The organism is Streptomyces sp. NPDC111507 (genome assembly GCF_055638955.1).
This window is the reverse complement of sequence record NZ_JBVKBU010000002.1, coordinates 604,042-661,712: the sequence shown is the minus strand read 5'-3', so window position 1 is coordinate 661,712 and position 57,671 is coordinate 604,042. Positions and strand designations below refer to the sequence as shown.

The window sequence follows — 57,671 nt, the reverse complement described above, 5'->3', positions numbered from 1 at the left end:
CCGGACTCGCCTATCTCCCCATCACCGTCGGCATGATCACCGGCTCCACGCAGGTCGCGGCCCGCCTCCTGAACCGGGTCCCGCCGCGCGCCCTCATCGTCCCCGGGCTGCTGCTGGCCGCGGGCGCGCTGGCGATCATCGCGCAGGTCGGGGTGGCACCCGCGTACGCCTCGCACATCCTGCCCGGCATGCTGATGCTCGGCCTCGGCATGGGCACGGCGATGATGACCTCCATCTCGCTCGCCACGGTGAGCGTCGCGCCCCGGGACGCGGGCGCGGCCTCCGCCACCTTCAACACCGCCCAGCAGGTCGGCGGTTCGATCGGCACGGCGCTGCTCAACACCATCGCCGCGAGCGTGACGACCCGGTACGCGAACGCGCACGCGGCCCCCGGCGTCGACCGTCGCGCGCTCGCCTCCCGGGCCGCCGTGCACGGCTTCAACGTGGCCACCTGGTGGGCGATGGGAGCGCTGTTGCTGGCCGCGCTGATCGCCGGGATCGTGGTGAACGCGGACCGGATGCCGGCCCCGCAGGCACGGCCGGCTCCGCTGCCCGAACCGGTGGAGACGGACGCCTGAGCCAGGACATGTTCCGAGGGACGCCCGGGGCGCCTGACGGGCTGTGACATTTCTGTGGGGCCCGACGCAGATGACCACGTGGGCGTCGACACGGCCGACCGTGTCGCACGGTGCGCATTCTGACCGACTCGGGGCGAACGAGGACAGCGTTGGGCCAGGGAGGGGTACCCCGCCGCGTACAGGCGTACGACGGTGAGCTCGGTGCGGCCGTGACGCGGGCGCAGCAGGGGGACGAGGCGGCCTTCGCGCTGGCGTACCGGATCGTGCAGCCCGGACTGCTCGGATACGTGCGCGGGATCGTCGGGGACGACGCGGAGGACGTGGCGTCCGACGCCTGGCTGGAAATCGCGCGGGACCTCGGGCGGTTCAAGGGGGACGGGGCGGGGTTCCGCGGCTGGACCGCGACCATCGCACGGCACCGCGCGCTCGACCATCTGCGGAGGCAGAAGGTACGGCCCCGGGCGACCGGGCTCGAGAACGACGTACTGGAACTGCCCGACACCCGCAGCACTCACGACCAGGCGCTGGAGAGCCTCTCCACGGAGCGCGCCCTGGAACTGGTCGCACGGCTGCCCCGCGACCAGGCCGAGGCCGTACTGCTGCGGGTGGTGGTCGGCCTCGACGGTCCCGCCGCCGCCCGTGTCCTCGGCAAGCGCCCGGGCGCGGTCCGCACCGCCGCCCACCGTGGCCTCAAGCGCCTGGCGCAGCAGTTCGGCGCCGACGGGGACCCCGGGGTGTGACGCCCAACGGCCTCTGGACGCCAAGGATGCGGAAACGAGCGTCTGGAAGCGGTCGGCCGAGGACAGGAGGGGCGGGCCGTCGCCGCGTACCGGGACGCTCGCGAGGGCGGGGCGCACGGTACGCGGACCCGGCGGCGCGACGACTGGCGACCGCGCGAGCAGCGCCGACCGGGGCGCGCTCTCAAGGAGAGTTAAGAGGCCGATGGCAACGGCCGGGGCCGCCACCCCCCACAGGAGAGGCCCCGACCGTCGCGCGGCACGGGCCGCGCGGCGACCCGTACTCTCTACAGCGCCGCGGCTGCGTTTTCTGTCACACCTCGCTGTGTCACCAGTTAGTTGCATCCTGTACGAACATGGACGGGGAGCGGTTTCAGGCCGTAACGTGCCATTCGCGCCGGTGCGGGGCGACGGGCAACCGCAACCACGAGGGACCTGAGACCGCAACCATCAATTGCGAAACCACGACGGCGAGAAACCCGGTCCGCGAGAGCGGCGCCGGTTGAGGCGCAGAGAGGCGTGCGCGCGGTGCTGGGGGACGACGCGGAGCTGACCGCCGCGGTGCTTGCGGCACAGGACGGGGACGAGACCGCGTTCCGGACTGTGTACCGCTCGGTGCACCCACGGCTGCTCGGATACGTACGAACGCTGGTCGGTGACCCGGACGCGGAGGACGTCACGTCCGAGGCCTGGCTGCAGATCGCCCGTGACCTGGAGAGGTTCAGCGGTGACGCGGACCGCTTCCGTGGCTGGGCCGCGCGGATCGCCCGCAACCGCGCCCTCGACCACATACGCATGCGCGGGCGCCGCCCCGCGATCGGCGGTGACGAGACGGAACTGACCGCGAAGGCCGGGGATTCCGACACCGCGGGCGAGGCGATCGAGGCGCTGGCCACCGACAGCACCCTCTCGCTGATCGCCCAACTCCCCCAGGACCAGGCGGAGGCCGTCGTGCTGCGCGTGGTCGTCGGCCTCGACGCCAAGACCGCGGCCGAGACCCTCGGCAAGCGCCCCGGAGCCGTCCGCACCGCGGCGCACCGCGGTCTCAAGCGGCTCGCGGAACTGCTCGGCGCGGATCCGGAATCCGCAGGCGGCCTCGGCGCCGTCCCCCCACAAAGAGAGTCACGAAGAGAGTCGCGCACACGCGCGGTGACGTCCGCGGGTGTGACGCATACGCGTTCGCGGACGCAGAAGGACATGTGATGGCCGACGAGCAGGACAAGTGGCTGGACCGTGACGCCGCGGAGCGTCTGCTGCGTGGTGAGCCGCTGGAAGCCGTCGACGCCGACACCCAGGGCCGGGCCAAGCGGCTCGCCGACGTGCTCGGTGCGCTGGCCCCCGAACCCGCGCCGACCAGTGCCGAACTCCCCGGCGAGGCTGTCGCGTTGGCCGCGTTCCAGCAGGCGCGAGCGGGCCGGAGCGGCGAGGTCGCCCAGCGCGGCGGACGGGTGCGTCCGGGGGCCGCGGCCCACTCCGCCGACGCGGGTCTCGTCCGGCTGGGCCGTCCGGCTCCTGCCCCGCGGGGGCCCCGTTGGGGCCGTCCGGTGCGCCTCGGGATCGTCGCCGCGCTGGCCGCGGGGATGATCGGCGGGGTCGCCGTCGCGGCCGGAACCGGAGTGCTGCCGACTCCGTTCCGTGACGACTCGCCGCACCCGGCCGCGACGATTTCCGCGGCACAGACACCACGGCAGCCGTCCCTCTCGCCGTCGCCGGGAGCGTCGAAGGCCGACGGTTCCCAGGCGCCGGTCCCGGGCGCCACCACGAGCGCGCCCGCCGCTGCCGGCTCCGGCGACGACGAGGCCCAGGGGCCCGGCGCGCCGAGTGGACAGCCCGACTCCTCCGACGCGGGGCGGTCGGCCCGCGCCCGCGAGTGGTGGGCCAAGACCCGTTCGTACTGCCGCGACGTGCTGGACGGCAAGACCCTGGAGTCCGGCCGCAGACGTGTCCTGGTGGACGCCGCGGGCGGCGGCCGGCGCGTGACGAAGTACTGCAAGGGTGTCCTGGCACGGACGGGCGCCAGCGGGGGCGACGACCGGGGCGGGCAGGGCGACCTGGGCTCGGACTCCGGCTCCGACCAGGGCGCCGGGGGCGGTACCGGCGACGGCTCGGGCAACGGCTCCGGTGGCGGGGACAACGGCGGTGACGGCGACGGCCACACGGGCTCGGGCGGCTCGGGGGGCCACCACGGCCACAACGGGATCCTCGCCCCGTCGCCGAGCTCGGTCGTCGCGCCGCTGCGGTCGGCCCTCTGAGCAGTCACTGCTGCGGTCGGCCCTCTGGGCAGTCGTCGCTGAGGCCGACCCTCTGGGCAGTCGCCGCTGTCGGCCCTCTGGGCGAGCTTTCCGCCATCCGGCCCGGTATGTTCTCAGCCACCCGGACTCCGGGCACCCTGCAATGTTCCCTCTGACCTGCGGTTTCTCGCTCCCTCGGAATTTTCTTCCGCCCGGGTGTGACGTTTTCGGCCGCGCCGACGCAGTACTGGGTGAGCCGACTGGTCATCGGCCGTCGCACCGAGCCGGGGTTCCCCCCGTACCCAGGCCTGGTGCACATCGGCGCGGGCGGGACACGTTCCCCCGGTCCCGCCCGCGCCCCATCACTCCTTGGGCCCCCTCCGGGCCGGCCGTCACCAGTAGACGACGACCTTGTCCCCGGTCCGGACCTGCGCGAACAGCGCCGCGATCTTCCCCTCGTCCCGTACGTTGACGCAGCCGTGCGAGGCGCCGTAGTAGCCGCGGGCCGCGAAGTCGGGGGAGTAGTGGACCGCCTGGCCGCCGCTGAAGAACATCGCGTACGGCATGGACGTGTGGTAGATCGTCGACACGTGGTAGCGCGATTTGAAGGACACGCTGAAGACCCCTTCCCGGGTCGGCGTGTACTGCGAGCCGAACCGCACGTCCATCTCCGAGACCGTCTTCCCGTCGATCATCCAGCGCAGGGTGCGACTCGTCTTGCTGACGCACAGCACCCGGCCCGTCATACAGCGCGGGTCGGGCCGCGCGGCGGGCTGCCCGCCGTAGGGGTACAACTCCCACGCGGCCGGCTTGTGCGTCATCCCGCGCAGCCGCTCCCAGGTGACGGCGTCCAGTTGGCCGGTCCGCGGCAGCCCGCGCTTGCCCTGGAACCCCTTCACCGCGGTGACCGTCGGGGTGTCGTACGTCCCCGTCGGCGCCGGGATGAGCCAGGCGAGCTGGTGCAGCCGGGCCTGGAGCTCACGGACGTCGTTCCCCTTGTCGCCGCGGGACCAGAGGACCTTGGGGGCGGCGGACGGTGTCGTGCCGCCCGGCTTGTCGTCCCCGGGCGTGGCCGAACGGTCCGGCTTCGAGGCGGACGGCGGCGTGTTGCCCCGCGTGCTGCCCGGCGTCCTTCCCTGCGTGCTCCCGTGCGCGTCCACGGCCTGGGCCGTACAGCCGCTCACCGCGACGAGCGCCACGAGGGCGGCCAGCGATCTCCCCATACCAGTCGTACGCATTCCAACCCCCGGTGCGTCGTCTTGTCCCCTGAGATGCTCCCCACGCGCGCCCGGTTGCGAACGACGCGCCATCCTGGGGAATGAAGCGTGTGAGCAAAGAATCCTGAGAGCGATGAAGCCTGTGAGCAAGGTCCCAGCGCGGTCCTCTCCATCCCGCGCACGGCCGCCGCTACAGTCCGTGGCGAAGGTCGGACCTACCGGTAAGTAACTTCAGTGGGAGGCACAGCAATGGCGCGCGAGTCGGAGTCCAGACTGCCCATCGAACCGCTCTACGGACCCGAGGTGCTGGAGGGCTGGGACCCGGCCGGGAAGCTGGGCGAGCCGGGCGCGTACCCCTTCACCCGCGGTGTCTACCCGTCGATGTACACGGGCCGCCCGTGGACGATGCGCCAGTACGCGGGCTTCGGCACGGCCGTGGAGTCGAACGCGCGCTACAAGCAGCTGATCGCGAACGGCACGATGGGCCTGTCGGTCGCCTTCGACCTGCCCACCCAGATGGGCCACGACTCGGACGCGCCGATCGCGCACGGCGAGGTCGGCAAGGTCGGGGTGGCCATCGACTCGGTGGAGGACATGCGGATCCTGTTCGGCGGCATCCCGCTGGACAAGGTGTCCACGTCGATGACGATCAACGCCCCCGCGGCGCTGCTCCTGCTCATGTACCAGCTGGTGGGGGAGGAGCAGGGCGTCCCGGCCGATCAGCTGACGGGCACGATCCAGAACGACGTGCTCAAGGAGTACATCGCGCGCGGCACGTACATCTTCCCGCCCAAGCCCTCCCTGCGGCTGATCGCGGACATCTTCAAGTACTGCAAGGCCGAGATCCCGAAGTGGAACACGATCTCGATCTCCGGCTACCACATGGCCGAGGCCGGTGCCTCGCCCGCGCAGGAGATCGCGTTCACCCTCGCCGACGGCATCGAGTACGTCCGCACGGCCGTGGCCGCCGGCATGGACGTCGACGACTTCGCCCCCCGCCTGTCCTTCTTCTTCGTCGCTCGTACGACGATCCTGGAGGAGGTCGCGAAGTTCCGTGCGGCCAGGCGCATCTGGGCGCGGGTGATGCGGGAGGAGTTCGGCGCGCAGAACCCGAAGTCGCTGATGCTGCGCTTCCACACCCAGACCGCCGGGGTCCAGCTGACCGCCCAGCAGCCGGAGGTGAACCTGGTGCGCGTCGCGGTCCAGGGCCTGGGCGCGGTCCTCGGCGGCACGCAGTCGCTGCACACCAACTCCTTCGACGAGGCGATCGCGCTCCCGACGGACAAGAGCGCGCGCCTGGCGCTGCGGACGCAGCAGGTCCTGGCGTACGAGACGGACGTGACGGCGACGGTCGACCCCTTCGCCGGAAGTTACGTCATCGAGAAGATGACCGACGACGTCGAGGCGGCCACGGTCGAACTGATGGCGAGGGTCGAGGAGCTGGGCGGCGCGGTGGCCGCGATCGAGCACGGTTTCCAGAAGGGCGAGATCGAGCGCAGCGCCTACCGGATCGCGCAGGAGACCGACTCCGGTGAGCGGGTCGTGGTCGGCGTCAACCGCTTCCAGCTCGACGAGGAGGAGCCGTACGAGCCTCTCCGCGTCGACCCGGCCATCGAGGTGCAGCAGGCCGAACGCCTCACCAAGCTCCGCGCCGAGCGCGACCGGTCGGCGGTGGACGCGGCCCTCGCCGACCTCAGGAAGGCGGCCGAGGGCACGGACAACGTCCTCTACCCCATGAAGGACGCCCTGCGTGCCCGCGCGACGGTGGGCGAGGTGTGCAACGCGTTGCGGGGGGTTTGGGGGACGTATGTGCCGTCGGATGCGTTCTGAGCTGGGCGGTTCCTCCGAATGGGTGACCAGGGGCGGAAACCGCACGTCCCCGGTTACTCTCAGGGAGAGTGTTCCCGAAAGGAGGGTGCCGTGGCTGTGATGCTGCATGAGTCGTCGCTCACCGATGCTGCCGACCGGCTCTGGGAGGAACTGCCCGGGCACCGGGTGGAGATCCTCAACGGGAGCATTGTTGTGACACCGCCGCCGGACGGTCCGCATCAAGAGACGCTGACCTGGCTCATTGTGGAGTTCTCGAGGATCGGAGCCAGGCGGGCGGGGCTCAGGTACGTGCAGGGCATCGGTTTGTGGCTACCGACCGGACCGGACGATTACGCCGTGCCGGACTTCTCTGTTGTCGACGCCGATTACAAAGACGCACTGGTCGAGAAGAACTGCTACGCGCCACACGTCTTCCGTCTGGTTGTGGAGGTGACCTCTTCCAACTGGACCAACGACACGGCAACCAAGGTCGACATCTATGCCCGGGCAAACGTTCCCGTCTACCTTGTAGCCGACCGTAAACACGACGAGGTCCTCCTCTACCGGCACCCGGTCGACGGCAAATACTCCGATCCTCTCCGCTTCGAGCGCGGCCAGAGCGTGCCCGTCCCTGATTCCGTCGGTGTCGCCCTCGACCTCTCCGTCGACACCCTCCTCGACGGCGACGACTGACGCCGACGACACCCGAAGGTGCGGTGTCGTACTCCCGTGCGACACTCCACCTCATGCTTGGTGTTATCGACCTCCCGACCTATCTCGCGGGACTCGTCCTGATCGTCCTGCTCCCCGGCCCCAACTCGCTGTATGTGCTGTCCGTCGCCGCCCGCAAGGGCGTACGCACGGGATACACGGCCGCCGCGGGTGTCTGGTGCGGGGACACCGTGCTGATGACGCTGTCCGCGGCCGGAGTCGCCTCGCTGCTGCAGGCCAACGCCGTGCTGTTCGGGATCGTGAAGTACGCCGGGGCCGGATATCTGACATGGCTGGCGGTCGGGATGCTGCGCGCCGCGTGGGGCATGTGGCGCACCCGGCACGAGCGGGCCGAGGAGAGCGAGGCCGCTCCGGCGCCGGCTGCCGAGGAGCGCCCCTACCGGCGGGCGCTGGTGATCAGCCTGTTCAACCCGAAGGCGATCCTGTTCTTCGTCGCCTTCTTCGTCCAGTTCGTGGACCCGGGCTACGCCTACCCGGCCCTGTCCTTCGTCGTCCTCGGCGCCTTCGCCCAGCTCGCCAGCTTCCTGTACCTCACCGCGCTGATCTTCAGCGGGACGAAGCTGGCGGCGGCCTTCCGGCGACGCAAGCGACTCTCGGCGGGGGCCACGACCGCGGCGGGCGCCCTGTTCCTGGGGTTCGCCGTGAAGCTCACCCTGGCCAGCGCCTGAGCGCTCCGCTGGACGTACCGGGACGTGCCGACGATCGTCTGCGGCGCCGTCGTGGTCGGTCGCGCAGTTCCCCGCGCCCCTTCAGGGCGCGGCCGAACCGCCTAGGACGGAACCCGGCCGAGGACACCCAGGCGCGTCGCGTACTCTCGCAGCCCCGAAGCCGTGTCGCCCGTCCACCCCACGTAACCGTCGGGGCGGATCAGGAAGAGGCCGGTGCCGTACGACTCGTGCGCGGGGATGCCGACCGTGTGGACGGGGAGCGCGGGCGCCTGGGTTTCCGGGCCGGCCGCGAGCAGGGTCCACTGGGGGCCGCGGAAGGCGTCGAAGAGCCGGGTGCCGTCGGGGAGAGGGCCGTCCGGGGCGCGGTCGCCGGCCCTCAGGGCGTTCTTCGGGAGGCCCTCGCGCAGGTCCGTCGAGAGTGACGAGTCCCGGTAGCCCAGGCCGAGTTGACCCGTCGTCTCCGTGCTGCGCCGGGCCTCGCCGCGGTGGACGGCCGTGGACAGGCCGAGCATGTGCGCGGCGACGGGCCGCCGTTCCTCCTCGTAGGAGCCGAGGAGTGCCTCGGGAGCGCCGTCGCCCAGCACCGCGCCCAGCTTCCAGCCCAGGTTGTAGGCGTCCTGGACGCTGGTGTTGAGGCCCTGGCCGCCGGCCGGGGAGTGGATGTGTGCCGCGTCCCCGGCAAGGAAGACCCGCCCCGCGCGGAAGCGGTCCGCCAGCGCCGCCCGCGGGCGGAAGTCCGAGGCCCAGCGCACCTCGGTCACGGCCTCGGGGGCGACGTGTGAGCGGGCGGCGACGACCTTGCGTACGCCCTCCAGGGACAGATCGGGTTCGGTCCCCTCCGGGAACCGGGCGGTGAGCTGGAAGTCCTCGGTGCCGGCGAGCGGGCAGATCGCCAGGAAGCCGTCGTCGTCGTCCCGGGGCGGGAACACGTGCCAGTGGTCACGGTCCAGGCCCGTGACACGGACGTCGGCCACCAGCGCCGGATGCGGGTCGACCGTCTCGCCGGACATGGCGATCCCGAGCCCGCGCCGCACGGTCGAGCGGCCGCCGTCGGCGCCGACGAGGTACCGCGCGCGGACGGGGCCGCCGTCGGCGAAGTGGGCCGTCACCCCGTCCGGGCCCTGGTCGACCGTCAGCAGTTCGCGCCCGAAGGCGACGCCTGCGCCCAGTTCGACGAGGCGCGCGAAGAGGATCTCCTGCGTACGCCACTGCGGCACCATCCACGGCTCGGCGTACGGCGAACCGTCGCTCGCCTCGGCCGCGTCGAACATCCGGTGCTCGCCCTGCGGCTTCCCGCCCTGCCAGATCAACCCGACCGGGTAGGGGCCGCCGGCCGCGCGGATCGCGTCGAGTACGCCGAGGTCCTCGAAGACCTCCATCGTGCGCGGCTGGACGCCCTTGCCGCGCGACCCGGGGAACAGGCCGTCGGTCCGCTCCACGACGAGCGCGTCCACCCCGCGCCGGGCGAGGTCGACGCCGAGGGCGAGACCGGCGGGGCCCGCCCCCACGATCAGAACGTCGACGTCCACGTCCGAGCCGATGTTCCGGCCCGCGCCCGTCACCGTTGCCTGTGCTGCCATGACCACACTCTCCTTAACGCTGTTAAGTTCCGGCGTTTCCGAGCGTGGCCTTAACGGTGTTAAGTTGTCAAGTGTGAGTACGGAACGAAGAGCGCCGCTCGACCGCAAGCGCGTCGCGGACACCGCCCTGAGGCTCCTGAACGAGGGGGGACTGGAGGGCCTGACCCTGCGCGCCATCGCCAAGGAGCTGGACGTCAAGGCGCCCGCCCTGTACTGGCACTTCAAGGACAAACAGGCGCTGCTCGACGAGATGGCGACGGAGATGTACCGCCGGATGACCGAGACCGCGCCGGTCGACTCCGGCGCCACCTGGCAGGAGCGGCTCCTGGCGGCCAACCGCGCACTGCGCGCCGCGCTGTTGAGCTACCGCGACGGTGCCAAGGTCTTCAGCGGCTCACGCTTCACCGGCGCTCTGCACGCGGTCGAGATGGAACAGCACCTGCGCCTGCTCACGGACGCGGGCTTCACCCTCGCCCAGGCGGTCCGTGCGGCCATGACGGCCTACTTCTACACCCTCGGGTTCGTCACCGAGGAGCAGGGCGTCCAGCCGCTCCCCGGCGAGCGCCGCGCGGGATACGACGTGGACGACCGCGCCCGCCGGATGGCCGACTTCCCTCTGTCGGCCGCGGCGGGCGCGGAGATGTTCGAGGACTACGACCAGCACTTCGAAGAAGGGCTGGCCCTGGTGATCGCGGGGATCGGGACGCGGTACGGGATCGGCTGAACCCGCGGTGCGCCCTACGGCCGGGACGCCCCCACGGTCGGCCGGGGCTTCGCCAGCGCCGTGCGCAGTTTGGGCGTCAGCCAGTTCTCCACGTACCGGTTGAGGAGCCAGGCCAGGACCAGCATGCTCGCCGCCGTCAGCAGGAACGTGGCGTACGACGGGATGTGCAGCCCCTGGTGGAGAGCCTTGATGACGACCCAGCCCAGGTGCTCGTGGACGAGGTAGAAGGGGTACGTCAGCGCGCCCGCGACCGTCAGCCAGCGCCAGTTGGCCCAGCGCAGCCAGCCCAGGGCGATCGCGGCGACCGCGACGTAGCCGAAGGTGACGACGAGGACGATGCCGTAGGTGGTGCGGTAGGAGAAGCCGTTGGCCTGCGGGGCGTGCCACAGCCCCTGCACCGCGTAGTGCTGGCCGATCAGCCAGCTCACGGCCACGATGCCCCAGGCGTACACGTCCTTGCGGTCGCGGTGCACCAGGTAGAGGCCGACGCCGCCGATGAAGTACGGCGCGTACTGGGGCATCAGGACGATGTCCAGCAGCGGCATCTTGGCGCCCTGCGCGATGACGTAGGCCAGCGTCCAGCCGGCACAGAACATGATCACGCGGCGGCGGTTCGCGCCGGGCAGCACGATGCACAGCGCGAAGAGGGCGTAGAAGCGGACCTCCGCCCACAGCGTCCAGCACACGCCCAGCACCCGGTCGACGCCGAGCGGGTACTGCAGCATCGTGAAGTTGACCAGGGTGTCGCTCGGCGAGACCGTTTTGAACGCGACCATCGGCAGCGCGAACACCACCGTCACCAGGATGATGGCGGCCCAGTACGCGGGCAGCAGCCGGGAGGCGCGGGAGGCGAAGAACGAGCGCAGCGGGCGGCCCCAGCCGCTCATGCAGATGACGAAGCCACTGATCACGAAGAACACCTGAACGCCCAGGCAGCCGTACGCGAAGTACCCGTGCAGCACGGGGAACTGGTGGCGCGGCGAGCTGCCCCAGGCTTTCGCGACCTCGCCGTCGCGCCCGCCGTAGTGGTACGCGGCCACCATCAGCGCGGCGACCAGCCGCAGTCCGTCCAGTGCGCGCAGCCGCGTCTCGCGGGGCTTGGCCGGTTTCGCGGGGGGCGGTGCGTCCGTGGGCGGCAGGACGGTGCGGGCCACGGTGCCCGTGGAGGCCACTTGGACGGCCTCGCGCGAGTCGATCACAGGTTTCCCCTCAACGGGACTCAGTGGACCCACAGCACACTAATCCGATTAATAAGGTTTACCTGGCCGTCTGATCGACGATTCGCCCGACGGTCTGTGCGTGTTCACCTGTATGTCGTTTCGGGTTCCCGGACCGGCCCGCGGCGGCCCGGCCCAGGAACCGGATCAGCGACCTACCGCGCGCTTCAGCGAGCGGGCGCGGCGTGCCACGCGGCGCACGGTGGCGTTGCGCGGGATGAACGCCAGCTGCGCCGGGACCGCGCCGGGCAGCGCCAGCGAGGTGAGGCGCTTGCGCTTGAAGTAGCGCCGGGTGTGGTGGTTCAGATGCCTGGTCAGGTAGGCCTCGGCGGCCGGGCGCAGGTCCGGGTAGATCTTCGGCTGCATCGCGAAGCCGACGGCCCGGACGAGGTCCGTCAGTGCCGTCACGTCCATGCCTTGGCGCTGTTCGTTGACCGCCGACTCGTCTGTCAGTTCGGGCAGCAGCGCGTCCACGATCGTGACGGGGACGCGGTTGCTGTTCTCGTACGGCGTGAGACGGTCGAGGAGGGGGCCGGTGCCGACGCGGGCGACCGGCAGGCCGTACAACGCCGACGCGGTGAGCAGCGCGGTGGAGAAGCAGCCGACCACCAGGGCGGGGCGCATCCGCTGGTAGAGCACCTCGGCGAGGACCGGGGTGTCGAGCACGGTGAGGTCGGCGCCGAGCTTCTCGGCCTCCTTCTCCAGCAGGCGCGACCAGCGGGCCGGGGCCGAGGGATGCGGCTTGAACACCACGCGCGTGTGGCCGAGCGCGAGGGCGCCCTTCAGCATCCGTACGTGGAGGTTCTCCTCCTCCTCGGCGGTGAGGATGTCCAGCGCGGAGAGGTACTGGCCGAGCAGGAGGGCCGGTTCGTCGACGAAGGGCAGCTCGTCGCCGGTGTCGACCAGCTCGGCGAGCACCTTCGAGAACGCGTCCGTCGGCACGATCTCCGGCTCGACGCCGAACTCGGTGAGGAGCAGCGGCTTGAGGCCGGGGACGAGGTCCAGGTGGAGCAGGCGGGTCACGCGCGTGCCGACCAGCGGGTCGATCTTGTTGCGGGTGGGGCCGTAGCTCATCAGGCCGTCCGCGTACACGGTGACGGGCGCGCCCATGAAGATCTGCGAGATGCCGAGCGCCGGGTTGACCTGGATCGACTCGACGGCCAGCTCGATGTCGTCGTCGCCGAGGTTCCAGGCGAGCCGCAGGTGCCGCTCCCACAGGGGGACGTCGTCGGGCCGCGGGGCCCAGCCGCCCGGGTGGAAGGGGGAGATGGTCTCGTTCCACGAGATCACGTCGTCGAAGCGGCCGCGCAGCTGTTCGAACCCGGGCATCTCGTCGAGGCCGGGCGTCGTCTCGGGCGTCGCCGCGTTGTTGGAGACGAGCAGGATGCGCCGGTCGGCGGGGCGGAAGCAGTCGGTGTCCAGGGCCGCGGCGAGCGTGGCCGTGCCGTACAGCGTGGACGCCATGAAGATCTGGGTGGTCACGCGGCCACCCCCGTGGTGGAAGCCGGACGGCGGCGCAGCCGGCGCAGCCGCGTGGCGCGCTGCATGTCCATCGAGTCGAGGGCGTCGTCGAGCACGTCCTGCGGCATGTTCCGCAGGGCGACGGCGCTCATCGACTTCAGTTTCCGTGCCACTGCCGGCTCGAACCTTTCGATGGATCCCAGATGATGGGAAATAATCGCGCAATAGGTGCGCACGGCCTTGGGCAGGAGTTTTTCGGCGTCGCGGTCCGCCGCGGTTTCCGCCACCACCTGGTCGAACGCGCGAATGAAGTCGAGCTGGCGCACGTCCCCGATCTGGGTGAGGGAGGAGGCCACACCACGCCGGTAGAACACACCGAGAAGCCCCACCGTGGCGAAGGATTCCGCCTCCCGGTGCAGCTTCCAGATCCAGGGCCGGTCCTCGGCCGTCCGCAGGCCGTCGGTGAAGTGCAGCAGCCCCCGGTCGACCAGCCGGCGGTGGTAGATGCCCGCCCAGGCGTAGGCGTAGTCGACGGAGGTGGAGCGGTCGGCGGGCAGTATCGCGTCGCGGGGGTTCAGTACCACTCCGCGCCGGCCGTGCGGGACCCTGTGGATGGTGCGGGCCCGCGCGGTGCACTGGACATGGTCCGTACGGACGAAGTCGCAGCCCAGCTGTTCGATGGAGGCAACAAGTTGTTCGTAATAGCCGGGGGCGAGCCAGTCGTCCCCGTCGAGGAACGTGAGGTATTCGCCGTGCGCGGCGTCGATGCCCGTGTTGCGCGCGGTCGCCAGTCCTCCGTTCTTCTCGTGTCTGACATACACCGCGCCGGGGAGCTCGCGCTCCGCGCGCGCGAGAATGTCCGGAGTCTCGTCTCGTGAACAGTCGTCCACGAGAACGAATTCGAAGTCCTCACGTGCGTTCGCACGCAGGCTCTTCAAGGTGTCGGGTGCATATTGCTGCACGTTGTAGAACGGCACGATGACGGAGAGCTTGACCACCCACGTGACGTTAGGCGGCGGCCCGGCATTCGTCTTGACCGTTGGTGAGATGTCAGGTGAACGACGCGTGGCGAAGCAGTGAACCCAGCTGATTTCCGGCGCGATCACGGCCTGATTCGCCATTCGTCGATGTGCTGTTAACCGTTTGTTGCATTCAGGTTGGGCCGCAACTCGGAATGGCTTCCTAGCGTCTTGGACGTGCCAGCAAGTACCAGGAAGTCCCTGCGGGTCGCCGTTCTCGCGGATTCCGACACCCGGTGGAAATGGGGTTCGCTCACCGCGAATCGCATTTCACCGGCTGAATCGGACATTCTGCTCGACGGCTATCTCCTGCGCGGCCGAGCCACCCCCACCGCCCGCCAGCTCGAAGAAGTCGGCGTCCGCGCGGATTCCCTCCGCGAGGTCACCGCCGTCGAATTCCTGCGCGCCATGGAAGGGGAGCCGTACGACGTCCTCGTCATCGCCCTCGTGGGCGGCGGTGTGCAGGCGATCCTGCACGGCCTGGCGCATGTGTGGGAGGGACGGAGCAAGCGGCCCGTGGTCGTCACCGGCTATGTCGGCGTCGTCTACGAGAAGCTCGCCGACGGCCTGCTGCTGCGGCACGGCGCGGACCTCGTCCTCGCGAACTCCCGGCAGGACGCGGAACGCTTCCGGGCCGTGTACGAGGGAGTGGGCGCCGACGCCTCCTCGGTGACGGAGGTGGCACTGCCCTTCCTGGGTGGCGCCGCCTACGAGAAGCACGACCCGTACACGGTCGTCTTCGCCGCCCAGCCCTCGGTCCCGGAGAACCGCAAGGACCGTACGTACCTGCTGAACCGGCTGATCCAGCACGCCCGCCTCCACCCGGACCGCGAGGTGCTGCTGAAGCTGCGCTCCAAGCCGGGCGAGCACACCACGCACATCGAGGAACTGCCCTACCAGAAGCTGGCGCAGAAGACCGACCTGCCCGCCAACTTCCGGCTGGTGTACGGCCACATGGGTGAGGTGCTCGACCGCACCGACCTGCTGGTCACCATCAGCTCCACGGCGGCCCTGGAGTCCCTGCACCGCCGCATCCCCACCGTCGTCCTCAGCGACCTCGGGGTGCGCGAGGCGCTCGGTAACCACCACTTCGTGGGCTCCGGCTGCCTCGCCTCCTGGGACCAGCTCGACGCCGGACACGAGCCGGCACCCGACCCGGTGTGGGTGGCCCGGCAGGGCGTCGCCGCCGACGGCCAGTACGAGACGGCCTTCGACGAGGCGCGCGCCCGGATCACCGGCCTGCTGGCGGCCCCCGGACTGCTGCCCCTCGCCCCCTACTACACGCCCGTCACCGCCCCCGGCTACCTCCCCGGGATCCTCGCCCGCCACCACCTCGCCCCGGACGGCAGCCCGCTGCCCGGCGCCCCCGCGGCCGACAAGGAGCCCAGCCCCGTACGGCAGATCGTCCGCCGGGCGGCCCGCGGCGCCTACCGCCACGGAGTGCAGCGCGTGGCCCCCGTGATCCGGCGGATGGGGGAGCTGTGACCACCGTCGATCCCTCAGGCCTTCCGCCGGTCCCTCAAGCCTTCCCCCGTGTCCCTCGTCAAGGAGAACAGCGCATGACCAACTCGGAAGCGGGTCACGCGGCGCCGGTGCGCCGGGTGCTCGCGGTGATTCCCGCGCGCGGCGGCTCCAAGGGCGTCCCCGCCAAGAACCTCCTCCCGGTCGGCGGAGTGCCGCTGGTGGCCCGCGCGGTGCGCGAGTGCCGGGCGACGCGGCTCGTCACGGACGTGGTGGTCTCCACCGACGACCAGGCGATCGCCGCCGCCGCCCGTGAGGCGGGCGCCGAGGTCGTCCTGCGCCCCGCCGCCATCGCCGGCGACACCGCCACCTCCGAGGCCGCCGTCCTGCACGCCCTGGAAGCCCACGAGGCGCTGCACGGATCCGCGGTCGACGTGGTCCTGCTCGTCCAGTGCACCAGCCCGTTCATCACGCGGGAGGACATCGACGGGGTCGCCGGGGCGGTCGTCGAGAACGGTGCCGACACCGCGCTGACGGTGGCCAACTTCCACGGCTTCATCTGGCGCGACGCCGCCGAGGAGTCCACCGAGGGCGGCAACGGCGTCAACCACGACAAGTCCTTCCGGCCCCGCCGCCAGGACCGGCCCCAGGACCTCCTGGAGACCGGCGCGGCCTACGCCATGGACGCGGCGGGCCTGCGCAAGCACCAGCACCGCTTCTTCGGCCGCACGGAGCTCGTCCGCACCGACCCGGCCCGCGTGCTGGAGATCGACGATCCGCACGACCTCGCCCGCGCCCGCGCGCTGGCCCCCCTCTTCGACGCGAACCGGCCTGGTTCGCTCCCGACCGCGGAAGACATCGACGCGGTCGTCCTCGACTTCGACGGCACCCAGACCGACGACAGGGTGCTGATCGACTCCGACGGACGGGAGTTCGTCTCCGTGCACCGCGGGGACGGCCTCGGTATCGCCGCCCTCCGCAAGAGCGGGCTGACGATGCTGATCCTGTCCTCGGAACAGAACCCGGTGGTCGCCGCCCGGGCCCGGAAGCTCAAGATTCCGGTCCTGCACGGCATCGACCGCAAGGACCTCGCACTGAAGCAGTGGTGCGAGGAGCAGGGCATCGCGCCTGAGCGCGTGCTCTACGTCGGCAACGACGTCAACGACCTCCCGTGCTTCGCCCTCGTGGGCTGGCCCGTGGCGGTCGCGAGCGCCCACGACGTCGTGCGCGGCGCCGCACGCGCGGTCACCACCGTCCCCGGCGGCGACGGCGCGATCCGAGAGATCGCCAGCTGGATCCTCGGCCCTTCTCTCGACTCCCTCGACAAGTAAGGAACTTCTCCACCATGAGCACCAACTCCCGTCTGCGCCAGTTCGGTTCGAAGACCGCCGGTCCCGGCCACCCCGTCTACGTCGTCGGCGAGATCGGCATCAACCACAACGGCGAGCTCGAGAACGCCTTCAAGCTGATCGACGCCGCCGCCGAGGCCGGCTGCGACGCGGTCAAGTTCCAGAAGCGCACCCCGGAGATCTGCACCCCGCGCGACCAGTGGGACATCGAGCGCGACACCCCCTGGGGCCGCATGACCTACATCGACTACCGCCACCGCGTGGAGTTCGGTGAGGACGAGTACCGCCAGATCGACGAGTACGCCAAGAGCAAGAACATCGACTGGTTCGCCTCCCCGTGGGACACCGAGGCCGTCGCCTTCCTCGAGAAGTTCGACGTCCCCGCCCACAAGGTCGCCTCCGCGTCCCTCACCGACGACGAGCTGCTGCGCTCCCTGCGCGCCACCGGCCGCACGGTCATCCTCTCCACGGGCATGTCGACCCCGAAGCAGATCCGCCACGCGGTGGAGGTCCTGGGCAGCGACAACATCCTGCTCTGCCACGCCACCTCGACGTACCCGGCGAAGGCCGAGGAGCTCAACCTCCGCGTCATCAACACCCTCCAGGCCGAGTACCCGAACGTCCCGATCGGCTACTCCGGCCACGAGACGGGCCTGCAGACCACGCTGGCCGCGGTCGCCCTGGGCGCCACCTTCGTCGAGCGTCACATCACCCTGGACCGCGCGATGTGGGGCTCCGACCAGGCCGCCTCCGTCGAGCCGCAGGGCCTCACCCGCCTCGTCCGCGACATCCGCACCATCGAGGCCTCCCTCGGCGACGGTGTCAAGAAGGTCTACGAGTCCGAGCTCGGCCCCATGAAGAAGCTGCGCCGCGTCACGGGCGTCGTCGCCGAGTCCGAGATCGCCGCGGCCGCGGGCGAGCCGGTCACGGTCTGAGGTCCTGACCTCCAGAACCCCCCACGCGTTACCTTCCACCTCCCTACGACAACTCCTTACGACAGGACGGTCGTACGTCGATGAGCCCCCGCGCCGGATCCACCGGCCCCCACACTCTCGCCTTCGTCGAGAGTCCGGTACAGCTCCTGAACGTGCTGGAATGGGCACACACCTCTGCCCAACACGGCACGGCGCCCGGCGCGGGGCTCACCCTCGTCGTCCTGTCCCCCAACGACCCGATGACCCGTGGCCAACTGCGCCGCATGGCCGAACTGGCCCGCGACGAGGGCCACTCGGTCCGCTGGGAGGAGGCGCGCGGTGGCACCACGGCGCCCTTCCACACCATCGGCGGCCTCGCCCCGCTGCTGCGCAGGGCCCGCCGCATCGTCATGGGAGACCCGTTCTCCCGCTATGTGCAACTCCTCCTGACCATCACCCGCGCCCCCGACCTGGTCGTGGTCGACGACGGCACGGCGACGATGGAGTTCGTCGCCCAGCTGGCCCGTGGCGAACGCCTGGTCCGCTGGCACCGCAAGGGTGGCCGCCCGGGCCCGCGTGACCTGCTCTTCGCCCCGGTGTCCTCCTCGGCCAGGCGCCGGCTGACGCCCAGTGACCGCCGTACGGTCGAGGTGTTCTCCTCGATGCCGATCGACGAGACCCCGATCGGTGTGCGCGTCACCGCCAACGACTTCTCCTGGACCCGGGCCCGCTTCGGGCCGCCCCGCCTCACCAAGGGCGCGGACCTGGTCGGCACGTCCCTCGTCGAGACGGGAGTCGTTGACGGGGACCGGTATCTCCAGGCGGTCCGCACCCTCGCCAGGTCCCACGGCGCCACCCGCTACTTCGCCCACCGCCGCGAGAGCGCCGAAAAACTCCACCGGCTGGCCGCGGAGACGGGCCTGGAGATCGTCCGCCCCGACCTCCCCCTGGAACTGATCGCCCGCCGCGGCCCCATCGGCCGCACGATCCTCAGCTTCCCCTCCACGGTCGTCCACACCCTGCCGCTGGCCCTGGCCGGCACCGAGGTCCGCGTCGCCGTCTGTGACATCGACCCGGCCTGGCTGACGGAGAACGCCTCTCCGCGCGCCCAGGGCTTCCTGTCCGGGGTGACGGGGACGGCACGGGACGTGCACCGGTTGTCGGCGGTGACATCGGCGTAGGGAAGCCGTGCGCCGTCCGGCGAGTCACCGCATGAGACTGATGAAGTCGATCGATCCGGGGCTGACGTCGGGGCCCGCGGGTTTCGCCGGGCCGTTCTCGTGATCGGCCCGGCGGAGGTGCTGCGGGCACTGCGGGTCCACGGAACGATCGCGTGGTTCCGGATCTCGGCCGGGGTGGATCCGCTGGATTCCCTCGTCCGTCCGCCCTTGGTCGTCTGGCGCTACGCCGACCCGCGGGACCGGGTACGTCTGGCGATCCCGCCGACCGTCGAGACGTTCGAGGGAAACGTCGGGTGGGTCGCGGACGTCTCGGCCGAGAACTGGTACCTCGAGCCACGCAGGGTGCGGGACGCACTCTCCGGAGCCGCTCCGGGGTACCCGGGTGTCCTGTCCGACCTCAAGCACGGGGACCAGGACTTCTGCATCCGTGCCACGCGGGATCTCGAACTCCTCCTGGCCAGGATCGAGAGGCTGCACGCCTGAGTTCGCGGCGGCGGCCCGGTCCGGGCGATACACAGGAACTCCGAATCTCCTCCACACCGGTTGCACCGAACAGACACGTGTTGTTCGTCAACCATCCATAGATCGCGCGTTGGACCGACACGATCCAGCCATTGAATCTCCCCGCACGGCACCAATCGGTCGCCGCACGCCTGTTTCGTTTACGCAGTGGGGGGACCACACGTGGCGTCCGCACATGTGGAGTCCGACAGATCGGATTCCGACAGACCCGTGCCCCGGCGGCCGCACGCCGCTCGTGGGCTCGGTGACCGGATCTTCCGGTACCAACTGACAGCCAGCGGTGTCGTCGTCCTCGCCGTCATGGCGGGAGTTGGCCTCTTCCTGCTGCTGAGAGCCGGTCAGGCACTCAAGGCCACCGGGTTCTCCTTCCTCACCACCGCCGCATGGCAGCCGGACGTCCACAACTTCGGCATCGCGGCCGTGCTCACCGGCACCCTGCTGATCGCCGTCGTCGCGGTGACGATCTCGGTGCCGCTGGCCATCGGGACCGCGCTGTTCATCACCGACGTGGCACCGCGCAGGCTGCGCTACACGCTGGTGACGATGGTGGACCTGATGGCGGCCGTGCCGTCGGTCGTGTACGGGCTGTGGGGGCTGTTCTTCCTCCAGCAGCACGTGATCGGACTGTCGCGCTGGCTGTCCACCTGGCTTGGCTGGATACCGCTGTTCACGGTGGACGGAGCCCAGCCGGGCGAGCCGCTCGCTTCCGACAGCGTCTACACCGCCTCCACCTTCGTCGCCGGGATCGTCGTCGCGCTGATGGTCGCGCCGATCCAGTGCTCGGTGATGCGCGAGGTCTTCGCCCAGGCCCCGGCCGGCGAGCGCGAGGGAGCCTACGCGCTCGGCGCCACCCGCTGGGGGGTGATCCGCGCGGTCGTCCTGCCGTACGGCAAGGGCGGCATCATCGGTGGCACGATGCTCGGCCTCGGCCGGGCGCTCGGCGAGACCATCGCCGTGTATCTGATCATCTCGCCGGTGTTCGTCATCCAGCCGCACATCCTGCAGACCGGCGCGAACTCGGTCTCGTCGCTGATCGCCCTGCACTACGGCGACGCCTCTCCCTTCGGCATGTCGGCGCTGATGGCGGCGGGCCTCGCGCTGTTCCTGCTCACCCTGTCGGTCAACTTCACCGCCTCCTCGGTCGTGGCCCGCTCCCGGTCCGGCGCACAGAGCGAGGCATGAGATGACCGTCGTAGAAGAGAACCTCGTGGCGCAGGAGCCCGTCCTGGCCGCCGGGCCCGCCGCGGCGGAGCCCGCCCTGCCTCCCGACCGGCCGCGCCGTATCGGCGGCGTCAGCCTCTCCGGCGTGCTGTCCCTCACCGGCGCCGCCGCCTCCGGGCTCTGCGCCACGATCCTGCTGTACGGCGAACTCGCCCCGTTCTCCGGCGCGTTGGGTTTCACCGTCACCGCCTACCTGCTCTTCCTCGCGATCTACGCGGTGTTGACGGGATTCGAAGAAGACGGCCAGGCCGTACGCGACCGGGTGATGACGGTCGTGCTGTGGACGGCGGCCATGCTGCTGTTCACCGCGCTCGTGCTCATCGTCGGCTTCACCGCCTGGCGCGGCCGGGAGGCGCTGCTGCACCTCAACTTCTTCACCGAGGACATGCAGGCCGCCGGCCCGCTCGACCCGCTGACGAACGGCGGCATCGCCCACGCGATGCTCGGCACCCTCATCATGACCGCCATCGCGCTCGCGATCACGGTGCCGCTGGGTCTCGCCTGCGCCGTGTACCTGAACCAGGTCCCGGGCCGCTTCTCACGGTTCGTGCGGACCATGGTCGAGGCAATGACCGCGTTGCCCTCGATCGTGGCCGGCCTGATGGTGTTCGCCATCTGGATCCTCGGGCTCGGGATGCAGAAGTCCGGGCTCGCGGCCGGCTTCGCGATCAGCGTGATGATGCTGCCGATCGTGATCCGCGCGTCGGACGTCGTGCTGCGGCTGGTGCCGGGGACCTTGACCGAAGCGGCCGAGGCGCTCGGCGCACCCCGCTGGCGCACCGTCCTGCACGTCATCCTGCCCACCGCCCGCTCCGGGCTCGCCACGGCCGTCATCCTCGGCACCGCGCGCGGCATCGGCGAGACCTCTCCCGTCCTGCTGACCGCCGGTTTCAACCCGGCGCTCAACGCCGACCCCACCAGCGGGCCGATGGTGTCCCTGCCGCTGGCCGTCTTCAACTTCGTCAAGTCGCCCCAGCCGACCATGATCGCTCGCGGCTTCGGCGCGGCGGCCGTCCTCATGGCCCTGGTCCTGGTGCTGTTCGTGATCGCCCGCGTGATCGGCGGTCGCGGCCCCGGCCACCAGACCAAGCGTCAGGCCCGCCGCACCGCCCGCGCCTCGCGGCAGGACGTGGCGCGCTTCGACGAACTGCACGCCCCCGGCCTGTCCCTGTTCGAGGCCGCCCCCCGCACCGAAGCGTCCGCCACAGCCGACCCCACCGCTCCCGGAGAGAACGACTGATGCGCAGCCACCTCCATACCGTCCTCGGGCGCCTGCGCGCCCTTGCGACCCTCGGCGCCCTGTTCGGCGTGATCGCCGGCCTGCTGGCCGGGCTCGCGGCCACGCCCGCCGCGGCCGAGAGCTACACCCCGGTCGCCGGCGCGGGCTCCACGTGGGCGGAGAACGCCATCGACCAGTGGCGCAAGGCCGTCAACCAGTACGGCATGCGGATCAGCTACGCCGGCGGCGGCTCCTCCGACGGCCGCCGGCAATTCCTCAGCGGCACCGTCGACTTCGCGGTCTCGGACATCCCGTTCCAGACCCACCCGACCGACGGCTCGGCCGCCGAACGTCCGTCGGTCGACAGCTACGCCTACATGCCGATCGTGGCCGGCGGCACCGCCTTCATGTACCACCTGACCGTCAACGGCAAGAGGGTCACCAACCTCCGCCTCTCCGGAGACGTCCTCACCAAGATCTTCACCGGCGTCGTGAAGACCTGGGACGACCCGGTGATCAAGGCCGACAACCCGGGGCTCCAGCTGCCGCACCGCCCCGTCGTCCCCGTCGTCCGCTCCGACGGTTCGGGCTCCACCGCCCAGTTCACGATGTGGATGACCAACCAGCACAAGTCGCTGTGGCAGGCCTACTGCGGCAAGGTCGGCCGCTCCGGGGCCTGCGGGCAGACCTCGTACTACCCCACCGTGTCCGGCATGATCGCCCAGTCCGGCGACCCGGGCGTGGCGGGCTACGTCGCCCAGAACTACGGCGAGGGCGCCATCGGCTACGTCAACTACTCGTACGCCATCAACGAGGGCTATCCGGTCGCCAAGATCCTCAACCACGCGGGCTACTACACCGAGCCGACCCCGAAGAACGTCGCCGTCTCGCTGCTCAAGGCGAGGATCAACACCAACAAGAGCTCCGCCGACTACCTCACCCAGCAGCTCGACGGCGTCTACAACGACAGCGACCAGCGCAACTACCCGCTGTCCAGCTACTCGTACATGATCCTGCCCCTGAAGGCGCAGGGCACCTTCACCGAGGCCAAGGGCAAGACGCTCGGCGCCTTCTCGTACTACTTCATGTGCCAGGGCCAGCAGCAGATGCCCCAGCTCGGCTACTCGCCGCTGCCGATCAACCTGGTGAAGGCGGGCTTCGACCAGATCCGCCGCATCCCGGGCGTGCAGACGAAGAACATCAACATCAAGGGCTGCAACAACCCGACCTTCTCCAGCGACGGGCACAACAAGCTCGCCGAGACCGCCCCCTACCCGGCGGCCTGCGACAAGAAGGGCGCCGCGGCCTGCAACACCGGCAGCGGCGGCGCCAAGTCGGGCGGCGGCTCCGGGGATTCGGGATCGACGGGCGGCACGAGTGGCGGCGGCACGTCGGGCGGTTCCGCGAGCGGCGGTACGAGCGGCGGGAGTTCGGGCAGCGGCGGCGGCACCGGCGGCTCGACGGGCGGCAGCGCCCAGCCCGTCGTCGACCCCGACACCGGCCAGACCCTGGCGCCCGGCACCGGTACCAGTAGCAGCGGTGGATCGGGTACCGGGACCGGCGGCGGCACCGCCGTGGACGGCACCATCGCCCTCGCCCAGCCGATCGCCGTGGCCGGGCACAGCGGCTGGACCACCACCCAGACACTGATGCTGCTCGCCGCGGCCCTGGTCCTCGGGCTGCTGCTCCTGCCGTCCATCGTCTCGCGGGCCATGGCCGGGCGCACCGGGAGCGGCGAGAAGAACGACACCAAGGACGTCATGGACGGGGGTGCGCGATGAAGCGCGTACGCAAGCTGCTGGTGCGCCTCGTCGCCGGCGCCGCCGCCGGAGCCCTCGCCGGCCTCGCGGTCGCCCAGACCGCCCAGCCTGCCACCGCCGCGAGCGGCACCGACTCCGCCGTCACCGTCTCCGGCCGCGGCGAGTTCAAGGACATGAAGTTCAAGGTCAGCCAAACCGAGCACCTCACCAGCCAGGCGATCACCGTCTCCTGGACCGGCGGCACCCCGAGCACCTTCGCGGGCACGCTGTTCAACACCGACTTCGTCCAGATCATGCAGTGCTGGGGCGACGACGACGGCACCGTCCCGGCCAACCCGGGCCCGTCACGCACCCAGTGCCAGTACGGCGCCTCCCCGACCACCGACCGGGGCAGCTGGCCGGGCAACGAGTACGACGACTCCCGCAAGATCTTCTACAGTGCCGACCCGAGCAACTACGGCCAGGACGACCGCTACGGCGCCGGTGGCGTCTCAGGACAGGGCGAGGTGCCCTTCAAGTCCGTCGACGGCACGGTGATCACGAGCGGCACCCAGAACAACTCCCTGTTCAACCACAACACCACCAACGAGGTCGACTTCGCCCGCACCGGCGCCGACGGCACCGGCCAGGAGTTCTTCGAGGCGCAGACCGCCAACGAGGCCCCGCACCTGGGCTGTGGCGTCCCGGTGACGGAGAACGGCCGTACGGCACCGCGTTCCTGCTGGCTGGTGATCGTCCCGCAGGGCCACCTCGACCTCGACGGCAAGCCCTACGCCGACACCAGCCAGGTCAACGCCGGCTCCCCGGTCTCCTCCACCAACTGGAAGAACCGCATCGCCGTCAAGCTCGGCTTCAACCCGGTCGGCGCCAACTGTGCCCTCGGCTCCGACGAGCGGGCCACCGCCGGCAGCGAACTCGCCGCCGACGCCATGACCAGCTGGCAGGCGGCCCTGTGCCCGGCCGGCAGGGTGTACGGCTACACCGAGCTCGGTGAGCCCGACACCCGCGCCCGCCTCACCGCGAACGGCGCCTTCGGGCTTGCCTTCACCACCCGGGCTCTCGGCGCGGACACCGGCACGACCGCACCCACGGACACCACCGTGTACTCGCCCACCGCGCTTTCCGGCACCGTCATCGGCTTCACCATCGAACGCAGACCGAAGGCCGGAGCCTCCGACGCGGCCCGTCGCCTCGCCGGTACCAAGGTCGAGTCCATCGACCTCACGCCCCGGCTGGTCGCCAAGCTGCTTACGGAGTCCTACCGCAACTCCCCTTGGGGAGCGGTCCTCGGCTCCACCGTCGCGAGCGGCTACGGCTGGGCGAAGAACAATCCGGCGGGCCTGGCGACCGACCCCGAGTTCATCGCGCTCAACCCTGAGTTCGCGGAGCTGTCGATCCCCGAGACCCCGGCCACCGACACCGACCTGCTGACCTCGCTCGGCCACAGCGACTCGGCTCGCGCGGTCTGGCAGTGGATCCTCTCCGACAAGGAGGCCCGCAGCTTCCTCGCGGGCGTGTCCGACGACTGGGGGATGCGCGTCAACCCGTACTTCAGCACCAACGCGGACCTGAACCCGACCGGGTTTGCCTTCGACCCGGCCAACACCGACACGTACCCCAAGAGCGACCCCTGGTGCACGATTCCGGCGAACAGCGGCGCCACCGAGAAGCAGTGCATGATCGACTTCCATCCGTACGTGACGGACATGCACGCCGGCGCCCTGCACACCCGGCGCGCCGACAGCCTGTGGAAGGCGACCTGGGACCCGCTGGCCAGCCCGCCCGCCTACAAGAACCCCGGCCCGCAGACGGTGGGCTCCCGGTTCGTGATCACGGTCACGGACGCGGCCTCCGCCGCCCGGTTCGGCCTGCAGACCGCACGGCTGCGCAACACGGCAGGTAAGTTCGTCGCGCCCACCACCGCGTCCCTCACCGCCGCCGCGGCGAGCGCGTCCGGCGCCCACGCCGCCGAGATCAGTCCGGCCAAGGCCACCGCGAAGGGCGCGTACCCGCTTGCGCAGCTGGTGTACGCGGCCGTACGTCCCGGCAAGCTCGACGCGGCCGCCCGCAAGGACTACGCGGCGCTGCTGACGTACGCGGCAGGCAGCGGGCAGGTCTCCGGCGCGGACCCGGGCCGGCTCCCGATCGGCTACGCCCCGCTGTCGAAGACGCTGCGCGCGAAGGCCACCCACGCCGCCACCACCCTCGCCGACTACACCGGGCCGTCCGCCACGCACGGCGGTTCCTCCGGCGGATCGAGCGGCGGCGGCACCGGTGGTACGGATGGCGGCTCCGGCGGTACGTCGGACGGGGGCGCCTCCGGCGGCGGTACGGGCGGCGGTGGTACGGGCGGCGGCGACGCGGCATCGGGTGGCGGCGGGAGCGCGAGCCCCACGCCCAGCGGCGCGCCCTCCTACGACGGTGGCAAGGCCGTCGCGACCACGGCCGCGGGCACCACGCCGGCCGACCCGGCGAACGCGCTCCGCTACGCCGTCCCGCTCGGCGCGGCGCTCGGCGCCGTGGCCGGTGTGGGCGCGCCCTTCGCGGGCGGCAGCCGGCTCCGCTTCCCGCTCCGCGTCCCCCTCCCCGGCGGCCGCGTCCTGACCATCCCTGCCCCCACCCTCCCGGAACGGCTGCGCAAACTGCTGCCGCCCGGCCGGCACTGACCCCGTGCCACGGCCGCACCGCCCCGGTCCTTACGGGCCAGGAGAGCCAGGCCCGTAAGGACCGGGGCCACGGCCAGGGGAGTCCGGCCCACTGGGCCGAGTCTCTCGGGGAGGGGAGTCCGGCCCGCTGGGCCGAGGCTCTCGAACGACGGAGCCAGGTCCACCCGGGCTGAGGCTCTCCGACAAGGGAGTTCAGCCCGCTGGGCTGGGGCTCTCGGACGACGGAGCCAGGGCCACCCGGGCCGGGGCTCCCCACAGACGGCCGTCCGCCCCGAAAGGCAGTCGGGGCGGACGGCTTGACCCCCCACCCTGCCAGATCCACCGGATCCACCAGGTCCACCCGCCGCAGAACCGACGCACAACCTCAGGAGACCCTCGATGCGCAGAATGCGCCTCACCGCGGCCATGGTCGCCGCCGCAGCGGTGTCCGGCACGCTGGCTCTCGCGAGCCCGGCGTCCGCCGACCCCACCCCCGCCGGGACCTTCCGCCAGCTCGTCGGCGTGGGTTCCGACACCACCCAGGACGTGCTCAACGCCCTCGCCGGTGACACCGTCAACGGCAAGAGCTACGCCGGCACCGCCGTGAAGGCGGGCGACGCGGGCATCGCCTCGTACGACGCGATCCCCTCCGGCACCGCCACCACCACCATCCAGACCCGCGCGGGCGGCCCGTCCTTCCTGCGCCCCAACGGCTCCGGCAAGGGCAAGCTCGCCCTCAGCGAGTCGCTGACCGGTGACAAGTTCCCCAGCAGCGACGGCGTCGCCATCAAGGGCCAGGTCGACTTCGCCCGCTCCTCCGGCGGCCCGAGCGTCTCCGGCACCGCCCTCACCTATGTCCCGTTCGCCCGGGACGCGGTCGGCGTCGCGGTCCGCGGCTCGGGTCTCGACACGCTGACGGTCGACCAGCTGCACGACATCTACGCCCACGGCGGGACGTCCACGGTGAACGGCCAGGTCGTGCACCCGGTCATCCCGCAGGCCGACTCCGGCACCCGCAAGTTCTTCCTCGCGGCGATCGGCCTCAACGAGCTCACGGTCTCCCCGAACATCCCGACCGTCCAGGAGAACCAGGCGAACGCCGCGCTCACCCAGGACGGCACGCTGGTGCCGTTCTCCGTGGGCAGCTGGATCGCCCAGAACAACGGCATCGCGCCCGACTACAGCACGACCGCCGTCGCCGCCGGCGCGCGCCTGGCCAGCATCCAGCTGCCCGGCGACACCGGCGCCACGAACCCGGTGACCACGGTGAACGGCAAGCTCACCCCGGTCGGCGGCTACTTCGAGAACGCCACCTTCGGCCGCGACGTCTACAACGTCGTCCCGAGCCGCGCGATCGACCCCTCCAGCGTCTTCTTCGACAAGGCGCTGTACGACGTCTTCGTCACCAGCGGCACCCACGAGGCGGCCCTCGCCACCGACACCGCCGAGAAGGTCATCGCCGACTTCGGGTTCCTGAACGAGTCGTACAACGGCTCGGTCAACCCCGCCAAGCACGCCAAGCTCGGCGGCCTGGAGGAGTCCGGCATCGACGCCGCGACGCCGTCCGCCCCCGCCCTGAAGGCCACCCCCGGCGACGCGAGCCTCAAGCTGACCTGGACCGCCCCCACCCCCGCGCCCGCGCTGCCCGTCACCGACTACCGCGTCACGCTGACCGGTTCGGACGGCGCCGTCCTGGGCATCAAGGACGTCCCGGCGAGCACCACGTCGTACAGCTTCACCGGCCTGGCCCTCGGCACCTACACCGCCTCGGTCTCCGCCGCCAACCTCAACGGCAGCGGCAACGCGGCCTCCTGGACCGGCGCCGTCAAGTACACCAGCGCCGTGAAGGCCACCGCGGCCACGGTCGCGTACGGCAAGACCCCGAAGGTCGCCGTCACGGTCACCGGCTCCCACGGCGTCGCCCCGAGCGGCAAGGTGACCGTCAAGGACGGCACCACCACGCTCGGCACCGGCACCCTGGACAGCTCCGGCAAGGTCACCATCGGCCTGTCCAACCACCTCAAGGTCGCCACGCACACCCTGTCGGTGTCCTACGGCGGCAGCACCAAGCTCAACGCCTCCGCCACGACCGCCAAGCTGACGATCACCAAGGCGACCGCGTCCGTCGGCAGCACCGCGCCCGCCTCGGTCAGCCACACCGGCCGCGCCAAGGTCGGCGTGCGGGTCACCGCGACCGGCACCACGCCGACCGGCACGGTCCGCGTCTACGAGGGCTCCCGCGTGATCGCCACCGGCACGCTGAGCGGCGGCAGGGTCACCATCACCCTGCCCAAGCTGAGCCGTGGCAAGCACACCATGCACGTGTACTACACGGGCTCCACGACGGTGAACTCGAAGAACGGCGTGAACTTCACCATCAAGTCCACCTGACGCACCACCCGTCGGGGAGACCGCGACCGCGGTCTCCCCGACGGCCCCACCAGTGAAGCCATGGAAGGAGACGCGTCGCCGTGACGGTCGCCGTACAGACCACGCTCACCACGCCCGTACCGCGGCTGGGCGTTCGCGGAGTCACCGCCGTCCGGCACCTCGCCCGGGGCGGTCTGCTCACCCTGGCCGCCCTGCTGCTCGGCCTCACCGCCCAGCTGTTGCTCGTCAGCGGCATCCAGGAACGGGCCGCGCAGCACGCCGCGTACGACGCACTGCGCACCCAACTCGCCCTCGGCACCGCCCCGGTGGCCCAGATCGACCAGCAGGGCAGCCTGCTCGCGCCCGGCACACCGGTCGCCCTCATCGACATCCCCGCCGTCGACGTCCACCAGGTGGTCCTGGAGGGCACCGACTCCGCCGTCCTCACCGACGGCCCCGGCCACCGCAGGGACACCCCGCTGCCCGGACAGTCCGGCACAAGCGTGCTGATGGGCCGCGCGGCCGCCTACGGGGGCCCCTTCGGCCGTCTCGACCAGCTCGCCGCGGGTGACACGTTCACCGTGACCACCGGCCAGGGCAAGGCGAAGTACCAGGTCCTCGGCGTACGACGGGCCGGCGACCCGGCGCCCGCCGCTGTGGCCTCCGGCAAGGGCCGCCTGGTCCTCGTCACGGCCACCGGCCCGCACTTCATGCCCGGCGGGGTGCTGCGCGTCGACGCCGACCTGATCTCCACCCCCGCCCAGACCCCGGCGGCCGTCATCCGCTCCGGCACGCTCCCGGAGTCCGAACAGCCCCTCGCCCACCCCTCCGGCGTGCCATGGCCGCTGGTCATGTGGCTCCAGGCGCTGGTGGCCGCCGCCGTCGCCGCGGTGTGGACCTGGCACCGCTGGGGCCGGCACCAGACGTGGATCGTGTTCGCCCCCGTGGTCGCGGTCCTGGGCCTCCAGGTGGCCGTCCGCACCACCGAACTGCTGCCGAACCTGATGTGACCCCTGTGAACCTTCCCGAGACCCAAGATCACCACGAGGTGCCCGACGTGACCGATGCGACCGCTTCCCTCGATACGACGGCCACCGACACCGTCGTCCTGCCCCCCGTCGCGCCCGTCAGGACCGTGACGGGAGCCGCGAAGGGGGCCGTCGCTCCGGCGACCCTCGAAGCCCGCGCCGTCTCGGCCTGGTTCGGCAGCCACCAGGTGCTGCAACAGGTCTCCCTCACGATGCCCGCCGGGCAGGTCACCGCCCTGATCGGCCCCTCCGGCTGCGGCAAGTCGACCTTCCTGCGCACGCTCAACCGGATGCACGAGCTGATCCCCACGGCCGCGATGGGCGGCGAGGTGCTCTTCGACGGCGAGGACATCTACGCCCCCGAGCGCCGCCTGACCGACGCCCGTCGCAGGATCGGCATGGTCTTCCAGAAGCCCAACCCGTTCCCCGCCATGTCGATCTACGACAACGTGGTGGCGGGTCTGCGCCTGACGGGCACGCGCATCGGCCGTCGCGAGAAGGACGAGCTGGTCGAGGAGAGCCTGACCCGGGCCGGCCTGTGGAAGGAGGTACGGGACCGACTCCGCCAGCCCGGCGGCGCGCTCTCCGGCGGCCAGCAGCAACGCCTGTGCATCGCCCGCGCCTTGGCCGTACGTCCCCAGGTGCTGCTGATGGACGAACCGTGCTCGGCGCTCGACCCCACGTCCACCCGCCGGGTCGAGGAGACCATCCACGAACTCGCGGGCCAGGTGACCGTCGTGATCGTCACCCACAACATGCAGCAGGCGGCCCGCGTCTCGCAGCAGTGTGCGTTCTTCCTCGCCGAACAGGGCACCCCCGGCGGCATCGTCGAACACGGTCCCACCGAACACATCTTCGGCGACCCCGAGGACCAGCGCACGGCGGACTATGTGGCGGGCCGCTTCGGCTGACATCCTCGGCTTCTGTGATGATCAGACGCCGTACTCTCCTGACCGCGCTCGCGACGACCCCCGTCCTGGGCGGCGTCGCGGCCACCACCACCGCCACACCCGCGGTGGCCGCCGAACCCGCCTCGAACACGGCCCTCTACGCGGACCCCACCTGGACCGAGGGCGTGGACTGGTCCCGCCGCTCCAGACGCCACCTGATCGACGACCAGAGCACGACCGGCCGCGCCCCCTTCCTCCGCACCACGGTCATCGCCCCGCACGGCGGCGGCATCGAAGGGGGCACCTCGGAACTCTGCCTGGCGACGGCCGGATACCACCCCGCCGACCTCGCACCCACCCCGGCGGCCGGCCCGGTGCACGACTTCTGGATGTTCGAGGGCCTGATGAGCAGCGGAAACGGGGCGCTGCACGTCACCTCCACCCACTGCGACGACACGATCGCCCGCTCCTTGTGCGCGGGCAGCCTCAACGTGCTGTCCCTGCACGGGTGCACCCCCGAACAGGCGGGCCTGGAGGCAGGCGCCAAGGCGGTCCTGATCGGCGGCCTCAACCCGACCTTCCGGCAGTACTTGCTGGAGGAGTTCACCGCGGCCGGCATCCGCGCGGTGACGGCGTCCGGCGAGGAGGAGATCGCAGGCATCTCCCCGGACAACATCTGCAACCGGTCCCTACTCGGCATGGGCGCCCAGTTGGAGATGACCACGGCCCTGCGCACCGCGATGTTCGCCGCCGGCAAGAACACGGTCGCCGACCGCGCGACCAACCTTCTCCCGTCCTTCTGGACCTTCGTCGGCGCGACCCGCAGGGCGATCGACCGGGTGGAGGCGGGGCAGACGGTGCTGTGACCGTCCCTCACAGAACACGACCGTCGAAAGGGGGCTGCGTGCCGACGCCGGATGCTCATGCCTGGGCCGAGGCGCTCAGCATGTACGAGCGGCGGTACTCGTACGTGTTGGTGGGGCCCCGCGCCCGCCAGGACTGGGTGCGGGACGTCGCGGCAGTCATGCGCCGAGAGGTGACGGATCCCCGGTCCTGGAGGTGGCTCGACGTCGACGAAGGCGAGGAGGAACGGCTGGAGGAGCCGTTCTTCCCCTTCGTCCTGCCGCCCTCCGCTCCACAAGGAGCGGACGCGTGGCGACGCGGACTGCGGACGGTGCCCCGGATATCGGTGGAAAGGCTGCTCGTCATGCTGTCCACCACCTGGCTGGACGTCCCGCGCGAACGCGCCCGCAATGACTTCGAGAGCCGCAGGCCGGAACTGGAGCGGAAGGCCCGGGTGATCCTCTCCCGCTTCCCGGAGGAGACGTCCTTCCACACGAACGCCGGGTATCCGAGAACGAGTACCGGCAGCCGCACCGACGCCCCGGACTTCTACGAGGCGACCACCGGCTGCACCCCTCTCTCCCAGTACGACTGGGACCTCGGCCTGATCGCGGTCTCCGGGACCGAACTCGGCCTCTTCTGGTCCTTCGACGCCACCTGAAACCTCGTAGGATTCTTGGGCGTACGTGATGTGCGATGCCGATGTGACGGGGGCGGAGATACAGCATGGGAGTGCACGGGGCAGGCGGGGGACAAGGAGGCGGTGGCCCTGACCTGCGGGCGTCCGGCCAGGACCTCACCAAGCTCGCTGGTGACCTCGGCGACATGCAGGACCATCTGGACCAGCAGGTCAAGCGCATGGATGCGATCGTGGACCGCATCGAGGCGGGTTGGCGGGGCCCGGCGGCGACGGCGTACCGGGAGTTCCACCGGGCGGCGGCCGAGGACGCCGTACGCATCCGTGACGTGATGAAGCACCTCGAACAGGCCGTGCGGATGAGCCGGGACGGCTTCACGGAGCGGGAGTTGGACGTGCTCCAGCAGATGCGGCAGATCCGGGTGGACGTGGCGAGCGAGGTGGCCAGGCTGTCCACGCCGAATCCGGATGCGCCCTCGGCCACTCCGTCCGCGCCCTCGCGCAGCAGTCTCGACTCGTTCTGAGACTTCTGCCGGCAGCCGTCAAGACGCGCACTGCACAGCTGTGATGACCAACGGCCAACGACCAAGGGGGACCATGTCGACCGGGAACTCCGACGACGACCACATAGCCGTCTCGTTCGGGACTCTTCACGACCTCGCCGCCGAGCTGGAGGACATCCTCAAGAAGCTCAACGGCAAGCTGGACGGCCTGTACGACCGCGTCGCACCGGTCGTGCTGTCCTGGGAGGGCGAGGCCCGCGAGGTCTTCGTCGACAAACTCGACGAGTGGGACCGCTCGGCCCAGGACCTCCAAGCCGCCCAGAAGTGGCTGCACGCGTACGTGACCACCGGCCATACCAACTACGCGGCGGCGCACCAGGCGGTGCTGCGGGGCTGGGGTGCTGCCTGATGGCCGACCGCCCCAGCGACGCCCAACGCAAACAGGAACGGGACCAGTTGACACCGACGCCGCCCGGCAGCGGCGGTGGGTTCGACGTGCAGACACCGCACCTGTACTACTCGTCGGCGGTGGTGCGTGACGGGCAGTTCGACTACGACAAGGGCGCCACTCAGCTGGTCGAGGCGCTGAATCAGTACAGCCAGTCGGCAGGCACCGGGTGGGGTCCTGATTCCTTCGCCAATGTGTACATGAAGATCACCGAGAAGTTCGTCAAGACCTGGGCGACCAGTGTGGTGAGCGTCGGCGGCGTCGCGGTCGGGCTGACGGTGACGGCCAACAACTACCAGACGGCGGACTGGTTCGCGCGCAGCATGCAGGGGCCGCCGCCGCGCCGCACGCCCCCGGCTGTCATCGACAAGGAGCCCAACTACGGCAAGGTCAACGACATCAAGTGGACCGGCACGGGCGAGGACGCGGACTCCTGGGCGATCTCCGGCGCGCTCGGCGAGATCCCGGACTTTCTTGCGGACGTCATCCGGCCGGCCATCGAGTACGGGCTCAACCTCGGTAAGACCCACGAGATCACCCCGGGCGCCCGTGAGGACGATCTCAACGGGATGGCCACCGCGTGGCGCCAGGCGGCGAGCACGGCCCTGAAGGCGGGCGACAACTTCACCTCCGCCATCAGCTATATGACGGACCCCCAGGGCAACAGCGAGTGGCAGAGTGCGATGAAGTCGTTCTGCCAGGCGATCTGGGGGACCACCGCCTGGGGTCGCAACCGTGACGCGCAGGGGAACATCGCCCAGCAGGGCGGCCGTAGCTGGAAGACCTCGGGGACGATGGCACCCGCCCAACGCCGCCCGATCCTGGAGGTCCTCCACCACACCGCCGACACCATCCAGAAGACCTGCGACGACCTGGCCCAGGTGGCGAAGACCTGCCGGGAGACCACCACCAACCTGGCCAAGACCGCGGCCAAGGGGATGGTGGCGGACCTGACGACCGGGCTCGACCCACTGGAACTGCTCGAACTCGCCGGCAGCGCCATGTTCGGCAAGCTGGTCATGACCTTCCGCCAGCACATGGACCGGGCGGCTGCGGACAAGGCCGTCGAGATCTACCAGCAGAAGTTCAGCGACGCGGCCAGCACACTCCTCGAGCTGGAGTGGGAGCTGGACGAGGCGGTCAAGAGCGCGCCCACGTTCAACGCGGAGGAGGCCAGGGCGGAGGCCTTCGGCGCGCGGGCGCTCAACGACTTCAAGAAGGAACACAAGTGGACTGTTCCGAATGACGCGGCGGGAAACCACAAGTACCCGCTCGACCTCGCGAACCAGGAATACATCGAGAACTCGCACGGTGTCGACAAGCATATTGGGAAGACGGACGACCAACTCGCTCAACGCCTTCGAGACCAGAGCAACATTCCGGCAGCGTCGACCTTCAAGGACATGGCCGACGCCCAGAAGTACACGCAGCTCACCATCGACAAGGAACAGGCCGCGATCGAGACCTACCTGAAGAGCGGCCCCCCGTACACCCCGCCGAGCAAGGTGTTCACTTACCATGACCCGAACGGGCCGGTAACGGGCACCAGCATCTCCAAGGACGACTACCAGTACGGTCTGCAGCACCGTCAGGATCCGCGGGTCGTCGAGTCCCATGGTGTGCAGATCAGGGTGAAGCCGGATCCCGACCCGAACACGAAACTGGACCCCCCGTTCACGCTCATCACCTCCACACCGACGAAGAACTGAGGAGCGGCTCAGCGGCATGCTCAGCGAAGACACGATCAACCACTTTCGCTTCGAGGGGGCACGAGTTCTGTTGTCCGTGTTCCGTGGCTGCGGTATTCCCGTGGAGACGGAAGAACGTGACGCCGCTCTCGAACCCGCGATCCGGGCCCTGTGGCAGGCGGGTGAGGGCGGAGGAAGAAACCTTTACGAGGTCGCGGGGGAGGTGCGTCTGATTGCTGACGCCCTGAGCCCGGAGGCTCGGAATCGCTGTGGAGTGCCCGCTGATCTGGTTGAGTTGGTGGTCGGCTCGGTACCGGACGAGCCATGGAGGGTTTTGCGGGATATCGCTCTTCAGGTGGAATCATGGCCCTCGGGATTCGTCACCAAACTTTCGCGCGCCACGCCGACGAGCTGGGAACTCAGTCGTCGGTTCCCGCAGCTCAGTGAATTCCTGCTGAACTACTTCGGCCAGGACGGTATGGCTACGGAAGGCGACTTGACGGAATCCGAGGGGCTGCAGCTCTACATCGAGCACTGTCATCCGATTTGCCTGTGGCGGCTTCCTCGGATTGTCGCGGAGTGCACGGAAGCGCTGGCCATTCTCCACGACGAGGAATCGCTGTCGAGGTTCTTCGAAGTCGAACACGGACTGGGTTCGGGAGACCTTGCCTGGTCGGAATGGCTGCCACTCATCGTCGATACCTTCACCACACACATGCGTGAACAGCACCCTTCGCACTGGGTGTCCGCGTAGTCCGTACAGCCAGGAGCCACGACATGCGCACCCGTTCCGCCACCTACCCCGACCGCGAGACCGCCCAATGGGCCACCCAGCAGGTCGTCACCGCCAACGAGCAGCTCATCCACCGCTGGCTCGCCCAGGGCGCCCGTCCCCGGCTGGCCATCGAGGCGTCCTGGCCGAGCCGTCCCGACCCGGTCGGGCGGGTGCTGCTCCAGGCGATGATGCTGGCCGGGCGCGAGCCCGTCGACGTCCGGGCGGCCCGCGTGGTGCTCAAGCGGGACGCGACGCGCCCCCACGGCTTCGTCGTCCACGCCACGTTCCCTGTCTATCTGTAGAGCCCCGTAGAGACCAGTAGAGGCTGATCACCGTGCCCCTGAGCCTCCTCGAACACGACCGCCGCTACGGCGAACTGAACCAGGTGATCCGCGCCTACGCCGGGCAGCCCGCCGACGACACCCCGGACAAGCCCAGCCAGGCCCTGGCCGCCTACCTCCGCCACACCTGGCACACCCGTCCCTGGGCCCTGGCCACGGCAGGAGGCACAGCTGAGGGAGTACGCCCGCAACCCGCCCGGCCGACTCCGCCTTCGCCTCGGGGAGTTCTACGCCATCCCGGACGTCGGGCTCCCCGAGTCGGACATCGAGCAGTGGCTGTCCTGCCTCGCCGACCACATCAAGCACAGCGTCGAGGAGGGAGAGGTCCCGCCCCCGGCCACCCCCGCCACCCACTGGGAATGGCACGCCCGCTTCCCGGAGCTGGCCCAGTTGCTCGGCGGCTGGTTCTCCCAGGACATGCCGGACGAGTTCGACGACCACGATGCCGCCGTCGACGATTACCGGTCCTTCACTGCCCCGCAGCTCGTGGCCCGCATCATCGGAGAGCTCCACGAGCTGCTCGCCCTCAGCCTGGAGGAGTCCGACTACGCTCTCGCCGTCGCCGAGCTGGGCATGAAGGTGGCCCCCGGCCCCTCCACCCACTGCGACGACACGATCGCCCGCTCCTTGTGCGCGGGCAGCCTCAACGTCCTCTCCCTCCACGGCTGCCGGCCGGAGCAGGCGGGCCCGGAACCAGGCGCCGCGGCCGTCCTCGTGGGCGGCCTCAACTCCACCGTCCGCCAGTACCTCATGGAGGAGTTCACCGCGGCCGGCATCCGCGCGGTGACGGCTTCGGGGGAGGAGGAGATCGCGGGCATCGACCCGGACAACATGCAACCGCACACCCCTCGGCATGGGCGCCCAGTTGGAGATGACCACGGCCCTGCGCACCGCGATGTTCGCCGCCGGCAAGAACACGGTTGCCGACCGCGCGACCAACCTCCTCCCGTCCTTCTGGACCTTCGTCGGCGCGACCCGCAGGGCGATCGACCGGGTGGAGGCGGGGCAGACGGTGCTGTGAGACACCGAAACCCGCCACCCGACGACCTCACCCGCCCCCCTTCCTGGGCGATTTCTCTTGTGTGTGCTGGTGCTACTACTCGTAGGATTCTTGGGCGTACGTGATGTGCGATGCCGATGTGACGGGGGCTGAGGTACGGCATGGGAGTGCATGGAGCAGGCGGGGGACAAGGAGGCGGTGGCCCTGACCTGCGGGCGTCCGGCCAGGACCTCACCAAGCTCGCTGGTGACCTCGGCGACATGCAGGACCATCTGGACCAGCAGGTCAAGCGCATGGATGCGATCGTGGACCGCATCGAGGCGGGTTGGCGGGGCCCGGCGGCGACGGCGTACCGGGAGTTCCACCGGGCGGCGGCCGAGGACGCCGTACGCATCCGTGACGTGATGAAGCACCTCGAACAGGCCGTGCGGATGAGCCGGGACGGCTTCACGGAGCGGGAGTTGGACGTGCTCCAGCAGATGCGGCAGATCCGGGTGGACGTGGCGAGCGAGGTGGCCAGGCTGTCCACGCCGAATCCGGATGCGCCCTCGGCCACTCCGTCCGCGCCCTCGCGCAGCAGTCTCGACTCGTTCTGAGACTTCTGCCGGCAGCCGTCAAGACGCGCACTGCACAGCTGTGATGACCAACGGCCAACGACCAAGGGGGACCATGTCGACCGGGAACTCCGACGACGACCACATAGCCGTCTCGTTCGGGACTCTTCACGACCTCGCCGCCGAGCTGGAGGACATCCTCAAGAAGCTCAACGGCAAGCTGGACGGCCTGTACGACCGCGTCGCACCGGTCGTGCTGTCCTGGGAGGGCGAGGCCCGCGAGGTCTTCGTCGACAAACTCGACGAGTGGGACCGCTCGGCCCAGGACCTCCAAGCCGCCCAGAAGTGGCTGCACGCGTACGTGACCACCGGCCATACCAACTACGCGGCGGCGCACCAGGCGGTGCTGCGGGGCTGGGGGGGTGTCTGATGGCGACGCCCTCACCGACGCCTTCCACGACACCCCCCGTTCCTACGGGCGGCGGCTCCTTGCCCGCCCCCTCGTCCGGTTCAACCCCGACCCCCGCCCCGTCTCCGGGGTCGCTCAAGGATCCGCAGGGCAAGGACATCTCGCGCCAGGACACGGGCTCGGAGCGCAGGAAGCGTTCCGAGGAACTGGCCGCGATGAAGCCCGCCCCGCCGGGCAACGCAGTCGGCTTCGACGTCCAGCCGAAGCACGTGTACTACGCGTCCTACATGCTGCGCAACGCCCAATACGATTTCGCGGACCGGGCCAAGAGCCTCGTGGACACCCTCGACGGGTACGCGCACGCGGTGGGCTGTGGGACCGGCCCGGAGGCCTTCGCGAAGGCGTACGCCGAAGTCGCCGATCTCTTCCTACAGGTGTGGAGCAGAGCGACGGAAGGCGTCGGCGGCGCCGCGGTGGGCCTCACGGTGACGGCGAACAACTACGCGCAGGCGGAGCACGCGACCCATCCGCTGAGCCCGGCGGTAGTGAAGAAGAGCCTCCCGGACGTCCTCAAGAAGGCCGGCGCGGGCGGACCCGTGGCCGAGCTCGGCTGGGGCAACGCCCCTGCGGAGGCAGGCTGGGGCAACGAGATCATCGACGACGTCGCCGGAGGCCTGAGCCGAGTCGGCGACTACATCCTGCGCCCGATCCTGGAGTACGCGCTGCGGCACGGGAAGGTCGCCGATATCACGCCGGGCGGCGACGACGTCGACCTTCCCAAGATCGCGCTGGCGTGGCGGGCGGCGGCCAAGGACGCCAAGACGTCCGCGGACACCTTCGACGACGCCATCGCGTATCTCGCCAACCCCGCGCCGGGCCACGACGAGTGGCAGAGCGCGATGAAGCAGTTCTGTTCTGCGATCTGGGGGAGTACGGCCTGGGGCAAAGCGAGTCACAACGGCCGTTACCAGTGGAACCAGAAAGACGGCCAGCGTCCCGCCTTGGATGTCCTCCAGGACACCGCACGCGACGTCGCGACGGCGTGCGACGCGCTGAGTGCGGAAGTGACGAAGATCAGGTCCACGATCACCGCTGTCTACAAGGACGCGGCAGAGAAGACCTTCGTCGCCAAGAGCCTCGAGGCGGCCCTGGAGCTGGCCCTCAAACTTCCTGAGCTGGCCCTGGAGTTCGTCTCGAACATCGACACGGGTCGCCTCAACCATGCCGTCGGCACGTACAACCGCGAAATTCACACCCTTGCCGGCAACTTGACCGAACTCAAGCATGCGCTGGAAGAGGCGGAGCGCAGCGTTCCCAGATATTCCGCGGAAGAGGCACGCGCTGAGGCCTTCGGTGTGAGGGCGCTCGACGAATTCAAGAAAGAGCACCCGTGGACCAATCCGGAGGACACCAAGAACGGCGTCTACAAGATTGACCTGGCCAGTAGTGAATGGTTGAACGACGGCCACACCCTGGACAAGCATGTCGGAAAGACGTCTGAGCAACTCGCCCAACGCCTGCGTGATCAGGGTGATCCGGCCACCGACGCATGGCCGCACGGTAAGCCCAAGGTCAGTGCGGCCTCCAGCTTCGCCACCCTGGAGAGCGCGCAGCGGTACACGCAGTACAACATCGACCAGTACTCCGGCGACATCAAGGCATGGCTCGACGGGCCGCCACCGCCCCAGGACGGGGAAGTGAAGAAGCTGGTCGGCCCGGGACCCGACGGAGAAGTCACGGGTACGAGCGTCACGAAGCAACCGTACGACCCGAGCGATCCGACGACCGGTTTCAAGCAGGGTGGTATGAACGCCAAGCCCCTGGAAGTGAAGAACATCGATACCCGCCTGAAGTACGACTCCAGCCTCGATCCCCCCTTCGTCGTCATGACTTCGATGCCGGCACGCTGACCGATTCCGTTGGGAAGAATGAGATCTGGAACGAGAATGGAAACGGTGAACCGAACTGCATGGGAGGAAGCCTCCCTACGCCTGCTCGACGACGTCTACGCGTTCGCGGCGACCGGCCCGAGGGTCCACTCCGACTGGCGGGACGATGTGCTGGCCGTGATGAACCACGAAGTGGACGACCCGCGCGGCTGGAGCGTCCTCGACTGGGAGACGGACAAGGAGGAGCGGGCGACGGCCGGTCCGTCCTTCCCCTTCCGCCCGCCTTCCCGCGAGCTCCTGGAAGAGCGGCTGTTCCCCGTCACGCCGGCGACGGCCGAGCGCCTGCTGGTGACGATGACCTACGACTGGGGCCCGGTCCCCCAGAACGAGGAGGCGACAGCGGACGCGTACGCCGATGCCCGGACCTTGTTGAGCCGGTACGGGGAGCAGATCTCCTGCTACAGCAACATCACCCGTGCCCGCGCGACTCCGTCGCCCGATCTCACCGACGGAGTCGACGGCTGGGTGTCTCTCACTCAATACGACGGCGACTTCGGATTCGTCGTCGTCTCGCCCGAAGAGGTCGGTGTCTTCTGGTCGTTTCACCCCATCTGACGGAGCCCAGCACTGTGCGTACCCGAAGTTCCACCTACCCCGACCGCGAGACCGCCCAATGGGCGACCCAGCAGGTCGTCACCGCCAACGAGCAGCTCATCCACCGCTGGCTCGCGCAGGAAACGCGTCCCCGGCTGGCCATCGAGGCGTCCTGGCCGAGCCGTCCCGACCCGGTCGGGCGGGTGCTGCTCCAAGCGATGATGCTGGCAGGGCGTGACCCCGTGGACGTGCGGGCGGCTCGTGTGGTTCTGAAGCGGGACGTGTCCCGCCCGCACGGCTTCGTCGTCCAGGCCACCTTCCCTGTCTATCTGTAGAGCCCCGTAGAGACCAGTAGAGGCTGATCACTGTGCCCTTGAGCCCCCTCGAACACGACCGCCGCTACGGCGAACTGGACCAGGTGATCCGCGCCTACGCCGGGCAGCCCGCCGACGACACCCCGGACAAGCCCAGCCAGGCCCTGACCGCCTACCTCCGCCACACCTGGCACACCCGTCCCTGGGCACTGGCCACGGCAGAGGCACAGCTGAGGGAGTACGCCAGCAACCCGCCCGGCCGACTCCGCCTGCGCCTCGGCGAGTTCTACGCCATCCTGGACGTCGGGCTCCCCGAGTCCGACATCCAGCAGTGGCTGTCCTGCCTCGCCGACCACATCAAGCACAGCGTCGAGACCGGCGAGGTCCCGCCCCCGGCCACCCCCGCCACCCACTGGGAATGGCACGCCCGCTTCCCGGAGCTGGCCCAACTGCTCGGCGGCTGGTTCTCCCAGGACATGCCGGACGAGTTCGACGACCACGACGCCGCCGTCGACGACTACGCCGCCGGTACCCACCCCCAGCTTGTCGCCCGCCTGGTCGGCGAAGTGCGCGAACTCCTCGCCCTGGACCTGGACGAGTCCGACCACGCCCTGGCCGTCGCCGAACTGGGCATGGAGGTCGACCCACCCGCCCCCTACAGCCCCAGCGGCTGGCTCACCCTCGTCGCCGAACGCCTCGGGGCGCCGCGAGCGGACTACGGGCCGGACGCAGGTCAGTGAGACGCGCGGCTCGTTCGCTGCCCCACGTGCACCGCGAACGCCGCCCAGGCGGACGGGGCGACCACGACTATGGGTCCGTCCACGTCCTTTGAGTCACGGAGGGCGACGGTGCCGGGTATGTTGCGGGCGACTTCGACGCACTCCTGGCCGGCATCGCCGCCGCTGTGGCTGGACTTGACGTACACGAAATCGAACTCGGCCACCGGGGCTACATCTCCTTGCGAACGGCTTCGATGAGGTCGAGGGCGTTGCGTTCCGCCAGCCCGATCCGCGCGATGCGGTCGAAGATCCGGCTGTGCCGGGCGGCATCCTCCTCGCTTTCCAACCAGAGCGTAGAAGACGGTACGTCCATGTGTACGACGTCCAGCGCGCCGAGCTCGGCGAATGAGACGACGCTGAACGACCCGGTCATGCCCGGGTTCGCCCCTGCCAGCCAGGGGACCACCTGCACCTTCACCGTATCCGTGTGCGCCAGGTCGAGCAGTTGCCCCAGTTGCTCCCTCATCACGTCGCGACCACCCACGAGTTGGCGCAGCGCCCCTTCGTGGAGTACGGCCCAGAGTTCCAACGGCCGTTCCGACCGCAGGCGCGCCTGACGGGCCAGCCTCGCCTCGACGAATGGCTCGATCTCGCTCGGGTCCTCCCATGAACCGGCTCCGACGGCCACGGCCCGCGCGTAGTCCGGAGTCTGCAACAAGCCGGGAATGAAGGCGAGTTGCCAGGTTCGGATGCTGGTGGCGATGTCCTCCAGGGCGACGTACTCGACCATGGCGGGAAGCTGTGGGTACTGGTTCCACCAGCCGTTGGCCTTGCGTCTCTCGCGATCCGTGCGGGCCAGGGTCAGCAGCCTCTCGATCACCCGCTCACCGGTCTCGCCGTACAGATGGCACAGCGCACGGATGTCCGGGTCGCGAATCGGCACCAACCCGCGCTCCATTTTGGCGACCTTGGCCACCGACGCCGACAGCGCCTCGGCCGCGTGCGCCTGACGCAACCCGTGCGCCTCGCGCATACGCAACAGCTCGCCGCCCAGTCGTCGCGCCAGCACGGTCGACACGGACACGCCGCGATCAGGGCTTCTGCCTGCCATCTCGCGTTCCCTCCAGCCGAGTTGGTCACAGTCTGTGCTGTCGGCGCACTGTGAGCAAGCAAGTTCGAGTAGAAATTTATGGCCTCACAGTTGATGGCCCTTGAGGGTCACGCTACCTTTTGTGTTCAGTCGATTACTCAAAGAGACCTGCTGGCGGAAGCGCACCGTGCTGCCCGAACGGCACCGCACGGCAGAGCCACCCCACCTGGCACCCCCTCGCGCAAGGAGACGCACCCCATGACCAACTCCTGCCCTCCCCCTCGCCTCCCCAAGGGCACCGACCGCCACGACGCCGTCAACTACACCCCGTACCCGAGCAACATCCCCCGCGCCCGAAGACACGTCGCTCAGCTCGTCGTCGACTGGGGGCACCCCGACGTCGCCGGCGACGCGGCGCTGTTGGCAAGCGAGTTGTGCACGAACGCCCTGCTCCACGGATGCTTACGGGACCGCCTGTTCCGCGTCGAGACGTCGCTTACCGGCGCCGCGCTGCGCGTCGCCGTGACCGACCCGAGGGGCGAGCGGCTTCCGTATCCCCACGCACCCGTCGCGGATGACCAGTTCGGCCGAGGCCTCCTCATCGTCCGCACGCTCGCGAACCGCTGGGCCGTGGAGAAACTCACCGTCGGCAAGACCGTCTGGGCGGAGATGGACATGCCAGGAGGTCTCGATGCGTAATCCATTGAGCCGTCTGCGAAGGTGCCGCGGCGGTGCTTTGGCCGCACGGCGAAAGGGGACGCGGATGGCGGCCGAGTGGCAGTGGGAGCGAGCGGCTTCCGAAGGCCTCGGATGACTCCGTGCCCACGATGCCGACGGGGTCAAACCCCTCGTCAACGCGATCAACGTACTCGCCCGGAACCCCGAACCCGCCGTCGGCAGCAAGCTCGGCAACACCAACCTGCGGCGGCTGCGCGTAGGCATCTACAGAGTCACGCACGAAAGAGTCACGTACGAAAGAGTCACGTACGAAATCGACGGAGGCACCGTCGCGATCAAGATCCGCATGGTCGGCAGCACGGCTGCCTGACCCCGGCGACTGTTCAGGAGCCCAGGGTCATCCCCTCGCCTCCGGGACCGGGCCCTCGTGGCCCCTCGCGCCCGGGTCGACAGGGAGTGGTGTTCAGGCATCCGTGCGCATGATCTTGGTCAGGTCTGTGGGACCGTAGGGCACGGGAATGGGCTCGGACACCCCGAGCGTTCCCCTATGGGAGTACGCCGGCAGCCCCGGCGGACTGGATCGAGAGAGGGGTGGCGGCCCGCATCAAGGGCCCGCGTCACCCCGTGGTCACGGGCCGTCACCGCAGTCGGCCATCGTGGCGGACATGGCAGTCGGCCATCGTCCCGGACGCGACAGGCGGCCTTCGGCCCGGATGCGGTCCGGGCGGGGCGCGCATACCGTCTGGCTCAAGATCCCATCGTCCGGAAAGGCGGGCGAGCATACCCATCCCACCGGAAACCTATGCGGCGCGTGGCCAAGTTTCTTCCCCTAACGGGCTGAAGTTTTGTTGATCGTGGGTCAGTTGGCCGCCCCGCCGCCCTACCCTTCAAAGGGTGAACCAATTGATGTCCCGAGAGTACGAGGCCGATGTCCCCGGGGGAGCACCGCTCCCCGGCACCCTGCCCGACGCCCTGCGTGCCGAGCTGATCGCGTTCCGGCGCGACATGCACATGCACCCGGAGCTCGGCAACCAGGAGTTCCGCACCACCGCGGCACTCAAGGAACGCCTGGAGCGAGCGGGCCTCAAGCCCCGCGTGCTCGACATCGGAACCGGGCTCATCTGTGACATCGGGATCGACGCCGGTGAAGGGACGGGGGCGGGCGAAGGAGACGGCGCACGCGACCGCGTACGGGACCGTGCGGTCGACGGCGGACGCGGCATGCTCGCCTTGCGCGCCGACATCGACGCGCTGCCCATCCCGGACACGAAGAGTGACTGCGCGTACCGGTCGACCGTGCCCGGCCGCGCGCACGCCTGCGGCCACGACGTGCACACGACCGTCGTCCTCGGCGCCGGGCTCGTCCTCGCCGAGCTGCATCGCCAGGGACTCCTGCCGCATCCCGTACGGCTGATCTTCCAGCCCGCCGAAGAGGTCCTGCCCGGGGGCGCGCCCGACGCCATCGAGTCCGGAGTGCTGGACGGCGTGGGGCGGATCATCGGCGTGCACTGCGACCCGAAGGTCGACGCCGGACGGATCGGACTGCGCCACGGTCCCATCACCTCGGCCTGCGACCGGCTGGAAGTCTCACTCGACGGCGCCGGCGGCCACACCGCGCGCCCTCATCTCACCACCGACCTCGTCACCGCCGCCGCGCGCGTCGTCACCGACGTGCCGTCCCTCGTCGCCCGGCGCGTGGACGCCCGCAGCGGGCTCGCGGTGACCTGGGGACGCGTCGAGTCCGGGCACGCCTGCAACGTCATCCCGCAGCACGCCGAACTCTCCGGGACCGTCCGCTGCCTCGACCTCGAGGCCTGGCGGCAGGCGCCCGACCTGGTGCACGCGGCCATCGACGAGATCGCGAACCTGTACCGCGCCAAGTCCGAGATCAACTACATCCGGGGCGTCCCACCAGTCGTCAACGACCCGGCGGTCACGGAGCTCCTCCACGACGCCATGACCTCGCGGCGCGGCTCGCACTCCGTCGAGGACACCGAGCAGAGCCTCGGCGGCGAGGACTTCTCCTGGTACCTGGAGCACGTGCCCGGCGCCATGGCGCGCCTCGGCGTGCGTACGCCGGGCGAGCGCACCACCCGTGACCTGCATCGCGGCGACTTCGACGCCGACGAGTCGGCCATCACGGTCGGAGTCGAGCTCTTCACCGCGGCGGCCCTGCTGGACGCGATCCGCTAGACGCGCCGCCGTGAGCGCGGGACGCTCAGTCGCAGACGCCGCACAAGTGACGTAGGGGTACCCGGGCCGCCGGTCCGCCCGATGCCCCGATCGGCACCCCTTCGTCCACTTGCGTCACCCCGCCGTAATGGGTGGCGGGCAAACGTAACCCGGTGGCGGCACGGTTCGATAACGGCCCGGAGAAATCCCGTTCCCCTCCCCTTCTACGCGCGTTACTGTGCGCCGAAATCGCTGCGTCGGCGGCGTGTTGGGGAAGCGGACCGGCGACGGCCGTGGGGATGAAGGGTGCTTGCTGTGCGTCTGATATCTCGGAGGACCAGGTTCTCCCAAGCAGCGGTGGCCGTCTCGGTCATCGCCCTCGCGGCGGTCGGTTGTGGCAAGTCGAGCACCGACACGAGCAGCGACTCCAAGAAGAGCTCGTCGGGTTACACCGGGAAGGGCATCGGTCTCGCGTACGACATCGGTGGCAAGGGCGACCAGTCCTTCAACGACGCCGCGTACGCCGGTTTCCAGAAGGCCGAGACCGAGTTCAAGATGGGCGGCCGGGACATCGAGCCGCAGGACGGCGAGTCCGACGCCGACAAGGTGCAGCGCCTGGAGCAGCTCGCCAAGTCCGGCTACAACCCGGTGATCGGCGTGGGCTTCGTGTACGCGCCGGCCATCAAGGAGGTCGCGGCGAAGTACCCGAAGATCACCTTCGGCATCATCGACGACGAGCAGGACAAGGCCGCGAACGTCGCCGACCTGGTCTTCCACGAGGAGCAGTCCTCCTACCTCGCGGGTGTCGCCGCGGCGAAGGCCACCAAGAAGAACCACATCGGCTTCATCGGCGGCGTGGACATCCCGCTGATCCACAAGTTCGAGGCGGGCTTCGACCAGGGCGCGAAGTCGGTCAACCCGAGCATCAAGATCGAGTCGCAGTATCTGACGCAGACGCCCCAGGAGGGTGGCTTCTCCAGCCCCGACAAGGGCAAGGACGCGGCGGCCGGCCAGATCGAAAAGGGCGCCGACGTGCTCTACCACGCGGCCGGCCTGTCCGGTCAGGGCGTGATCTCCGAGGCCGCGTCCAAGAAGGTGTGGGCCATCGGCGTCGACTCCGACCAGTACGCGCAGAGCTCTCTGGCCAAGTACAAGGACTGGATCCTCGGCTCGGCGCTGAAGAACGTCGGCGGCGCCGTGTACGACCTGGCCAAGTCCGTCGTCGACGGCAAGCCGCTGAGCGGTGTCGTGCGCGGTGACCTGAAGTCGGGCGGCGTCGGCTTCGCCGACTCCAACCCGAAGTACAAGGCCCTGACGGACGTGGTCGCGGCGGTCGACAAGGCCAAGCAGGACATCATCGACGGCAAGGTCACCGTCAAGACGACCCAGTGAGTCGCGCCTGTCGTCACTGATCACTGGCCTGGCGCCACTGATCACCGATGAGGGAGCCCCCCGCCCGATGTACGGGCCGGGGGCTCCCTCATTCATGCGTGCACGCGTGCAGCACGTGCAGCGCGTGCCTGCGCTGCACGCGTGCATGCGGGGTCGTTCTGGCGCGATGCTGATTCTGGCGAAAAGATCCAACCGGGGCGAAATCTCGCAAAGTACCATGGTCTGGTACATGGCATCGCATACATGGATGCCGCGTCGATGGTGTGTCGACACCGCGTCGACACCGCGCCCGGGGGCCGGGCGCCTTTGCCGAGTAGAAGCCCCAGGTGCGCCCTAGGTGTTCGGAGATTGTTCGCCGAGGGTTCAAAACGGTCGGATAACACTCTGGCGACGTGGGTTCTCTGCTATGTCTACGCGCGTTACGCTGCGGCGGAATCAGCGCCTGGTTTGGGCGCCTGCACAAAGGAGTCACGTTCATGCGCCGGGTGTCCCGAATCGCGGTTGCGGGCGTTGCGACCGCATCCCTCGCCGTTGCTCTCTCCGCCTGTGGCGGCTCGTCCACCGAAGCCTCCAGCGGCGGCTCGGCCAAGACCAAGGGCATCGGCCTTGCGTACGACATCGGCGGCAAGGGCGACCAGTCCTTCAACGACGCCGCGTTCGCCGGTTTCCAGAAGGCCGAGACCGACCTCAAGATGGGCGGCCGGGACATCGAGCCGCAGGACGGCGAGTCCGACGCCGACAAGGTGCAGCGCCTGGAGCAGCTCGCCAAGTCCGGCTACAACCCGGTGATCGGCGTGGGCTTCGTGTACGCGCCGGCCATCAAGGAGGTCGCGGCGAAGTACCCGAAGATCACCTTCGGCATCATCGACGACGAGCAGGACAAGGCCGCGAACGTCGCCGACATGGTCTTCCACGAGGAGCAGGCCTCCTACCTCGCGGGTGTCGCCGCGGCGAAGGCCACCAAGAAGGACCACATCGGCTTCGTCGGCGGCGTGGACATCCCGCTGATCCACAAGTTCGAGGCCGGGTACGTCCAGGGCGCCCAGTCGGTCAACCCGAAGATCAAGATAGAGAAGCAGTACCTGACCCAGACGCCCCAGGAGGGTGGCTTCTCCAGCCCCGACAAGGGCAAGGACGCGGCCGAGGGTCAGATCGAGGCGGGCGCGGACGTGATCTACGCCGCCGCGGGCCTGTCGGGTCAGGGTGTCATCCAGTCCGCCGCCTCGCACAAGGTGTGGGCCATCGGCGTCGACTCCGACCAGTACAAGCAGGACGCGCTGGCCAAGTACAAGGACTACATCCTGACTTCGGCCACCAAGGACGTCGCCGGGGCGGTCTACAACCTCGCGAAGTCGGTGGCGGACGGCAAGCCCGAGACCGGCGTCGTCCGTGCCAGCCTCGCCACCGGCGGTGTCGGCCTGGCCGACTCGAACCCGGCGTTCAAGAACAACGCCGACCTGCAGGCCGCGCTGAAGAAGGCCGAGGCGGGTATCAAGGACGGCTCGATCACGGTCAAGACCTCCTGACCGGAGCCCTGATCCCGGCCCAGGTCACGACGTCATCACCAGACGTCGAAACCATGGCCATGGCAACGCTGTAATGGCAGCGTTACGGCCACGGAACGGGGCGTGGGGAGGATGGCCTCCTCGTGCCCCGTTCGCGCGGCAGAATGCTCGGATCGGATCGGACCGGACCGAAAGTAGTCCGAAAAGAACCCGGTCCGTCCGAGTGCAATTCAAAGCAGGGGCGCTACGCGCGTAGATAGGCCCCTTTTCCAAGGAGAGTGCGCCATCGACGCGTCCAGCAGCCCTCCGCTCACCGCGCAGTCGACCGCGGTCGAGCTGGCGGGGATCACCAAGCGTTTCCCCGGTGTGGTGGCCAACCATGACATCCACCTGACGGTCCGCAAGGGCACGGTCCACGCCCTCGTCGGCGAGAACGGTGCCGGCAAGTCGACGCTGATGAAGATCCTTTACGGCATGCAGAAGCCGGACGAGGGCACGATCGCCGTCGACGGTGAGCAGGTCAGCTTCTCGTCGCCCGCCGACGCCATCGTGCGCGGCATCGGCATGGTCCACCAGCACTTCATGCTCGCCGACAACCTCACCGTCCTGGAGAACGTGGTCCTGGGCAGCGAGAAGCTGTACGGCATCGGCGGCGGCGCCCGTAAGAAGATCAAGGAGATCTCCGACCGGTACGGCCTGAACGTCCGCCCGGACGTCCTGGTCGAGGGCCTCGGTGTCGCCGAGCGTCAGCGCGTGGAGATCCTCAAGGTCCTCTACCGCGGCGCCCGCACCCTGATCCTGGACGAGCCCACCGCCGTACTGGTGCCGCAGGAGGTGGACGCACTCTTCGACAACCTGCGCGAGCTCAAGTCCGAGGGCCTGGCCGTCATCTTCATCTCGCACAAGCTGGGCGAGGTTCTCTCGGTCGCCGACGAGATCACGGTCATCCGGCGCGGTACGACGGTCGGCACGGCCGTCCCCGCCGAGACGACCCCCCGCCAGCTCGCCGAGATGATGGTCGGCAGCGAGCTCCCGACCCCGGAGACCGCCGAGTCCACCGTCACGGACAAGCCGGTCATCCAGGTCGAGGGCCTCACGGTCTTCGCCAGCGGTGCCCCCTCCCTCGGCGAGCTCTCCGAGCCGACGGGCGCCGGTCTGCTCAGCGAGGACACCGCCGAGACCGCCGCCGCGGTGCGGCGCATCCTCGACGACGTCACCTTCACCATCCACGCGGGTGAGGTGATGGGCATCGCCGGTGTCGAGGGCAACGGTCAGACCGAGCTCATCGACGCGCTGATCGGCCTCAAGTCCGCGGACGCGGGAGCCATCACCTTCCTCGGCGACGAGATCACGGGGTGGGCCACCCGCAAGCGCCGTGAGAAGGGCATCGGGTACATCCCCGAGGACCGCCACCGCCACGGCCTGCTGCTGGAGTCCCCGCTCTGGGAGAACCGCATCCTCGGCCATGTCACCGAGGCCCCCAACGCGAAGGGCTTCTGGCTCGACATCAAGGGCGCCCAGGAGGACACCAGGCGCATCGTCGAGGAGTACGACGTCCGCACCCCCGGCATCGACGTCACCGCCGCCTCGCTCTCCGGCGGCAACCAGCAGAAGCTGATCGTCGGCCGCGAGATGAGCCACAAGCCGCGCTTCCTGATCGCCGCCCACCCCACCCGCGGTGTGGACGTCGGCGCGCAGGCCGCGATTTGGGACCAGATCCGCGAGGCCCGCCGTGAGGGCCTGGCCGTGCTGCTGATCTCGGCCGACCTGGACGAGCTGATCGGCCTGTCGGACACCCTGCGGGTGATCTACAACGGCAGGCTCGTGGCGGACGCCGACCCGGCGACCGTCACCCCGGAGGAACTCGGCTCGGCCATGACCGGCGCCGCCTCCGGACACCTGGAGCACGTAGCGGAAAGCGCCGCCCCGGAGGACGAGGCCCGATGAAGAAGTTCGACAAGGAGCGCGTGCTCCTCGCGGTGGCCGGCCCGGTCATCGCGCTCGTCGCGGCGATCGCGCTGACCTCGGTCGTGCTGCTCGCCTCGGGCAAGAGCCCGTTCGAGCCGTACTCGCTGATGCTTCAGCAGGCGACGTACTCCGACGTCCAGGTGCTGATCCTCAACCAGGCGTCGCTGTACTACCTGGCGGCGCTCGCGGTCGCCATCGGCTTCCGCATGAACCTGTTCAACATCGGTGTCGACGGTCAGTACCGCCTCGCCGCGATGATGACCGCGGTCGTCGGCGCGCACATCGCGCTGCCCGGCGTCCTGCAAGTGCCGCTGCTGCTGCTCGTCGGCATGCTCACCGGCGCCTTCTGGGCCGGCATCGCCGGTGTCCTGAAGGTCACCCGGGGAGTGAGCGAGGTCGTCGCGACGATCATGCTCAACGCGATCGCCACCAGCCTCATCGGCTACCTCACCCTCGACAACATCTGGGGTGTGCAGGTCGGCAACAACAACACGACCGGCGTCATGAAGAAGTCCGGCTGGGTTCCCGGCATCAACCTCGGCTCGGACGTCGGCGAGATCTACGGCCTGGTCTTCCTCGCCGTCCTCATGGGCGTCCTGTACTGGGTGGTCCTCAACCGCACCCGCTTCGGCTTCGACCTGCGCGCCACCGGTGCCTCCGAGACCGCCGCAGCGGCCTCCGGTGTCGACGCCAAGAAGATGGTGCTCACCGCGATGCTGATCTCCGGCGCGGTCGCGGGCCTCTCCGGTCTGCCGCTGCTGCTCGGCGACGCCCACAGCTACAGCCTGAGCTTCCCGACCGGACTCGGCTTCACCGGCATCACGATCGCCCTGCTCGGCCGCAACAACCCGGTGGGCATCGCCTTCGCCGCCCTGCTGATCGCCTTCCTCGACAAGGCGTCCCCGGCGCTCGACTACGCGACCCCGGTGGCGTACGAGAAGGAGATCGCCACGATCATGCAGGGCCTGATCGTCTTCGCGGTCGTCATCTCCTACGAGGCCGTACGTGTCTGGGGCCTGCGCCGCCAGCAGAAGCGGGTCGGTGAGGAACTGGCCGCGGCCGCCGCCAACAACAACTCCCCGAAGGAGGTGGCTGCCCGATGAGCACCGCGACCGTCGCCAAGCCGCAGGCGCAGCAGCCCGGCAAGGGCAGCCGCCGATTCTCGCTCCCCGTGCTCCTGCTGATCATCGCGGGCGTACTCGTCCTGACCTCGGTCGTCCGTCTGATCACCGGCGCGGACGGCATCACCTCGACCGGACAGATGTCCACGGCGCTGCGTCTCGCGGTGCCGATCGGCCTCGCGGGCCTCGGCGGCCTGTGGTCCGAGCGCGCGGGCGTCGTCAACATCGGCCTCGAAGGCATGATGATCCTCGGCACCTGGTTCGGTGCCTGGGCCGGCTATCAGTGGGGCCCGTGGACCGGTGTCGCCTTCGGCATCATCGGCGGCTGCCTCGGCGGCATCCTGCACGCCATCGCCACGGTGACCTTCAACGTCAACCACATCGTCTCCGGTGTGGCCATCAACATCCTGGCGCTCGGCACCACCCGCTACCTCTCGAAGTTCACCTTCGAGAACGCGCCGCAGGGCTCCTCCAAGCAGTCCCCGCCCATCGACTCGCTCGGCACCTTCGACATTCCGGGGCTGTCGAGCGGCCTGGACACGCTCAACGGGAAGCACTGGTTCCTGATCTCGGACATCGCGGGTCTGCTCGGCGGGCTGGTCACCGACCTGTCGCCGCTCACGGTCGTCGCCGTGGCCCTCGTACCGGCGACGTGGTGGGTGCTGTGGCGTACGTCCTTCGGCCTGCGGCTGCGCTCCTGCGGCGAGAACCCGATGGCCGCGGAGTCCCTCGGCGTCAACGTCTACAAGTACAAGTACCTCGCCGTGATCATCTCCGGTGGCTTCGCCGGCCTCGGCGGTGCCTTCCTGTCGATCGTCGCGTCCAACGTGTACCTCGACGGACAGACCGCGGGGCGCGGATACATCGGTCTCGCCGCGATGATCTTCGGTAACTGGATGCCGGGCGGTCTCGCCCTCGGAGCGGGTCTGTTCGGTTACACCGACAGCCTCAACCTGCGCGGCGGCACCACCAACGTGCACGCGCTGATCCTGCTGATCGCGATTCTGCTGGTCTTCGGCGCCGCCTACCTCGCGTGGAAGAAGCGCCTCGTGCCCGCGCTGATCACCGCCGCGGTGTCGGCGCTGATGTTCGTCTGGTACGCCACCACCAGCGATGTCCCCAAGCAGGTCGTGAGCGCGACGCCGTACATCGTGACGCTGCTCGTTCTCTCGCTGTCCGCACAGCACCTGCGGATGCCGAAGGCGGACGGCATGCCGTACCGGAGAGGACAGGGCAAGTGACGTCCGCCGACGCCGGGCCCGCGGCCGTCGACTGGGAGGCTCTGCGGGAGCACGCGCGGGACGCCATGTCCCGGGCGTACGCCCCCTACTCGGGCTTCCCGGTCGGCGCCGCGGCCCTCGTCGACGACGGCCGGACCGTCACCGGCTGCAACGTCGAGAACGCCTCGTACGGGCTCGGACTGTGCGCCGAGTGCGGTCTGGTCTCCCAGCTGCTGAACACCGGTGGCGGTCGGCTGACGCACTTCACCTGCGTCGACGGACAGGGCGAGATCCTCGTCCCGTGCGGACGCTGCCGCCAGCTGCTGTACGAGTTCGGCGGGGCCGACCTGTTCCTGGAGACCCCGGCCGGAATCGTGCCGCTCTCCGAGATGCTGCCGCAGGCCTTCGGGCCGGAGAATCTCACCAAGTAACGCCTGCGCGGCCCCTCCCGACCGGACGATGAAACGACCGATCGGGAGGGGCCGCGGATTTTCGGAAGTCTTCGGAAGGAAAGCCATGGCCATGGACGCCGTCTCCGTCATCCGCACCAAGCGGGACCGCGCCGAGCTCAGCGACGCGCAGATCGACTGGGTCATCGACGCGTACACCCGCGGCGAGGTCGCCGACTACCAGATGGCCGCCCTCAACATGGCGATCCTGCTCAACGGCATGAACCGTCGCGAGATCGCCCGCTGGACCGCCGCGATGATCGCCTCCGGCGAGCGCATGGAGTTCTCCTCCCTCTCCCGCCCGACCGCCGACAAGCACTCCACGGGCGGCGTCGGCGACAAGATCACCCTCCCGCTGGCGCCGCTGGTCGCCGCCTGCGGCGCGGCGGTCCCGCAGCTGTCCGGACGCGGCCTCGGCCACACCGGCGGCACGCTGGACAAGCTGGAGTCGATCCCCGGCTGGCGCGCCCTGCTGTCGAACGAGGAGATGCTGCACGTCCTCGACACGACCGGTGCGGTCATCTGCGCGGCGGGCGACGGCCTGGCCCCGGCGGACAAGAAGCTCTACGCGCTCCGTGACGTCACCGGCACGGTCGAGGCGATCCCCCTCATCGCCTCCTCCATCATGTCGAAGAAGATCGCGGAGGGCACGGGCTCGCTGGTCCTGGACGTGAAGGTCGGCACCGGCGCCTTCATGAAGACCATCGAGGACGCCCGCGAACTCGCCTCCACGATGGTCGGGTTGGGCACCGACCACGGCGTGAGGACGGTCGCGCTCCTCACGGACATGTCGACCCCGCTGGGCCTGACGGCGGGCAACGCGCTCGAAGTACGGGAGTCGGTGGAGGTCCTGGCGGGCGGCGGTCCGGCCGACGTCGTCGAACTCACCATCGCCCTGGCCCGCGAGATGCTGGACGCGGCGGGCATCAAGGACGCCGACCCGGCGAAGGCCCTCGCGGACGGCTCCGCGATGGACGTCTGGCGCCGCATGATCGCCGCGCAGGGCGGTGACCCGGACGCCGCGCTGCCCACCTCCCGCGAGCAGCACGTGGTGACGGCCCCGTCCTCCGGCGTCCTGACCCGTCTGGACGCCTACGACATCGGCATCGCCGCCTGGCGCCTGGGCGCGGGCCGCGCCCGCAAGGAGGACCCGGTGCAGGCCGCCGCGGGCGTCGAACTGCACGCCAAGCCCGGCGACACCGTCACTGCGGGCCAGCCCCTGCTGACCCTCCACACCGACACCCCCGAGCGCTTCGAGTACGCCCTGGAGTCGGTCGAGGGTTCCTACGACATCGCGGCCGCGGGCACGGACTACAAGGCCACGCCGGTCGTGCTGGAACGTATCGCCTGACCTGCGCTTTCCTCGTGCGGGTGAACGGGATCGGTGGACGTCCACCGATCCCGTTCGGCATGCTGGACTCGGTGACGCACCGATTGGAGACCGCCATGAGCGCACTCACCGTCGACCACGACCCCGAGCAGAACTGGGACAACCTCGTCCGGTTCTGGGAGGAGATGGAGTGGCCGGAGGGCAGCAAGGTGGAGATCATCGAGGGGATCGTCACCGTGGCACCACCGTCGTCCAAGAACCACAACACCACGGCAGCCTTGTTGCAGAGGCGCCTGTACACCAAGATTCCGGAGTCCTGGGAGGTCTACCAGACGCTGGGCCTGGAGGTACCAGGGGCGCACGGCCTGTTCGTGCCCGACCTCGCCGTGCTGCCCGTGGAGTCAGTGGTGGGCAGCGGTAACCGTGTCCCTGCGGATGAGGCGGAGCTGGTTGTCGAGATCACATCGAAGAGCAATGCCAATCATGACCGCATCAAGAAGGTCCACGGCTACGCCCGGGCCGGTGTGCCGCTCTACCTGCTCCTGGATCCCTGGCACAGCGGTCGTCCCACGGCGACGCTCTACGGTGCGCCGGAAGACGGCACGTACCGAGTGCTCGCCTCAGTGGAGTATGGCGGGAACTTGACGCTGCCCGAGCCCTTCGACCTCACCCTCGACACCAGCGTGTTCCCCGTCGACTGACGTTCCCGAGCGGTCGGCGCCCCGTGCGGGTGCGCCGACCGCTCGCGTACGCCGGCTCGTCCACTGTCAGCCGAGCACCGCCGCGATCACCACCAGCACCGGCACCGACAGGATCGTCGAAAGGAGGATCGACTCCCGGGCCAGCGTCTCGCCGACCCGGTAGCGCGAGGCGTAGGTGAAGAGGTTCTGGGCGGCGGGCAGCGCCGAGGTGACCACGACGTCGAGCAGCGGCGCACCGTGCAGCCCGAACAGGCCCACGGCCAGGGCCCAGGCGGCCAGCGGCTGGCCCACCGACTTCAGGGCGACGGACAGTAGCACCGGGTACCGGTCCGCGCCCCGGCCGGGCAGCGTGCTGCCGCACAGCGAGATGCCGAACGCCAGCAGCACCGCGGGCACCGACATGTTGCCGATCAGCGTGAGCGGGTCCATGACCGGTCCCGGCAGCGTCAGACCGGTCGCCGACACCGCGACCCCGCTCAGCGAGCCGACCGCGATGGGGTTGCGCAGGGGTGTGATCAGCCGCTGCCACAGGGGGCCCTTCTCGCCGTCCCCCGACAGATCGAGGACGGTGAGTGCGATGGGCGTGACCATGATCTGCTGGAAGAGCAGTACGGGCGCGACGAGCGAGGCGTCCCCCAACACGTACACCGCGATCGGGATGCCGAGGTTGCCCGAGTTGACGTAACTGGAGCAGAGGGCGCCGATCGTCGTCCGGCCCACGCCCCAGCCGCGTACGACCCCGATCGCGACGAAGACCCCGGCCGCCGCGGCCGTGCTCATCGCCGTCACCAGGAGTCGGCTGGAGAAGATCACCGACAGGTCGGCCCGGGCGAGCGTGGTGAACAGCAGCGCGGGGGAGGCCACGTGGAAGGCGAGCTTCGTCAGCACCTCCCGCCCGTTCTCCCCGAGATAGCCGCGGCGTCCGATGACGTAACCGACCCCGATGACGACGGCGATGACCGCGAAGCCCGTCAGCACGCCTTGCACGGTGCCTCCTTCGAACGGAGGAGGCCGTCGGGTATCACGGAAGGCGCTGATTCATGGGGCATACACCCAACCCTCTGGGGCGGGAGGGGCGCAGGTCAATGTGATCCTTTGCGGGCGCGCGTCTCGAACGGTTCGGTCCCGCGCGATGAGTTCCGTGCCACCGGCCGGTCTACTGACTGTGGACGCCACGACACCCGCCGTACTCGTGCTGCCCGGCCCCGTCACCCGTGACCAGGTGCCGGGGCTCTGTGACGACGTGCGCACGCGGCTGGCGACGACCGGTGCCGGGGTGGTGGTCTGCGATGTCGCGGGCCTCGGTCCACCCGGCCTGGCCACCGTCGACGCCCTGGCCAGGATGCAGCTCGCCGCCCGCCGGGCCGGGGGCCGCGTCCGCCTGCGCGCCCCGGCGCCGCCTCTCCTCCTGCTTCTCGATCTAGTCGGACTCCGCTTCGAGGTGGAGGGGGAGGTCGAAGAGCGGGAACCAGCGCTTGGTGTCCAGGAAGCAGTGGAACCCGGTGATGCGGCCGTCTGAGATCTCCAGCGCCTGGATCGCCCAGGCACTGAAGCCGCCCTCCTCCGGATCCGGCTTGTAGTGCGCGAATCCCGGCAGACCGTTGACCGAGACCGGAAGCAGGCGCGAACCCGCGCAGGAGGCACCGAGGGTCGTCATGAAACCGGTGATGTCGCCCGTGCCGCGCAGCCACAGGTCGAACGGCGGCATCGTCATGATCGCGTCCTCGTGGAGCAGCGCGGTCAGCGCCGTCATGTCGTACCCCTCGAACGCGGCGACATAGCGCTCGAGCAGCTTCTGCTGCTCCTCGTCGAGCGGGTCGGAGACGGCTGCCTCGGCGCTGTGGCTCTCCGCGAGGGTCGCGCGGGCCCGCTGCAACGCGCTGTTGACCGAGGCGACCGTCGTCCCGAGCAGCTCGGCGACCTCCGACGCCTTCCAGGCCAGGACCTCGCGCAGGATGAGCACGGCGCGCTGCTTGGGCGGCAGTTGCTGCAGGGCGGCCATGAAGGCAAGGCGCACCGACTCCTTGGCCACCGCGGCTTCGGCGGGGTCACTGACCGTGGGCAGCACGCGCGCGTCGGGCATCGGCTCCAGCCAGGTGTTGTCCGGGCGCGGGGTGAGCGCCGCCTGAGCCAGGGGTGAGGGACCGGTCAGATCCATCGGACGCGCCCTCCGGTTGCCCGCGTTCAGCATGTCGAGGCAGACGTTGGTGGCGATCCGGTACAGCCAGGACCGCATCGACGAACGGCCCTCGAACTTGTCGTAGCTCCGCCAGGCGCGGACCATCGTGTCCTGCACCGCGTCCTCCGCCTCGAAGGAGGAGCCGAGCATCCGATAGCAGTACCCGGTCAGCTCGACCCGGTGCTTCTCCAGCCGCACGTCCAGATCTGTCGTCGCCGTACCGTCGCTCATAGCCAACCCACCCCTGTGGCCGTTCCCGTCGCACCGTCGCCTCGTTGCGCCGGCACTTCGGAAGCTACCGCAGCCCACTGACAATGGCCCCCGGAGTGGGAAAAAGCGGAGCTCAGACCAATTGCTTCACGGACATGAGCAAATGCCGATGCGCCCCGCCCGCTTCACCCCCGGTTCCGTCCCCACTTCGGCCCTGGTTCCGTCCCCCGCCCGGCCCGGGTTGTGGGCCGGGTTGATCGACACGGAACTCCATGAAAGATCCCCCTGTTCGGGCCAGTTGACCGGGTGGAGGCTAGGTGCCGCCACTGACAACGGGGTCCGACCAGGGGGAACGTAGGAGCGGGGGGGGGGGGGGGGGGGGTCCGGTGCCCCCGGGCCGTTTCCCGCT

53 protein-coding genes and 2 pseudogenes (1 of these 55 running past the window's edge) are annotated in these 57,671 nt (G+C 69.8%); 46 read left to right on the top strand and 9 right to left on the bottom strand.

Going from position 1 to position 57,671, the window contains the following annotated elements:
- The 4 genes from ACZ7M2_RS10490 to ACZ7M2_RS10475 all read left to right on the top strand — a co-directional run.
- On the top strand, window positions 1-578 hold the final stretch of the coding sequence (locus tag ACZ7M2_RS10490) for a DHA2 family efflux MFS transporter permease subunit (RefSeq protein ID WP_471594918.1). Its footprint begins 895 nt before the window's first position; 578 of the gene's 1,473 nt are visible here — the last part of the coding sequence; the start codon falls outside the window, past its left edge; it ends in the stop codon at window positions 576-578.
- Between the two features lie 149 nt (window positions 579-727).
- Window positions 728-1,318: an RNA polymerase sigma factor gene (locus tag ACZ7M2_RS10485; RefSeq protein ID WP_471594917.1), complete on the top strand. Its 591-nt coding sequence runs from the start codon at window positions 728-730 to the stop codon at window positions 1,316-1,318.
- Between the two features lie 525 nt (window positions 1,319-1,843).
- Window positions 1,844-2,518, top strand: coding sequence for an RNA polymerase sigma factor (locus tag ACZ7M2_RS10480; protein WP_101400261.1), 675 nt, complete (start codon window positions 1,844-1,846; stop codon window positions 2,516-2,518).
- Window positions 2,518-3,567, top strand: coding sequence for a hypothetical protein (locus tag ACZ7M2_RS10475; protein WP_471594916.1), 1,050 nt, complete (start codon window positions 2,518-2,520; stop codon window positions 3,565-3,567). Before ACZ7M2_RS10480 ends, ACZ7M2_RS10475 begins: the two co-directional genes overlap by 1 nt.
- A 371-nt stretch (window positions 3,568-3,938) precedes the next feature.
- Here ACZ7M2_RS10475 and ACZ7M2_RS10470 read toward each other — a convergent pair whose 3' ends face one another.
- Window positions 3,939-4,784 (bottom strand): L,D-transpeptidase family protein, encoded by an 846-nt coding sequence (locus ACZ7M2_RS10470; RefSeq protein WP_471594915.1) that lies wholly within the window; start codon window positions 4,782-4,784, stop codon window positions 3,939-3,941.
- 228 nt (window positions 4,785-5,012) lie between these two features.
- Between ACZ7M2_RS10470 and ACZ7M2_RS10465 the strand changes: the two genes are divergently transcribed.
- From ACZ7M2_RS10465 to leuE, 3 genes are all read left to right on the top strand, one after another.
- Window positions 5,013-6,593, top strand: coding sequence for an acyl-CoA mutase large subunit family protein (locus tag ACZ7M2_RS10465; protein WP_471594914.1), 1,581 nt, complete (start codon window positions 5,013-5,015; stop codon window positions 6,591-6,593).
- Between the two features lie 99 nt (window positions 6,594-6,692).
- Window positions 6,693-7,265, top strand: a complete 573-nt coding sequence (locus ACZ7M2_RS10460; protein WP_266591374.1) for a Uma2 family endonuclease — start codon at window positions 6,693-6,695, stop codon at window positions 7,263-7,265.
- 53 nt (window positions 7,266-7,318) lie between these two features.
- Complete coding sequence (gene leuE, locus ACZ7M2_RS10455; protein ID WP_471594913.1) at window positions 7,319-7,972, top strand: leucine efflux protein LeuE; 654 nt, start codon at window positions 7,319-7,321, stop codon at window positions 7,970-7,972.
- 101 nt (window positions 7,973-8,073) lie between these two features.
- On the opposite strand, the gene ACZ7M2_RS10450 is transcribed toward leuE, so the two are convergent.
- Window positions 8,074-9,501: an FAD-dependent oxidoreductase gene (locus ACZ7M2_RS10450; RefSeq protein WP_471595221.1), complete on the bottom strand. Its 1,428-nt coding sequence runs from the start codon at window positions 9,499-9,501 to the stop codon at window positions 8,074-8,076.
- Between the two features lie 124 nt (window positions 9,502-9,625).
- Between ACZ7M2_RS10450 and ACZ7M2_RS10445 the strand changes: the two genes are divergently transcribed.
- Window positions 9,626-10,276: a TetR/AcrR family transcriptional regulator C-terminal domain-containing protein gene (locus ACZ7M2_RS10445; protein WP_471594912.1), complete on the top strand. Its 651-nt coding sequence runs from the start codon at window positions 9,626-9,628 to the stop codon at window positions 10,274-10,276.
- 14 nt (window positions 10,277-10,290) lie between these two features.
- Here the strand turns inward: ACZ7M2_RS10445 and ACZ7M2_RS10440 are convergent, their stop codons facing one another.
- The 3 genes from ACZ7M2_RS10440 to ACZ7M2_RS10430 form a co-directional block, all read right to left on the bottom strand.
- Window positions 10,291-11,415: an acyltransferase family protein gene (locus ACZ7M2_RS10440; RefSeq protein ID WP_471595220.1), complete on the bottom strand. Its 1,125-nt coding sequence runs from the start codon at window positions 11,413-11,415 to the stop codon at window positions 10,291-10,293.
- Window positions 11,416-11,640: 225 nt separating this feature from the next.
- A complete protein-coding gene (locus tag ACZ7M2_RS10435) occupies window positions 11,641-12,975 on the bottom strand; it encodes an alpha-2,8-polysialyltransferase family protein (RefSeq protein WP_471594911.1) in 1,335 nt (444 codons plus the stop codon).
- Complete coding sequence (locus tag ACZ7M2_RS10430) at window positions 12,972-13,952, bottom strand: glycosyltransferase family 2 protein (protein ID WP_352049177.1); 981 nt, start codon at window positions 13,950-13,952, stop codon at window positions 12,972-12,974. Before ACZ7M2_RS10430 ends, ACZ7M2_RS10435 begins: the two co-directional genes overlap by 4 nt.
- A gap of 198 nt (window positions 13,953-14,150) precedes the next feature.
- Here ACZ7M2_RS10430 and ACZ7M2_RS10425 point away from each other — a divergent pair, with 198 nt between their 5' ends.
- From ACZ7M2_RS10425 to ACZ7M2_RS10295, 27 genes and pseudogenes are all read left to right on the top strand, one after another.
- Window positions 14,151-15,458 (top strand): DUF6716 putative glycosyltransferase, encoded by a 1,308-nt coding sequence (locus tag ACZ7M2_RS10425; RefSeq protein ID WP_471594910.1) that lies wholly within the window; start codon window positions 14,151-14,153, stop codon window positions 15,456-15,458.
- A 74-nt stretch (window positions 15,459-15,532) separates the two neighbouring features.
- Window positions 15,533-16,765, top strand: a complete 1,233-nt coding sequence (locus ACZ7M2_RS10420; protein ID WP_471594909.1) for a cytidylyltransferase domain-containing protein — start codon at window positions 15,533-15,535, stop codon at window positions 16,763-16,765.
- Window positions 16,766-16,779: 14 nt separating this feature from the next.
- Window positions 16,780-17,718, top strand: coding sequence for an N-acetylneuraminate synthase family protein (locus ACZ7M2_RS10415; protein ID WP_352049115.1), 939 nt, complete (start codon window positions 16,780-16,782; stop codon window positions 17,716-17,718).
- 80 nt (window positions 17,719-17,798) lie between these two features.
- Window positions 17,799-18,878: a hypothetical protein gene (locus ACZ7M2_RS10410; protein WP_471594908.1), complete on the top strand. Its 1,080-nt coding sequence runs from the start codon at window positions 17,799-17,801 to the stop codon at window positions 18,876-18,878.
- Window positions 18,879-18,977: 99 nt separating this feature from the next.
- Window positions 18,978-19,361, top strand: coding sequence for a hypothetical protein (locus ACZ7M2_RS10405; protein WP_351308362.1), 384 nt, complete (start codon window positions 18,978-18,980; stop codon window positions 19,359-19,361).
- 249 nt (window positions 19,362-19,610) lie between these two features.
- Window positions 19,611-20,582 carry a phosphate ABC transporter permease subunit PstC gene (gene pstC, locus ACZ7M2_RS10400; protein WP_471594907.1) on the top strand — a complete coding sequence of 324 codons (972 nt, stop codon included), beginning with the start codon at window positions 19,611-19,613 and terminating at the stop codon, window positions 20,580-20,582.
- Window position 20,583: 1 nt separating this feature from the next.
- Window positions 20,584-21,861: a phosphate ABC transporter permease PstA gene (pstA, locus tag ACZ7M2_RS10395; RefSeq protein WP_355308975.1), complete on the top strand. Its 1,278-nt coding sequence runs from the start codon at window positions 20,584-20,586 to the stop codon at window positions 21,859-21,861.
- On the top strand, window positions 21,861-23,621 hold the full coding sequence (gene pstS, locus ACZ7M2_RS10390; protein ID WP_471594906.1) for a phosphate ABC transporter substrate-binding protein PstS: 1,761 nt from the start codon (window positions 21,861-21,863) through the stop codon (window positions 23,619-23,621). The genes pstA and pstS overlap by 1 nt, the downstream gene beginning before the upstream one ends.
- Window positions 23,618-26,266, top strand: coding sequence for a hypothetical protein (locus ACZ7M2_RS10385; RefSeq protein WP_471594905.1), 2,649 nt, complete (start codon window positions 23,618-23,620; stop codon window positions 26,264-26,266). Before pstS ends, ACZ7M2_RS10385 begins: the two co-directional genes overlap by 4 nt.
- 378 nt (window positions 26,267-26,644) lie before the next feature.
- Window positions 26,645-28,636, top strand: coding sequence for an Ig-like domain repeat protein (locus ACZ7M2_RS10380; protein ID WP_471594904.1), 1,992 nt, complete (start codon window positions 26,645-26,647; stop codon window positions 28,634-28,636).
- A gap of 80 nt (window positions 28,637-28,716) precedes the next feature.
- Window positions 28,717-29,625, top strand: coding sequence for a sortase (locus ACZ7M2_RS10375; RefSeq protein ID WP_471594903.1), 909 nt, complete (start codon window positions 28,717-28,719; stop codon window positions 29,623-29,625).
- A gap of 125 nt (window positions 29,626-29,750) precedes the next feature.
- Complete coding sequence (pstB, locus tag ACZ7M2_RS10370; protein ID WP_471595219.1) at window positions 29,751-30,554, top strand: phosphate ABC transporter ATP-binding protein PstB; 804 nt, start codon at window positions 29,751-29,753, stop codon at window positions 30,552-30,554.
- Between the two features lie 17 nt (window positions 30,555-30,571).
- The gene (locus ACZ7M2_RS10365) at window positions 30,572-31,399 is read left to right on the top strand and encodes a poly-gamma-glutamate hydrolase family protein (RefSeq protein WP_471594902.1); all 828 of its coding nucleotides are present in this window, start codon (window positions 30,572-30,574) and stop codon (window positions 31,397-31,399) included.
- A 38-nt stretch (window positions 31,400-31,437) separates the two neighbouring features.
- A complete protein-coding gene (locus ACZ7M2_RS10360) occupies window positions 31,438-32,037 on the top strand; it encodes a hypothetical protein (RefSeq protein ID WP_471594901.1) in 600 nt (199 codons plus the stop codon).
- 65 nt (window positions 32,038-32,102) lie between these two features.
- Window positions 32,103-32,537 (top strand): WXG100 family type VII secretion target, encoded by a 435-nt coding sequence (locus ACZ7M2_RS10355; RefSeq protein ID WP_471594896.1) that lies wholly within the window; start codon window positions 32,103-32,105, stop codon window positions 32,535-32,537.
- Between the two features lie 73 nt (window positions 32,538-32,610).
- Complete coding sequence (locus tag ACZ7M2_RS10350; protein ID WP_471594900.1) at window positions 32,611-32,925, top strand: WXG100 family type VII secretion target; 315 nt, start codon at window positions 32,611-32,613, stop codon at window positions 32,923-32,925.
- Window positions 32,925-34,673 carry an RNase A-like domain-containing protein gene (locus tag ACZ7M2_RS10345; protein ID WP_471594899.1) on the top strand — a complete coding sequence of 583 codons (1,749 nt, stop codon included), beginning with the start codon at window positions 32,925-32,927 and terminating at the stop codon, window positions 34,671-34,673. The genes ACZ7M2_RS10350 and ACZ7M2_RS10345 overlap by 1 nt, the downstream gene beginning before the upstream one ends.
- Window positions 34,674-34,689: 16 nt before the next feature.
- On the top strand, window positions 34,690-35,406 hold the full coding sequence (locus ACZ7M2_RS10340) for a hypothetical protein (RefSeq protein WP_471594898.1): 717 nt from the start codon (window positions 34,690-34,692) through the stop codon (window positions 35,404-35,406).
- A gap of 23 nt (window positions 35,407-35,429) precedes the next feature.
- Entirely contained in the window at window positions 35,430-35,729 is a 300-nt protein-coding gene (locus ACZ7M2_RS10335) for an RNase A-like domain-containing protein (RefSeq protein WP_471594897.1), read from the top strand.
- A gap of 32 nt (window positions 35,730-35,761) precedes the next feature.
- Window positions 35,762-36,356 (top strand): annotated as a pseudogene (locus ACZ7M2_RS10330) (contact-dependent growth inhibition system immunity protein); the annotation flags it as partial.
- A pseudogene (locus tag ACZ7M2_RS10325) lies at window positions 36,342-36,789 on the top strand (poly-gamma-glutamate hydrolase family protein). The pseudogenes ACZ7M2_RS10330 and ACZ7M2_RS10325, both read left to right, overlap by 15 nt.
- Window positions 36,790-36,929: 140 nt before the next feature.
- Window positions 36,930-37,364 (top strand): WXG100 family type VII secretion target, encoded by a 435-nt coding sequence (locus ACZ7M2_RS10320; protein ID WP_471594896.1) that lies wholly within the window; start codon window positions 36,930-36,932, stop codon window positions 37,362-37,364.
- A gap of 73 nt (window positions 37,365-37,437) precedes the next feature.
- Window positions 37,438-37,752, top strand: coding sequence for a WXG100 family type VII secretion target (locus ACZ7M2_RS10315; protein WP_471594895.1), 315 nt, complete (start codon window positions 37,438-37,440; stop codon window positions 37,750-37,752).
- Between the two features lie 59 nt (window positions 37,753-37,811).
- Window positions 37,812-39,641, top strand: coding sequence for an RNase A-like domain-containing protein (locus tag ACZ7M2_RS10310; protein ID WP_471594894.1), 1,830 nt, complete (start codon window positions 37,812-37,814; stop codon window positions 39,639-39,641).
- Between the two features lie 45 nt (window positions 39,642-39,686).
- Window positions 39,687-40,235, top strand: coding sequence for a hypothetical protein (locus tag ACZ7M2_RS10305; RefSeq protein WP_471594893.1), 549 nt, complete (start codon window positions 39,687-39,689; stop codon window positions 40,233-40,235).
- A gap of 14 nt (window positions 40,236-40,249) precedes the next feature.
- The gene (locus ACZ7M2_RS10300) at window positions 40,250-40,549 is read left to right on the top strand and encodes an RNase A-like domain-containing protein (RefSeq protein WP_471594892.1); all 300 of its coding nucleotides are present in this window, start codon (window positions 40,250-40,252) and stop codon (window positions 40,547-40,549) included.
- Window positions 40,550-40,581: 32 nt separating this feature from the next.
- Window positions 40,582-41,268 (top strand): contact-dependent growth inhibition system immunity protein, encoded by a 687-nt coding sequence (locus ACZ7M2_RS10295; RefSeq protein ID WP_471594891.1) that lies wholly within the window; start codon window positions 40,582-40,584, stop codon window positions 41,266-41,268.
- Here the strand turns inward: ACZ7M2_RS10295 and ACZ7M2_RS10290 are convergent.
- A complete protein-coding gene (locus ACZ7M2_RS10290) occupies window positions 41,262-41,471 on the bottom strand; it encodes a DUF397 domain-containing protein (RefSeq protein ID WP_471594890.1) in 210 nt (69 codons plus the stop codon). The two genes, ACZ7M2_RS10295 and ACZ7M2_RS10290, sit on opposite strands and share 7 nt — an antisense overlap.
- 5 nt (window positions 41,472-41,476) lie before the next feature.
- The gene (locus ACZ7M2_RS10285) at window positions 41,477-42,358 is read right to left on the bottom strand and encodes a helix-turn-helix domain-containing protein (protein ID WP_471594889.1); all 882 of its coding nucleotides are present in this window, start codon (window positions 42,356-42,358) and stop codon (window positions 41,477-41,479) included.
- A gap of 237 nt (window positions 42,359-42,595) precedes the next feature.
- Between ACZ7M2_RS10285 and ACZ7M2_RS10280 the strand changes: the two genes are divergently transcribed.
- From ACZ7M2_RS10280 to ACZ7M2_RS10235, 10 genes are all read left to right on the top strand, one after another.
- Window positions 42,596-43,036 carry an ATP-binding protein gene (locus ACZ7M2_RS10280; RefSeq protein WP_471594888.1) on the top strand — a complete coding sequence of 147 codons (441 nt, stop codon included), beginning with the start codon at window positions 42,596-42,598 and terminating at the stop codon, window positions 43,034-43,036.
- Window positions 43,037-43,921: 885 nt separating this feature from the next.
- Entirely contained in the window at window positions 43,922-45,208 is a 1,287-nt protein-coding gene (locus ACZ7M2_RS10275) for an amidohydrolase (protein WP_471594887.1), read from the top strand.
- 303 nt (window positions 45,209-45,511) lie between these two features.
- Entirely contained in the window at window positions 45,512-46,579 is a 1,068-nt protein-coding gene (locus ACZ7M2_RS10270; RefSeq protein WP_471595218.1) for a BMP family lipoprotein, read from the top strand.
- Between the two features lie 476 nt (window positions 46,580-47,055).
- Window positions 47,056-48,105, top strand: coding sequence for a BMP family lipoprotein (locus tag ACZ7M2_RS10265; protein ID WP_471594886.1), 1,050 nt, complete (start codon window positions 47,056-47,058; stop codon window positions 48,103-48,105).
- A gap of 264 nt (window positions 48,106-48,369) precedes the next feature.
- Window positions 48,370-50,031 (top strand): ABC transporter ATP-binding protein, encoded by a 1,662-nt coding sequence (locus tag ACZ7M2_RS10260; protein WP_471595217.1) that lies wholly within the window; start codon window positions 48,370-48,372, stop codon window positions 50,029-50,031.
- On the top strand, window positions 50,028-51,155 hold the full coding sequence (locus ACZ7M2_RS10255; RefSeq protein ID WP_471594885.1) for an ABC transporter permease: 1,128 nt from the start codon (window positions 50,028-50,030) through the stop codon (window positions 51,153-51,155). The genes ACZ7M2_RS10260 and ACZ7M2_RS10255 overlap by 4 nt, the downstream gene beginning before the upstream one ends.
- Window positions 51,152-52,414 carry an ABC transporter permease gene (locus tag ACZ7M2_RS10250; protein WP_471594884.1) on the top strand — a complete coding sequence of 421 codons (1,263 nt, stop codon included), beginning with the start codon at window positions 51,152-51,154 and terminating at the stop codon, window positions 52,412-52,414. Before ACZ7M2_RS10255 ends, ACZ7M2_RS10250 begins: the two co-directional genes overlap by 4 nt.
- The gene (locus ACZ7M2_RS10245) at window positions 52,411-52,824 is read left to right on the top strand and encodes a cytidine deaminase (protein WP_471594883.1); all 414 of its coding nucleotides are present in this window, start codon (window positions 52,411-52,413) and stop codon (window positions 52,822-52,824) included. The genes ACZ7M2_RS10250 and ACZ7M2_RS10245 overlap by 4 nt, the downstream gene beginning before the upstream one ends.
- Before the next feature lie 85 nt (window positions 52,825-52,909).
- Window positions 52,910-54,193: a thymidine phosphorylase gene (locus ACZ7M2_RS10240; protein WP_471594882.1), complete on the top strand. Its 1,284-nt coding sequence runs from the start codon at window positions 52,910-52,912 to the stop codon at window positions 54,191-54,193.
- A gap of 95 nt (window positions 54,194-54,288) precedes the next feature.
- Entirely contained in the window at window positions 54,289-54,873 is a 585-nt protein-coding gene (locus ACZ7M2_RS10235; protein ID WP_471594881.1) for a Uma2 family endonuclease, read from the top strand.
- 66 nt (window positions 54,874-54,939) lie between these two features.
- On the opposite strand, the gene ACZ7M2_RS10230 is transcribed toward ACZ7M2_RS10235, so the two are convergent.
- Entirely contained in the window at window positions 54,940-55,860 is a 921-nt protein-coding gene (locus ACZ7M2_RS10230) for an AEC family transporter (RefSeq protein WP_054233651.1), read from the bottom strand.
- Window positions 55,861-56,005: 145 nt separating this feature from the next.
- Between ACZ7M2_RS10230 and ACZ7M2_RS10225 the strand changes: the two genes are divergently transcribed.
- A complete protein-coding gene (locus tag ACZ7M2_RS10225) occupies window positions 56,006-56,392 on the top strand; it encodes an STAS domain-containing protein (protein WP_471594880.1) in 387 nt (128 codons plus the stop codon).
- Here ACZ7M2_RS10225 and ACZ7M2_RS10220 read toward each other — a convergent pair.
- Window positions 56,294-57,283: a sigma-70 family RNA polymerase sigma factor gene (locus ACZ7M2_RS10220; protein ID WP_471594879.1), complete on the bottom strand. Its 990-nt coding sequence runs from the start codon at window positions 57,281-57,283 to the stop codon at window positions 56,294-56,296. The two genes, ACZ7M2_RS10225 and ACZ7M2_RS10220, sit on opposite strands and share 99 nt — an antisense overlap.
- Window positions 57,284-57,671 lie beyond the last annotated feature (388 nt).

Excerpts from the sequence above, each read along its gene's own strand:
- ACZ7M2_RS10335 (WP_471594897.1), top strand. The coding sequence starts at position 35,430 with ATGCGCACCCGTTCCGCCACCTACCCCGACCGCGAGACCGCCCAATGG.
- pstA (WP_355308975.1), top strand. The coding sequence starts at position 20,584 with ATGACCGTCGTAGAAGAGAACCTCGTGGCGCAGGAGCCCGTCCTGGCC.
- ACZ7M2_RS10315 (WP_471594895.1), top strand. The coding sequence starts at position 37,438 with ATGTCGACCGGGAACTCCGACGACGACCACATAGCCGTCTCGTTCGGG.
- ACZ7M2_RS10280 (WP_471594888.1), top strand. The coding sequence starts at position 42,596 with ATGACCAACTCCTGCCCTCCCCCTCGCCTCCCCAAGGGCACCGACCGC.
- ACZ7M2_RS10225 (WP_471594880.1), top strand. The coding sequence starts at position 56,006 with ATGAGTTCCGTGCCACCGGCCGGTCTACTGACTGTGGACGCCACGACA.
- ACZ7M2_RS10285 (WP_471594889.1), bottom strand. The coding sequence starts at position 42,358 with ATGGCAGGCAGAAGCCCTGATCGCGGCGTGTCCGTGTCGACCGTGCTG.
- ACZ7M2_RS10275 (WP_471594887.1), top strand. The coding sequence starts at position 43,922 with ATGTCCCGAGAGTACGAGGCCGATGTCCCCGGGGGAGCACCGCTCCCC.
- ACZ7M2_RS10420 (WP_471594909.1), top strand. The coding sequence starts at position 15,533 with ATGACCAACTCGGAAGCGGGTCACGCGGCGCCGGTGCGCCGGGTGCTC.
- ACZ7M2_RS10365 (WP_471594902.1), top strand. The coding sequence starts at position 30,572 with ATGATCAGACGCCGTACTCTCCTGACCGCGCTCGCGACGACCCCCGTC.
- ACZ7M2_RS10465 (WP_471594914.1), top strand. The coding sequence starts at position 5,013 with ATGGCGCGCGAGTCGGAGTCCAGACTGCCCATCGAACCGCTCTACGGA.
- ACZ7M2_RS10470 (WP_471594915.1), bottom strand. The coding sequence starts at position 4,784 with ATGCGTACGACTGGTATGGGGAGATCGCTGGCCGCCCTCGTGGCGCTC.
- ACZ7M2_RS10380 (WP_471594904.1), top strand. The coding sequence starts at position 26,645 with ATGCGCAGAATGCGCCTCACCGCGGCCATGGTCGCCGCCGCAGCGGTG.
- pstS (WP_471594906.1), top strand. The coding sequence starts at position 21,861 with ATGCGCAGCCACCTCCATACCGTCCTCGGGCGCCTGCGCGCCCTTGCG.
- ACZ7M2_RS10265 (WP_471594886.1), top strand. The coding sequence starts at position 47,056 with ATGCGCCGGGTGTCCCGAATCGCGGTTGCGGGCGTTGCGACCGCATCC.
- ACZ7M2_RS10220 (WP_471594879.1), bottom strand. The coding sequence starts at position 57,283 with ATGAGCGACGGTACGGCGACGACAGATCTGGACGTGCGGCTGGAGAAG.
- ACZ7M2_RS10410 (WP_471594908.1), top strand. The coding sequence starts at position 17,799 with ATGAGCCCCCGCGCCGGATCCACCGGCCCCCACACTCTCGCCTTCGTC.
- ACZ7M2_RS10350 (WP_471594900.1), top strand. The coding sequence starts at position 32,611 with ATGTCGACCGGGAACTCCGACGACGACCACATAGCCGTCTCGTTCGGG.
- ACZ7M2_RS10235 (WP_471594881.1), top strand. The coding sequence starts at position 54,289 with ATGAGCGCACTCACCGTCGACCACGACCCCGAGCAGAACTGGGACAAC.
- ACZ7M2_RS10340 (WP_471594898.1), top strand. The coding sequence starts at position 34,690 with ATGCTCAGCGAAGACACGATCAACCACTTTCGCTTCGAGGGGGCACGA.
- ACZ7M2_RS10255 (WP_471594885.1), top strand. The coding sequence starts at position 50,028 with ATGAAGAAGTTCGACAAGGAGCGCGTGCTCCTCGCGGTGGCCGGCCCG.
- ACZ7M2_RS10415 (WP_352049115.1), top strand. The coding sequence starts at position 16,780 with ATGAGCACCAACTCCCGTCTGCGCCAGTTCGGTTCGAAGACCGCCGGT.
- ACZ7M2_RS10355 (WP_471594896.1), top strand. The coding sequence starts at position 32,103 with ATGGGAGTGCACGGGGCAGGCGGGGGACAAGGAGGCGGTGGCCCTGAC.
- ACZ7M2_RS10250 (WP_471594884.1), top strand. The coding sequence starts at position 51,152 with ATGAGCACCGCGACCGTCGCCAAGCCGCAGGCGCAGCAGCCCGGCAAG.
- ACZ7M2_RS10460 (WP_266591374.1), top strand. The coding sequence starts at position 6,693 with ATGCTGCATGAGTCGTCGCTCACCGATGCTGCCGACCGGCTCTGGGAG.
- ACZ7M2_RS10320 (WP_471594896.1), top strand. The coding sequence starts at position 36,930 with ATGGGAGTGCATGGAGCAGGCGGGGGACAAGGAGGCGGTGGCCCTGAC.
- ACZ7M2_RS10385 (WP_471594905.1), top strand. The coding sequence starts at position 23,618 with ATGAAGCGCGTACGCAAGCTGCTGGTGCGCCTCGTCGCCGGCGCCGCC.
- leuE (WP_471594913.1), top strand. The coding sequence starts at position 7,319 with ATGCTTGGTGTTATCGACCTCCCGACCTATCTCGCGGGACTCGTCCTG.
- ACZ7M2_RS10240 (WP_471594882.1), top strand. The coding sequence starts at position 52,910 with ATGGCCATGGACGCCGTCTCCGTCATCCGCACCAAGCGGGACCGCGCC.
- ACZ7M2_RS10475 (WP_471594916.1), top strand. The coding sequence starts at position 2,518 with ATGGCCGACGAGCAGGACAAGTGGCTGGACCGTGACGCCGCGGAGCGT.
- ACZ7M2_RS10345 (WP_471594899.1), top strand. The coding sequence starts at position 32,925 with ATGGCCGACCGCCCCAGCGACGCCCAACGCAAACAGGAACGGGACCAG.